This window comes from Paenibacillus aurantius, assembly GCF_032268605.1.
In the GTDB taxonomy this organism is placed as follows: Bacteria; Bacillota; Bacilli; order Paenibacillales; family NBRC-103111; genus Paenibacillus_AO; species Paenibacillus_AO aurantius.
The window spans coordinates 1197909-1255294 of record NZ_CP130318.1 but is presented as its reverse complement, the minus strand read 5'-3'; the positions used below and the strand labels follow the sequence as shown (position 1 = coordinate 1255294).

Annotated in this window: 55 protein-coding genes (2 of these 55 cut by a window edge); 24 read left to right on the top strand and 31 right to left on the bottom strand. The window is 57.7% G+C overall.

Features of this window, described 5'->3' with window-relative positions; genetic code table 11:
• Nucleotides 1-364, top strand: partial view of a DNA primase gene (locus MJA45_RS06140; protein ID WP_315606387.1) — the 3' portion only. It extends 68 nt beyond the left edge of the window; the window shows 364 of its 432 coding nt (coding positions 69-432); its start codon lies off the left edge, out of view; it ends in the stop codon at nt 362-364.
• Here MJA45_RS06140 and MJA45_RS06135 read toward each other — a convergent pair.
• From MJA45_RS06135 to cyoE, 3 genes are all read right to left on the bottom strand, one after another.
• Nucleotides 284-1207: an AEC family transporter gene (locus MJA45_RS06135; protein WP_315606386.1), complete on the bottom strand. Its 924-nt coding sequence runs from the start codon at nt 1205-1207 to the stop codon at nt 284-286. The genes MJA45_RS06140 and MJA45_RS06135 overlap by 81 nt on opposite strands.
• 6 nt (nt 1208-1213) lie before the next feature.
• Nucleotides 1214-1840, bottom strand: a complete 627-nt coding sequence (locus MJA45_RS06130) for an SCO family protein (protein WP_315606385.1) — start codon at nt 1838-1840, stop codon at nt 1214-1216.
• A 103-nt stretch (nt 1841-1943) separates the two neighbouring features.
• The gene (cyoE, locus tag MJA45_RS06125) at nt 1944-2885 is read right to left on the bottom strand and encodes a heme o synthase (RefSeq protein ID WP_315606384.1); all 942 of its coding nucleotides are present in this window, start codon (nt 2883-2885) and stop codon (nt 1944-1946) included.
• 313 nt (nt 2886-3198) lie between these two features.
• Between cyoE and MJA45_RS06120 the strand changes: the two genes are divergently transcribed.
• On the top strand, nt 3199-3630 hold the full coding sequence (locus MJA45_RS06120; RefSeq protein ID WP_315606383.1) for a cell wall hydrolase: 432 nt from the start codon (nt 3199-3201) through the stop codon (nt 3628-3630).
• 124 nt (nt 3631-3754) lie between these two features.
• Nucleotides 3755-4423: a spore coat protein GerQ gene (gene gerQ, locus MJA45_RS06115; protein ID WP_315606382.1), complete on the top strand. Its 669-nt coding sequence runs from the start codon at nt 3755-3757 to the stop codon at nt 4421-4423.
• 176 nt (nt 4424-4599) lie between these two features.
• On the opposite strand, the gene melA is transcribed toward gerQ, so the two are convergent.
• From melA to MJA45_RS06085, 6 genes are all read right to left on the bottom strand, one after another.
• Entirely contained in the window at nt 4600-6102 is a 1503-nt protein-coding gene (gene melA, locus MJA45_RS06110; RefSeq protein WP_315606381.1) for an alpha-glucosidase/alpha-galactosidase, read from the bottom strand.
• Between the two features lie 112 nt (nt 6103-6214).
• The gene (locus MJA45_RS06105) at nt 6215-7153 is read right to left on the bottom strand and encodes an AraC family transcriptional regulator (RefSeq protein ID WP_315606380.1); all 939 of its coding nucleotides are present in this window, start codon (nt 7151-7153) and stop codon (nt 6215-6217) included.
• Nucleotides 7154-7239: 86 nt separating this feature from the next.
• Nucleotides 7240-7821 carry an alpha/beta hydrolase gene (locus MJA45_RS06100; protein WP_315606379.1) on the bottom strand — a complete coding sequence of 194 codons (582 nt, stop codon included), beginning with the start codon at nt 7819-7821 and terminating at the stop codon, nt 7240-7242.
• Between the two features lie 243 nt (nt 7822-8064).
• The gene (locus MJA45_RS06095; RefSeq protein ID WP_315606378.1) at nt 8065-10176 is read right to left on the bottom strand and encodes an ABC transporter ATP-binding protein; all 2112 of its coding nucleotides are present in this window, start codon (nt 10174-10176) and stop codon (nt 8065-8067) included.
• The gene (locus tag MJA45_RS06090; protein ID WP_315606377.1) at nt 10173-12017 is read right to left on the bottom strand and encodes an ABC transporter ATP-binding protein; all 1845 of its coding nucleotides are present in this window, start codon (nt 12015-12017) and stop codon (nt 10173-10175) included. Before MJA45_RS06090 ends, MJA45_RS06095 begins: the two co-directional genes overlap by 4 nt.
• Before the next feature lie 88 nt (nt 12018-12105).
• Nucleotides 12106-12387: a hypothetical protein gene (locus MJA45_RS06085; protein ID WP_315606376.1), complete on the bottom strand. Its 282-nt coding sequence runs from the start codon at nt 12385-12387 to the stop codon at nt 12106-12108.
• A gap of 83 nt (nt 12388-12470) precedes the next feature.
• Between MJA45_RS06085 and MJA45_RS06080 the strand changes: the two genes are divergently transcribed.
• Entirely contained in the window at nt 12471-13454 is a 984-nt protein-coding gene (locus MJA45_RS06080; RefSeq protein ID WP_315606375.1) for a metal-dependent hydrolase, read from the top strand.
• A 179-nt stretch (nt 13455-13633) separates the two neighbouring features.
• Nucleotides 13634-13831, top strand: coding sequence for a hypothetical protein (locus MJA45_RS06075; protein WP_315606374.1), 198 nt, complete (start codon nt 13634-13636; stop codon nt 13829-13831).
• A 20-nt stretch (nt 13832-13851) separates the two neighbouring features.
• On the opposite strand, the gene trpS is transcribed toward MJA45_RS06075, so the two are convergent.
• The gene (trpS, locus tag MJA45_RS06070; protein WP_315606373.1) at nt 13852-14835 is read right to left on the bottom strand and encodes a tryptophan--tRNA ligase; all 984 of its coding nucleotides are present in this window, start codon (nt 14833-14835) and stop codon (nt 13852-13854) included.
• Nucleotides 14836-15349: 514 nt separating this feature from the next.
• On the opposite strand from trpS, the gene MJA45_RS06065 reads away from it, so the two are divergent.
• Nucleotides 15350-16297, top strand: coding sequence for an aldose 1-epimerase (locus MJA45_RS06065; RefSeq protein WP_315606372.1), 948 nt, complete (start codon nt 15350-15352; stop codon nt 16295-16297).
• A gap of 77 nt (nt 16298-16374) precedes the next feature.
• Here the strand turns inward: MJA45_RS06065 and MJA45_RS06060 are convergent, their stop codons facing one another.
• Nucleotides 16375-16914, bottom strand: coding sequence for a hypothetical protein (locus tag MJA45_RS06060; RefSeq protein ID WP_315606371.1), 540 nt, complete (start codon nt 16912-16914; stop codon nt 16375-16377).
• A 160-nt stretch (nt 16915-17074) separates the two neighbouring features.
• Here MJA45_RS06060 and MJA45_RS06055 point away from each other — a divergent pair, with 160 nt between their 5' ends.
• Entirely contained in the window at nt 17075-17305 is a 231-nt protein-coding gene (locus tag MJA45_RS06055; protein ID WP_315606370.1) for an alpha/beta-type small acid-soluble spore protein, read from the top strand.
• A 148-nt stretch (nt 17306-17453) separates the two neighbouring features.
• On the opposite strand, the gene MJA45_RS06050 is transcribed toward MJA45_RS06055, so the two are convergent.
• The 4 genes from MJA45_RS06050 to MJA45_RS06035 all read right to left on the bottom strand — a co-directional run bounded on the left by MJA45_RS06050 (nt 17454) and on the right by MJA45_RS06035 (nt 20712).
• A complete protein-coding gene (locus MJA45_RS06050; protein WP_315606369.1) occupies nt 17454-17849 on the bottom strand; it encodes an O-methyltransferase in 396 nt (131 codons plus the stop codon).
• A gap of 274 nt (nt 17850-18123) precedes the next feature.
• Nucleotides 18124-18507: a VOC family protein gene (locus MJA45_RS06045; RefSeq protein WP_315606368.1), complete on the bottom strand. Its 384-nt coding sequence runs from the start codon at nt 18505-18507 to the stop codon at nt 18124-18126.
• Between the two features lie 12 nt (nt 18508-18519).
• Nucleotides 18520-18744, bottom strand: coding sequence for a hypothetical protein (locus tag MJA45_RS06040; protein ID WP_315606367.1), 225 nt, complete (start codon nt 18742-18744; stop codon nt 18520-18522).
• Nucleotides 18745-18924: 180 nt separating this feature from the next.
• On the bottom strand, nt 18925-20712 hold the full coding sequence (locus MJA45_RS06035; RefSeq protein ID WP_315606366.1) for a M3 family oligoendopeptidase: 1788 nt from the start codon (nt 20710-20712) through the stop codon (nt 18925-18927).
• Nucleotides 20713-20914: 202 nt separating this feature from the next.
• On the opposite strand from MJA45_RS06035, the gene MJA45_RS06030 reads away from it, so the two are divergent.
• From MJA45_RS06030 to MJA45_RS06020, 3 genes are all read left to right on the top strand, one after another.
• On the top strand, nt 20915-21112 hold the full coding sequence (locus tag MJA45_RS06030) for a YycC family protein (RefSeq protein ID WP_315606365.1): 198 nt from the start codon (nt 20915-20917) through the stop codon (nt 21110-21112).
• On the top strand, nt 21109-21360 hold the full coding sequence (locus MJA45_RS06025) for a hypothetical protein (RefSeq protein WP_315606364.1): 252 nt from the start codon (nt 21109-21111) through the stop codon (nt 21358-21360). Before MJA45_RS06030 ends, MJA45_RS06025 begins: the two co-directional genes overlap by 4 nt.
• A gap of 171 nt (nt 21361-21531) precedes the next feature.
• The gene (locus MJA45_RS06020) at nt 21532-22653 is read left to right on the top strand and encodes a GGDEF domain-containing protein (protein ID WP_315606363.1); all 1122 of its coding nucleotides are present in this window, start codon (nt 21532-21534) and stop codon (nt 22651-22653) included.
• A gap of 37 nt (nt 22654-22690) precedes the next feature.
• Here MJA45_RS06020 and MJA45_RS06015 read toward each other — a convergent pair whose 3' ends face one another.
• A complete protein-coding gene (locus tag MJA45_RS06015) occupies nt 22691-23368 on the bottom strand; it encodes a DUF2225 domain-containing protein (protein ID WP_315606362.1) in 678 nt (225 codons plus the stop codon).
• A 40-nt stretch (nt 23369-23408) separates the two neighbouring features.
• Nucleotides 23409-23789 (bottom strand): globin domain-containing protein, encoded by a 381-nt coding sequence (locus MJA45_RS06010; protein ID WP_315606361.1) that lies wholly within the window; start codon nt 23787-23789, stop codon nt 23409-23411.
• 278 nt (nt 23790-24067) lie between these two features.
• Between MJA45_RS06010 and ylbJ the strand changes: the two genes are divergently transcribed.
• The 4 genes from ylbJ (at nt 24068) to MJA45_RS05990 (ending at nt 29608) form a co-directional block, all read left to right on the top strand.
• On the top strand, nt 24068-25303 hold the full coding sequence (gene ylbJ / locus MJA45_RS06005) for a sporulation integral membrane protein YlbJ (protein WP_315606360.1): 1236 nt from the start codon (nt 24068-24070) through the stop codon (nt 25301-25303).
• Between the two features lie 57 nt (nt 25304-25360).
• Nucleotides 25361-27874: an alpha-glucan family phosphorylase gene (gene glgP / locus MJA45_RS06000; protein WP_315606359.1), complete on the top strand. Its 2514-nt coding sequence runs from the start codon at nt 25361-25363 to the stop codon at nt 27872-27874.
• A 199-nt stretch (nt 27875-28073) separates the two neighbouring features.
• On the top strand, nt 28074-28877 hold the full coding sequence (locus tag MJA45_RS05995; protein WP_315606358.1) for an NAD kinase: 804 nt from the start codon (nt 28074-28076) through the stop codon (nt 28875-28877).
• A gap of 134 nt (nt 28878-29011) precedes the next feature.
• Nucleotides 29012-29608, top strand: coding sequence for an HAD-IA family hydrolase (locus tag MJA45_RS05990; protein WP_315606357.1), 597 nt, complete (start codon nt 29012-29014; stop codon nt 29606-29608).
• Nucleotides 29609-29781: 173 nt separating this feature from the next.
• On the opposite strand, the gene MJA45_RS05985 is transcribed toward MJA45_RS05990, so the two are convergent.
• Together MJA45_RS05985 and lipA are read right to left on the bottom strand one after the other, a co-directional pair.
• A complete protein-coding gene (locus tag MJA45_RS05985) occupies nt 29782-30828 on the bottom strand; it encodes a YutD-like domain-containing protein (protein ID WP_315607945.1) in 1047 nt (348 codons plus the stop codon).
• Nucleotides 30829-30870: 42 nt separating this feature from the next.
• The gene (lipA, locus tag MJA45_RS05980; protein WP_315606356.1) at nt 30871-31752 is read right to left on the bottom strand and encodes a lipoyl synthase; all 882 of its coding nucleotides are present in this window, start codon (nt 31750-31752) and stop codon (nt 30871-30873) included.
• 374 nt (nt 31753-32126) lie between these two features.
• Here lipA and MJA45_RS05975 point away from each other — a divergent pair, with 374 nt between their 5' ends.
• From MJA45_RS05975 to larC, 4 genes are all read left to right on the top strand, one after another.
• Nucleotides 32127-32666, top strand: a complete 540-nt coding sequence (locus tag MJA45_RS05975) for a GNAT family N-acetyltransferase (protein ID WP_315606355.1) — start codon at nt 32127-32129, stop codon at nt 32664-32666.
• A 153-nt stretch (nt 32667-32819) separates the two neighbouring features.
• The gene (gene larE / locus MJA45_RS05970) at nt 32820-33668 is read left to right on the top strand and encodes an ATP-dependent sacrificial sulfur transferase LarE (RefSeq protein WP_315606354.1); all 849 of its coding nucleotides are present in this window, start codon (nt 32820-32822) and stop codon (nt 33666-33668) included.
• The gene (larB, locus tag MJA45_RS05965) at nt 33665-34444 is read left to right on the top strand and encodes a nickel pincer cofactor biosynthesis protein LarB (protein WP_315606353.1); all 780 of its coding nucleotides are present in this window, start codon (nt 33665-33667) and stop codon (nt 34442-34444) included. Before larE ends, larB begins: the two co-directional genes overlap by 4 nt.
• A 5-nt stretch (nt 34445-34449) precedes the next feature.
• Nucleotides 34450-35544 carry a nickel pincer cofactor biosynthesis protein LarC gene (gene larC / locus MJA45_RS05960; protein WP_315606352.1) on the top strand — a complete coding sequence of 365 codons (1095 nt, stop codon included), beginning with the start codon at nt 34450-34452 and terminating at the stop codon, nt 35542-35544.
• A 136-nt stretch (nt 35545-35680) separates the two neighbouring features.
• On the opposite strand, the gene MJA45_RS05955 is transcribed toward larC, so the two are convergent.
• Nucleotides 35681-36115 carry a MerR family transcriptional regulator gene (locus MJA45_RS05955; protein ID WP_315606351.1) on the bottom strand — a complete coding sequence of 145 codons (435 nt, stop codon included), beginning with the start codon at nt 36113-36115 and terminating at the stop codon, nt 35681-35683.
• On the bottom strand, nt 36112-36591 hold the full coding sequence (larC2, locus tag MJA45_RS05950) for a nickel pincer cofactor biosynthesis protein LarC2 (RefSeq protein WP_315606350.1): 480 nt from the start codon (nt 36589-36591) through the stop codon (nt 36112-36114). Before larC2 ends, MJA45_RS05955 begins: the two co-directional genes overlap by 4 nt.
• Nucleotides 36592-36753: 162 nt before the next feature.
• On the opposite strand from larC2, the gene MJA45_RS05945 reads away from it, so the two are divergent.
• Complete coding sequence (locus MJA45_RS05945; protein ID WP_315606349.1) at nt 36754-37797, top strand: M23 family metallopeptidase; 1044 nt, start codon at nt 36754-36756, stop codon at nt 37795-37797.
• Between the two features lie 253 nt (nt 37798-38050).
• Here MJA45_RS05945 and MJA45_RS05940 read toward each other — a convergent pair whose 3' ends face one another.
• The 4 genes from MJA45_RS05940 to MJA45_RS05925 all read right to left on the bottom strand — a co-directional run bounded on the left by MJA45_RS05940 (nt 38051) and on the right by MJA45_RS05925 (nt 46316).
• Nucleotides 38051-42835, bottom strand: coding sequence for an OmpL47-type beta-barrel domain-containing protein (locus MJA45_RS05940; protein WP_315606348.1), 4785 nt, complete (start codon nt 42833-42835; stop codon nt 38051-38053).
• Between the two features lie 59 nt (nt 42836-42894).
• The gene (locus MJA45_RS05935; protein ID WP_315606347.1) at nt 42895-43764 is read right to left on the bottom strand and encodes a carbohydrate ABC transporter permease; all 870 of its coding nucleotides are present in this window, start codon (nt 43762-43764) and stop codon (nt 42895-42897) included.
• A gap of 13 nt (nt 43765-43777) precedes the next feature.
• On the bottom strand, nt 43778-44677 hold the full coding sequence (locus MJA45_RS05930; protein WP_315606346.1) for an ABC transporter permease: 900 nt from the start codon (nt 44675-44677) through the stop codon (nt 43778-43780).
• An 88-nt stretch (nt 44678-44765) separates the two neighbouring features.
• Complete coding sequence (locus MJA45_RS05925; protein ID WP_315606345.1) at nt 44766-46316, bottom strand: extracellular solute-binding protein; 1551 nt, start codon at nt 46314-46316, stop codon at nt 44766-44768.
• A 302-nt stretch (nt 46317-46618) separates the two neighbouring features.
• On the opposite strand from MJA45_RS05925, the gene MJA45_RS05920 reads away from it, so the two are divergent.
• Complete coding sequence (locus MJA45_RS05920) at nt 46619-48973, top strand: helix-turn-helix domain-containing protein (protein ID WP_315606344.1); 2355 nt, start codon at nt 46619-46621, stop codon at nt 48971-48973.
• A 78-nt stretch (nt 48974-49051) separates the two neighbouring features.
• Here the strand turns inward: MJA45_RS05920 and MJA45_RS05915 are convergent, their stop codons facing one another.
• Entirely contained in the window at nt 49052-49882 is an 831-nt protein-coding gene (locus tag MJA45_RS05915) for an amidohydrolase family protein (protein ID WP_315606343.1), read from the bottom strand.
• A gap of 63 nt (nt 49883-49945) precedes the next feature.
• Nucleotides 49946-50854 carry an aldo/keto reductase gene (locus tag MJA45_RS05910; protein WP_315606342.1) on the bottom strand — a complete coding sequence of 303 codons (909 nt, stop codon included), beginning with the start codon at nt 50852-50854 and terminating at the stop codon, nt 49946-49948.
• Between the two features lie 110 nt (nt 50855-50964).
• On the opposite strand from MJA45_RS05910, the gene MJA45_RS05905 reads away from it, so the two are divergent.
• Entirely contained in the window at nt 50965-51834 is an 870-nt protein-coding gene (locus MJA45_RS05905; protein ID WP_315606341.1) for a helix-turn-helix domain-containing protein, read from the top strand.
• Between the two features lie 27 nt (nt 51835-51861).
• On the opposite strand, the gene MJA45_RS05900 is transcribed toward MJA45_RS05905, so the two are convergent.
• The gene (locus MJA45_RS05900; protein ID WP_315606340.1) at nt 51862-52752 is read right to left on the bottom strand and encodes a diacylglycerol/lipid kinase family protein; all 891 of its coding nucleotides are present in this window, start codon (nt 52750-52752) and stop codon (nt 51862-51864) included.
• Nucleotides 52753-52982: 230 nt separating this feature from the next.
• On the opposite strand from MJA45_RS05900, the gene MJA45_RS05895 reads away from it, so the two are divergent.
• Complete coding sequence (locus tag MJA45_RS05895; protein WP_315606339.1) at nt 52983-53348, top strand: MerR family transcriptional regulator; 366 nt, start codon at nt 52983-52985, stop codon at nt 53346-53348.
• 7 nt (nt 53349-53355) lie between these two features.
• Nucleotides 53356-53673, top strand: a complete 318-nt coding sequence (locus MJA45_RS05890; RefSeq protein ID WP_315606338.1) for a thioredoxin family protein — start codon at nt 53356-53358, stop codon at nt 53671-53673.
• 246 nt (nt 53674-53919) lie between these two features.
• On the opposite strand, the gene MJA45_RS05885 is transcribed toward MJA45_RS05890, so the two are convergent.
• The gene (locus tag MJA45_RS05885; RefSeq protein ID WP_315606337.1) at nt 53920-54627 is read right to left on the bottom strand and encodes a DNA alkylation repair protein; all 708 of its coding nucleotides are present in this window, start codon (nt 54625-54627) and stop codon (nt 53920-53922) included.
• A 45-nt stretch (nt 54628-54672) separates the two neighbouring features.
• Nucleotides 54673-55476 carry a methyltransferase domain-containing protein gene (locus tag MJA45_RS05880; RefSeq protein WP_315606336.1) on the bottom strand — a complete coding sequence of 268 codons (804 nt, stop codon included), beginning with the start codon at nt 55474-55476 and terminating at the stop codon, nt 54673-54675.
• 368 nt (nt 55477-55844) lie between these two features.
• On the opposite strand from MJA45_RS05880, the gene MJA45_RS05875 reads away from it, so the two are divergent.
• Nucleotides 55845-56246, top strand: coding sequence for a VOC family protein (locus MJA45_RS05875; RefSeq protein ID WP_315606335.1), 402 nt, complete (start codon nt 55845-55847; stop codon nt 56244-56246).
• Nucleotides 56247-56806: 560 nt separating this feature from the next.
• On the opposite strand, the gene MJA45_RS05870 is transcribed toward MJA45_RS05875, so the two are convergent.
• Nucleotides 56807-57386, bottom strand: the 3' portion of a protein-coding gene (locus MJA45_RS05870) for a Ger(x)C family spore germination protein (RefSeq protein ID WP_315606334.1). It continues 530 nt past the right edge of the window; only the last 580 of its 1110 coding nucleotides appear in the window; its start codon lies off the right edge, out of view — the gene reads right to left on this strand; it ends in the stop codon at nt 56807-56809.

Here is a 57386-nt window from a genome sequence, read left to right as displayed (position 1 = left end):
AGCCCTCATCGTCATGACGGGGGGAACACCCGGAACGGAGCAGCTCGTCCGGCTGCGCAAGCAAATCGGCGGCCTGCCGGTCTACATCTTCACCGACAACGACGCCTCGGGCAAAAAAATACGCGCCATTCTCTCCGACGCCTTTCCGGACGCCGAACAGATCTACACGCGACGAGGGTATGCGGGGGTGGAAGGCACCCCCGAGGAGTATTTGATTCAGCAGCTGGAGAAGGCGGGACTTGAGGATCTGATTATCTACCCTCCCCTGATCGGGGAGGCGGAACTACGCTATGAACTGCAGAAGGTAGATCACAAACGACACCGTAAAGATGCTGAACACGGTCGAGGCAAAAACAGCCTGTGAAGCGAATTCCGGCTCGTTGTCGAATTCGACGGCGAGAAGGACGCTGCTAAGCGACGTAGGCACGGAGCAGGAAAGCACCAGCGCCTGGGCCATCGGCCCCGTGAAGCCGAACAGGAGCACCACCAGAAAGCCGAGCGCCGGCCCCGCCGCCAGCCGCAGGAAGTTCGAGAGGAACACATCCGTCAGATTCAGCTGCCACTTCATGCTGCCCAGCTGAACCCCGAGGGTGACGAGAGCGGTTGCAATAAAGGCGCCGGCGACATAGTTGATCGGCGTGTACACAGGCTGCGGAATGGGCACATGAAGCCCCCGCATCAAGAAAGCAGTCGGAATGACATAGATGACCGGCATCGAGGCGATTGTCCGCAGGGTGGCCTTCAGCTCGTTTTTGTGGGCGTTTACACTATAGACGCCGTACGTATTCGGCAGCAGGCTCTGCATCATCATGATGATGATCTGGATGGACTGGGTGAACGGATCTCCCGCGAACACCAGCTGGTTAAGCGGAATGGCGTAATTGGCGCTGTTGTAGAAAAGCACGCTGTTGCGCATGGCGCTCTTCATCCCTTTGGTGTATCGTTTGACCCGGATAACCAACTCGACGAGGCCGTATTGAAGAATCATGAAGACGGCGAAATACATAAGCACCTGCCCCAGGATGGCGAGCGAGATAGCGGATTCATAAAGCATCTTGAACATGATGGCCGGCGAGAACAGATAGAAGTTCAGCTTCGAAAGCGTCTTGATGTCCAAGTGAAACGCCCTCTGCAGGAGGGCGCCCAAGGCAATGAGAATGGAGATCGGGATGACGTTGCTGAGCAGAATATGCGTAAAATATACCATGAGGCCCTACTCTTTGCTCAGGAAGAGGATGTCTTCCACGATCTGGTCGGCGCTCAGATCCAGGTCGCTGCCGCCGTAATAATGACGCTTGATGCCTTTCTTATCGACGATGAAAATGGCATTCGTGTGGGTAAGCGAGCCGTCCTTCCCTTCAATCACCGACACTCCGTACTGCTTCGCCAAATCCCGGGTCTCCTGTTTCCCTCCCCGCAAAAACTGCCAGCCGGCCGGGTCCGCCTTGAAGGTTTGAGAGAATTCCTTGAGCCGTTCCGGCGTATCCCGGTCGGGGTCGAAGGACACGGAGAGGATCTCGGCCTTGTTTCCGAAAGACTTCTTCTCCTTCAGCTTCTCCTGCACCTGAGAAAGAACGTAAGTGGTTGGCGAGCAAACATCAGGACAAGTCGACCAGAAGAAATAGACCAGGCGCACCTTTCCGTCGTAGTCGCTGAGTCCTGTGCTTTGGCCCTGAAGGTTGGTAAGCTTGAAATCCGTGGCCGGACCCATCGGGGTGTGCGGGAACTCCTTCTTCATTACCGTCTTGTAGCCGATGGCCGCGGCCAGCGCCAGCACGACGACCACGGCTGCGATTTTGAACCAGTGCTTGGACAGGGTGTTCATCTTTTCGGTACCCACCTTTGTATAATATATACTGGTAATCGGGGCTCCCGGGGCATCGGGACCCGTTTTCCATGCCTATCCGACAAAACGGCCACCCCCGGATGGGATGGCCGTTAGTTTATTTCAGGGCGACCGTATCGATGACCATGATGATGAACAGAAGCGTCAAGTAGTTGATCGAGAAAAGGAAGGTCTTCTTCGCCCATTGGGTCTCGTCCTTGGCTTTAAAGCCCTGAACGCACAGATACAGCCAGATCAGGCCAAGAATCGGGCCGGCAAACAGGAAGATCTCCCCTACATACCCGTACGTATAGAGGAGCACGGGAAGCGGAACGAGCGGGACGACATAACGCAGCATGCTGAGCTTGGTCTGGAACGTTCCCTTCACCACGGGGAGCATCTGGTAGCCGGCCGCTTTGTAATCCTCCAAGCGCCGGATGCCCAGCGCCCAGAAATGAGGAGGCTGCCAGAGGAAGAGGATGGCGAACAAAACCGCCGCCCCCATGTCGATCGTTTCCGTTACGGCGACGTAGCCGATAACCGGAGGCACGGCACCGGAGATCGCCCCCACCACGGTATTCCAAACCGAGGTCCGCTTCAGCCAAGCCGTATAGATCCATACATAGACGAACAATCCGAACAATCCGAGCAGGGCGGCCAGAGGGTTGACCAGAAGGCCGAGAACGCTCGTCCCGATAACGCCCAGGGTGATTCCATACCCGAGCACGACATTCGGCGAAAGCTTCCCGGTCGGCAGGGCGCGCTTGCGGGTCCGTTCCATCTTACCGTCAAGGTCCCGGTCGAGGTAATTATTGAGTACGCACCCGGAGGCCATAACCAGAGCGGTTCCGAGAAGCGTGAGCACCATCAGGCCCCAATTGATTTCCCACTTGGAAGCGATCCAGAAGCCTCCGAACGCCGTAATCAGATTGGAGAAAATGATCCCCGGTTTGGTCAAATGGTAAAAATCCTTCCACGTTACAGGCCCTGCTGCGGCCTCCGCCTGCTCTTCCGTGGAACTCATCTCCATCGTATCGCTGTAGTGCAATTGTTTATCCAACGTAGTACCTCCTTGCTTTATCTTGCAGCCGTTAAGCCAATTAACCGATTGAATAAAGTTTATCCCCGGCAGTCCATTGTCAACCTCTTCATCATAGCAACCCGGGGGGGCTTTTACAACAAGCGGGATGAGAAATTCATACAATTGTCGAAGTCCCCCGAAGGCTCTGTCATGGTTTCGACATCCGATTAATACAATGGAGGTAAGGGTGCCTGGCTTTTGGCCAAGGCTTCCGGTCCGGCGGATGCCGCTCCCTTTCCTCGCCGGACGGAAGGATCCCGGGCCGAAGCAGGCAGAAAGGAAGGGAGAAGTGATGGCTGTCATTAAAACGAACAGCAACGACCGCAAGCTGCTCGCCCGTTTGATGCGGGCGGAAGCGGAGGGCGAAGGTGAGCAGGGCATGCTTATGGTGGGGAACGTCGGGGTTAACCGCGTGCGGGGCAACTGCCTGGATTTCAAAGGGATCCGGTCGCTGGAGCAGATGGTCTTCCAGCGTCCCGGCGGCTTCGAGGCGACCGTCAAGGGATACTTCTACCAGCGGGCGAGGGACCGGGATCTCCGGCTGGCCAACCGGGTCATCAACGGGGAACGGGTTCATCCCGCATCCAATGCGCTGTGGTTCTTCCGCCCCACGGGAGCTTGCCCGGGACAGTGGTACAACCAGCCGAACAGCGGCCGGTATAAAAATCATTGTTTTTTTTCTCCCACTCAGGCAAATTGCTCGAATATCTACAATACTTATTAACTAGTGCCTTATCCGGCAGCAAGGCTCGCGAGAAAACCTCGGTAGGCGCACGAAAATCGCTAGGTAAGCAGAACTTCATTTGCGGATAAGGCACTAGTGCCTTATCCGGCAGGCTGGCACAAGAATGGTCAGTAAGGGAGGAATGAAACGGATGATGCAGTACCAGCCAGGCAAGACCGGCCAGATCGGCAACATGGGCTTCCCGGGACAGGTCGGCGGAGCATCGAACAAAGCTCCGGGCGGAATGGGGGCTCCGGGGTACCCCGGCGGCGGAGGCTACGGTCCGGGTTATCCGGGTATGGCCCCAGGAATGGGCGGCGGAATGATGCCGGGGATGGGACCGGGCATGATGCCCGGCATGGGAGCGGGCATGGGTGGAGGAATGGGAGCCGGCATGATGCCCGGCATGGGCATGAGCCCGACAAGCACGCCTCCCCCGGTGCCGTCGGGAGCCGTTATGACTCCGTCGGGGGGAACGGTCGCCTCGGCCGAGGCTTCCCAGCCTCCGCTTGAGCAATCCTACATCGAGAACATTCTGCGGATGAATCTGGGCAAAACCGCCACCCTCTATATGACGTACGAGAACAATAAGGAGTGGAACGCCAAAATTTTCAAGGGCCGCCTGGAAGCGGCCGGCCGCGATCACATCATCATCAGCGATCCGCAAACCGGCACCCGCTTTCTTCTGCTCATGGTCAACCTGGATTACATCACCTTTGAAGGTCCGCTCAACTATTCCCTCTCCTTCGGGTCAGCGGGCGGCGGCGCCGGAAGCGGACCGGGCGCCCGGTAACCGGCGCGGCAGACCGGGAAAGCTTTTTCCTTATCAGGCAAGACAAAGACCTCCGTTTCTACATTCATGTAGAGACGGAGGTTCTTTCATGAGCAAATTCTGGCTTTCCTGGGGGAACATCCTCGACTGGGGTCCCGCTTCCGATCCGCTGCCTGCCCCGGCTAACGCCGGGCTCGTTATTTCGCCGCCGGACGCTCCAGCGCTTTATCCGATTCTCCGGCGTTCTTGTTCGCTTCCTCGCGGTTCTTCCGCATCTCCTCCACCGTCTTCACCTCAAGACGGGCCGCTCCACGGTAATCCCGGGTCGGCACGAGCGGGCCCGAAGCCAGACGGGCTTTGGCCGCCTGGATGGCCTCCCCGTATTGCGGCAGCCACGCCTCCTGCGCGGCCAGCATCTCGTCGACCATCTGCCACACCTCTTTCGGGTTGCAGACCGCCCCGACCAGCGGATCCATCAGGAACGCCTGCCTAAGCAGCCGGTCGTCTCCATGTACGGCCGCTTCTACGGCAAGCCGCTGCACCGAGATGCTGGCTTGGCAAACCGCGGCGCAGCCGAGCGGAAGGTCGCCGACCACCGGCATGCTGATGCCGTTGCGGTCCACGTAGCCCGGCGCCTCGATGATCGCATCGTCCGGAAGATTGGAGATGACCCCGTTGTTGACCACGTTAAAATGCCCGCGGTACACACGCCCCGTCTCCAGCCCCTCGATGATGTAGGAACCGTGCTCTTCGCCGCGGGCTTCCGGTGCATACTTGACCGGCGCTTCCTTCATCCAGTTCGGAAAATCCGTTTCGAACCAGCGGCGGCCCTCCGTGCATACGCGGAGGTATCCTCCCGTTTCTCCATTGATCCAGCTTCCCAGATCGATCCAGTCCTTGATCTCCTCCGGACGCTTACGGTACCAAGGAAGGTATTCGCTTAGATGGCCGTTCGATTCCGTGCTGTAATAGCCGAAGCGCCTCAGCATGTCGATCCGGACCTTCTCCGTTTGGCTGTATTCGGGATGATTCTCGAACGCCTCAAGCAGGCGTCCGGTCATGTCCTCCCCGTTGTGCTTCACCTGAATGTACCAGGTCTGATGGTTGATGCCTGCGCAGATGATGTCGACCTCATTCTTCTCGAGTCCGAGCGCCTTAGCGATCTGCCGGTGTCCTCCCTGGACCCCGTGGCACAGCCCGATCGTGCGTACGCCGCCGTACTTGTTGCACGCCCAGGTGAGCATAGCCATCGGATTGGCATAGTTCAGCAGCAGGCACCCGGGCCCCGCCACTTCCCGAATGTCTTTGCAAATCCCGAGCATAACGGCGATGCCCCGCTGCCCGTACATGATCCCGCCGGCGCAAAGCGTATCGCCCACACACTGGTCGACGCCGTACCGGAGCGGAATGTCCACGTCCGTCTGGAAAGCCTCCAGCCCGCCGACGCGGATCGTTACGAAAACATAGTTGGCCCCCTTTAGAGCCTCGCGCCGGTCGGTTGTCGCCTGAATGCGGATCGGCAGCCCGTTCTCATCGATGTCCCTCTGGCAGAGCCGGGTCACCATGTCGAGATTGTGAGGGTTGATATCGGTAAACGCCACCTCGGTTTCGGCGAATTCCGGCACGGACAGCAGGTCACGCAGCAGCCCGCGCGTGAAGCCGATGCTCCCGGCTCCGATGAAAGCTATTTTGAATGCCATGGTTTCCTTCCTCCTTACGCTTCCAGAATTAGATCTCCCTGAAATCGTAGCATATGGGGAAAGAAACGGTTTTCACGATCTTGACTTGTTCCGTGCCAAAAGGTATAAAATCTTAACCTTCCGTCTCCGCTCCCTGATGGGTCCGGAAGGTGCGGCGGTACCCGGCCGGCGTCTGGCCGGTGTGCTTCTTGAATACGGCGCTGAAATACTGACGGCTGTTCATGCCGATATAGCATGAGATGTCGATTACCGGGATATCCGAATGGGCGAGCAGCATCCGGGCCTTCTCCACCCGGACCTTGGTCAGGTATTCCATCACCGTACAGCCGGCTGACGCCTTGAACACACGGTGGAGGTAACCCGGATGCAGGCTGACCGCCCCGGCTATGTCCTTCAGCTGAAGGTCGCAGTCATAGTGGGAGTGAATATACTCCGTCGTTTTGCGGAAGTAAGAAGAAGCCGGGCTCGCCCCCTCCGTATCCGTTTCTTCGGCCATCCGTGCTATTTGAAGAATGAGCCGCGAGAGAAGGAGCTGCACCATCGTATCGCGGCTTCCCCTTCGTTCGGACAGCTCCAGCACGAGACTTTTTAAGGTGGGATACACTTCCCCGTCGTCCTTCAGCAGCCAGAATGGCCTGGGCTTGGCCAGAAACCGGCCGAGCTCCTCCCCTCCTGCGGCCAGTTCCCGAAGGCAGAGGCCAACGCCTCCGCCTGACGCAAATTCGAATTCTACATTCAGCATACGGCAGGGATCGCCCACGAGCAGATTGTGGCTCACGTTGGCGTCAAGCAGGACGAAGTCCCCCTTCTTCAGGGAAAGGGAAGCCCCTTCGGTATCCACGACACAGGCTCCCTTCAGGACGTACATGATCTCAACCCGATCATGGGAGTGGGCGTCCATCCGGAATCCTTCCCATTGACGGAAATAATAAGCGCTAACGCGGGGGCGGTACTCCTCTGCCAGCAGCTCCGGCCGGTACAGGCTGTTGGCTGCCTCGTTTAACCCGCTTGCCGTTTTTGCGGCAACATTCATGCTCGTCAAGCTTGACATGCTGGCCCCTCCCGTCTGACCCTTCTGGTTTAACCTTACCGGATGAGGGCCGGTCGGGGCAAGTAAGGAAATGTAGTGCTGCCTTATCAAATAGGCCGGGCACTGCCCCGTTGTTCTTCTAAAACCAGTAGACGGATATCATCCGCCACTTCCGATAGGTTGCCGGTAAACTGATGCCCCCTGTCCATGAATTCCCGGGTATGCGCATGCGGAAGCTTCCCGGCATAAAGGGCCAGATGCGAGCAGGGCACTATCTTATCATCCCGGCTGTGGTAGAAGACTATGGGCCGGTAACCGGTCAGCTTACGCTCGGAGCCTTCGCACAGACGGTATTCCTCTACCTCCCATCCCTCTGCTCCCCAATAAGGCGGGGCTATCAGAAAAACACCTGCTGGGGGAGTTGGCGGCTCCTCCTCCGAAAGATACTTCAGCAGGAAGGACGCCCCAAGAGAATGTCCCGCCCAAATCGCCCTTCCTCCCCGGGACATCAGGATCCCGGCCACCCTGTCCCGCCAAGCCCGGTAATCCGGCCTGTCCTCATCCGGCATCTGCGGATAGACGACCTCCATTTCCTCGCCCAAGTGCATTCTCAGATTCTCCGCCAGCTTTCGATCCGCCTCATAAGCCCCTTTCCCACCGCCCTGCAGCAAAAGAAGCCATGTTTTCATTATTGCTCCTCCTTCAGTCGCTTTTCAGTCATCCCGCTCCCCCTTAACCTTACCATCAGCCTGTCCCCGGGTTTTCTTCCCGATTGCTCATCTGAACAAAGGAAACCCGCGAGTCCTTAGCGCGTTAGGGCTCGTAGGCGGTCTCGCAGCTCTCAAGGCCGGACAGAAGAACAAAAACCCGCAAGACCGTCACTTTGGAAGTGTCCGTCTTGCGGGTTCTCATTTTTCGCGAGAGGCGTTAGGCTATTCCGCCGTCTTCAGCCCCCGCTGGTCCTTGTACTGAAGCTCGAACAGGCGGTAATAGTACCCCTTCTGCGCCAGCAGCTGATAGTGGCTGCCGATCTCCCGGACCCGTCCTTTGTGCATGACGATGATCTGGTCGGCATGCTGGATGGTGGACAAGCGGTGGGCGACGATCATCGTCGTCCGGCCCTTGGAGATACGGTGGAGCGCGTCCTGGACGATCAGCTCCGTTTCGGTATCGATGTTCGACGTCGCTTCGTCGAGAATAAGGATTTGCGGCTTGAAGGCGATCGCCCGGGCAAAGGACAGCAGCTGCCGCTGGCCGAGCGACAGGCTGACCCCGCGCTCTCCAAGCGGCGTATGGTAGCCGAGCGGCTGCCGGCGGATGAAGTCGTCCATGTGCACCATGCGGGCCGCCTGCTCGATCTGGGCATCCGTGATGGAGGGATCGTTCAACCGGATGTTCGAGGCGATGTCGCCAGTGAACAGGAAGACATCCTGCTGCACCACACTGATGCAGCGGCGAAGCTCGTCGAGCGGGATGCGGCGGATGTCCACCCCGTCCAGCTTGATCGAGCCTTTCTGGATGTCGTAGAACCGGTTGATCAGCTGAATGATCGAGCTCTTCCCGGCGCCGGTCGCCCCGACGAAGGCGATCGTCTGGCCCGGCTCAATCTTGAAGCTGACGTCCTTCAGCACCCAGTCCTCGTTCGTGTAGGCGAACCACACGTTCTCGAATTCGATCTCCCCGCGCACCTGCTTCGGCAGCGGGACGGGCTGCTCCGGCTCGGCCATGCCCGGCTTCTCATCGAGCATGTCGAAGATTCTTTCCGCACCGACCATGGAGGTCTGGATCTGGTTGTATTTCTCCGCGAGGCTCATGAGCGGCTGGAAGAACTGGCGGATGTACTGCGTAAAGGCGTAGACCACCCCGAAGGTAATGCCTCCTTCGATGACATTGAGGCCCCCATACCAGATGAGGAGCGCAATGGCGAGGTTGCCCATGAAGCCGATCGCCGGCTGAAAAATCGAGTTGATGACCGTGCCTTTCATTCCCGCTTTGTAATAGGCCGTGTTGTGGCTGTCGAACTGCTCCCACTGCCGCTCCTCCCGGATAAACAGCTGGGTGATGCGGATTCCGGACAGATTCTCGGCAAGAAAGGAATTCAGCCGGGACAGAATCAGCCGGGCCCGGCGCTGCGCCTCCCGGACCACCTTGCGGTAATAGAAGGTCATGAGCGCCAGCACCGGAAGCACGGCAAAAGCAAGCAGAGAAAGCTTCAGGCTCATCTGAAGCATAATGATCACGATTCCGATCACGACGATGACGTCTTTGATCAGGTTGACGACCACTTGCGAGTACAGCTGGTTAAGGGACTCCGTATCCTGGGTGACGCGGACCACAAGCCGCCCTACCGGATTGCGGTCGAAGAACGACATCGACATCCGGCTCAGGTGGGTGAACAGCTTCTCCCGGATGTTGAAGATGATCGTCTGCCCGGTATATTGAAGCAGATTGCCCTGAACATAGTTCAGAACGGAAGACACCACGACCGTAATCAGGAACAGCACCCCCAGGTTCACGAAGCCCCGGTAATCGTGCTGGCGGAAGGCCTTGACCTGCTCGGCCTCAAGCGGAACGGCCGGGTAGGTCTGGCCGCTCATCACAAGCTCGGTTTTCCCGCCCGCGTCCTTCCTAACCTCAGGGGCTTCCTTCTTGCCCGCCGGAAGCCAGCCTTCCGCCATGTACTCCCGGTCGTTCACCTCTACGATCTGCCGTTTGGCCGCGGTGGAAGGCAGATTCGTCAGGTCCGCGTCTTCCGGCACCCGCACGTACACCCGGCCGTCCACCTCGGTGACGTCTCCGAACCGGGCAAGCTCTTCCGTCTTGTCTGCCGTATCGGAGAGCATCGGCCGGTTCAGCCCGTGAATGTGCTCGTCGATGGCGAGCTTGAGCAGGTAAGGACGCGCCAGGTCCGCGACCACGATCAAGATGGCCAGGACCAGGCAGAGGCCGATCATTTTCCAGTACGGCTTGGCAAAAGCCAGCAGCCGCCCGAGCAGCTGGGAATCGGTGAAGTCTACTCTTTCTTTCTCTTTATGAATGTTCATGCCCCCGCTGCTCCTCCCCGCCGGTTATAATCCGGATTCCGCGCCGCCCCGGCGGCAATCTCCGCCTCCGGCCCGTCGGCGCCGTCCGGCGGAAGCTTCTCCGCTTCCTCCTCGAGCAGCTGCTTGCGGTGAATATCCGCGTAAAGGCCGTTCAGCGCCAGCAGCTCATTATGCGTTCCCCGCTCGATAATCCGCCCCTCGTCCAAGACGATGATTTGATCGGCCGCCTGAACGGAGGAAATCCGGTGACCGATAATGATCGTGGTCCGGTCCTCCATGACCGAATGAAGCCCTTCGAGGATGAGATCCTCGGTGATCGTATCCACGGCGGACAGGCTGTCGTCGAAGATCAGAATCGACGGCTTCTTGATGAGGGCACGCGCGATGCTCACCCGCTGCCGCTGGCCGCCGGAGAGGCTGATCCCCCTTTCGCCGAGCGCCGTATCGAATTTATTTGGAAACTCAATGATATTATCGTACACCTGAGCGATCCGGGAAGCCCGCACCACCTCGTCCTCGGTATACGGGCGGGGATCGAAGCTGATGTTATCCCGGATGGTGGAGGAGAAGAGGAACTGATCCTGCGGAACGATCCCGATCTGGCTCCGGAGGGTCTGCAGCGGAATCTCATGAATGTCATTTCCGTCGATGAACAGGGTGCCTTTAGGCGGATTGTACAGCCGCACGAGCAGATGCACGAGGGTGCTTTTGCCGCTCCCGACCCGGCCGACGATGGCGAGACTCGAGCCCTTCGGGACGTGCAGGGAGATGTTCTTGAGCGTCGGTTCCTTGGCCTCCGGATAGCTGAAGGTCAAATTTCTTACCTCGATTCCCCCCTGCAGCGACGTAATCCGGGGATCGGCCGATACATCGTCGACCACGTCCGGCTCCGTATTCAGAATGGCGAGAATCCGGTCCTCCGACGCTTTCCCGCGCTGAAGCTGATTGACGACCTTACCCAGGTTCTCGATCGGCCCCATGAGAAGGGAAAGATACGTATTGAAGGCGACGAACTCTCCGAGCGTAATCGTTCCGTTCAGCACAAGAATCCCCCCGAACACGACCGACACGAGGAAGCTCAGCCCCACGATCGCCGAAGAGAGCGAACCGAACAAGGAGTTGGACCGGACGAACCGGCGGTTAAGGGCAACCGCGCGCTGATTATCCTTCGTGAACAACGCCCTCTCCTCTTTCTCTTGAACAAAAGCCTTCACGACCCGGATGCCGGCGGTAAATTCCTGAACCCGGCTCGTCAGATCCCCCACGGCCTGCTGCACGTCGGCCGACTGCCTCTGGATCTTTTTATTGAAGGAATAGGCCAGAATGCTCAGCATCGGCAGAGGCAGCATTGTGAGCAGCGTAAGCCACGGATTCACCGAAGAGACCATGGCCACGACGGTAATCGTAATGAGCACCACAGCCTCCAGAATGTTGAACAGGCCCCCCATGGTGGTCTCCCGGATGACGTTTACATCTGATATGGCGTGCGACATCAGGTCCCCGATCCGCTGGTTGTTGAAATAGGGCGCCGACAGCCTCTCCCAATGGGAAAAGAGGCTTCCCCTCACCTGCATCTCGAGCCTGCGCGACATCCGGAAGAGATAAATTCTCCCCGTGGAACGAAAAAAAGCAACCCCGAATCCCGCCCCGATCATACCGGCGGCATACCCGATTGCTTCTTGGTACGTTAGCACGCGCTGCTCCAGCCCGTCCGTGAATCTCCCGAGAAGGTTAGGGATAAACAGCTGCATCAGGCAGGAAACGGTAACGAGCCCCGCTCCCAGTAAATAAGCCCAACGATTCTCCGCGATATAGGCGCGGAATATTGACTTTTTTTTCATCCGGTCTCCCCCTTCCTTCCTTTTCCATACTATAGGTTATAACGAAAGGAAGAAGGAAACCATGGATATCCATGCTTGAAAAGATGGACTATCTTACTTTTTGAAAATGCCAAATATGAACCTTGTCCTTGCCCCCGGACACCATTCCGTTAAGCTTCGCCCATGGACCGGTCTCCTCGTTCAGACGCTCCTCCTTCAGCCTGAGGTAGCCTTCTTTATCGAGCCCGGACCATAGTTCCACGAACAGGTTGGGCTGGTCGGTGCCCTCATACAGCTCAAACCGTGCCCCTTCCCCCATGCTTTGCATAAACTGCAAATAGTCCTCCCGCGCTTCTCCGTCAATCCGGTATTCCACGAAAACTTTATTCACGCCGCCGCTCCATTCGTTTATTTTTTGGGTAAGGAAATGGTACAATAACAAAAACCGATAGCTCACAGTCAGGAGGGGTAACGTTGGACACTGGTACACACCTGGTTATTGGTTTGGGGCTCGCCGGGTTGGCGCATATCGACCCCGTTGTCGCCGCTGATCCGCATACGGCCGCAGCCGTAATGGCCGGTACCGTTCTCGGCTCCCAGGCACCCGATCTGGACGGGCTGCTCCGTTTCCGAGGGAATGCGGTTTATATACGCAACCACCGGGGTACCTCCCATTCCCTGCCCGCTTTGTTCCTATGGGGGATTCTGATTACCGCCCTGGTTTCGCTTATTTTCGGGGAGCTTCCGCTGCTTCACCTCGCCCTGTGGACGTTCGGAGCCGTCTGCTTCCACGTCTTCACCGATCTGTTCAACACATACGGTACCCAGGCGGCCAAGCCTTTTACGGAAAAGTGGATCTCCTGGAACATCATTCACATTTTCGATCCCTTTATATTCTTCTCCCATCTGGCGGCCATCTTCCTGTGGGCCGTTAAGTTCGGAAGGCCGGAAGTGATTTTCCCGGTGCTGTACGGTCTGATCGCTCTCTATTATATATGGAGATCCGTTCACCATTACCTGCTCGAGAAGCGGATCGCCCGATTGGATACGGACTTTCACCCCGAGGATAAAATTTTCGCCATTCCGACCGTCAACCTGAATGTCTGGAACGTCGTCAAGCGGCGCCATGACGGGACCTATGTTATCGGGGACTACCGCAACGAGAAGCTGCGCTGGATCGACCGCGTCTCCTGCCACTCTCATCCGGCCATCGACGCTTCCCGCCGCCATCCCGATGTGGCCGCCTTCCTCTACTTCTCCTCCTTCGCCTGCGCGGAGGTACGGGAGCTTGAGAACGGCTACGAGGTCCGGTGGGCCGACGTCCGCTACCGGCACCGCAAGCAGTATCCCTTTGTGGCCGTCCTGCGAATGGACCGCGACTACACCCCGCTCTACTCCTATGTAGGGTGGAAGAGCGAATCCCGCATCGAGAAAAAGCTGAGCGCCGACACGATCTGACCGGAAGCATCCGGTGACAGCCGGGTTCGCCGGTGCGCTGCTACCACCAGTACCGCATGGCCTGCCGGTAAGCCGAACAAGCCTCGACGCAAAAAGAGCGAGAGCTCGGGGGAAACCCCTGAGCTCTCTTTCTGTGAAGCCATACCGCACGCCCTTATCATGGAAAGGAAAGTGACCTTATGAACAAACCGTTAGCCCTGCTTCTCGCCTGCGTTACCGTAGCCCTCATGCTCGGGATCTCGTGGAGCCTCAGCCTGCGCCGCCCTTGGCTCGCCCTCGGGTTTGCCGCGGCCACAATCCTGTTTATCGGCTTCAGCTTCATTCTGAAGGCGAGAGCCTGCCGCCGGCAGGAGGCGAACAACCGCGACCAGGGTTAGCCTGCCCGGGCCGGGAAAGCCTATGGCTGAACGAAGCCCATCCGTTCTTTCACCTGGCGCAGTATAGGAGCCGCTACCTCCGAGGCTTCGGCCGCGCCCTTCTTCAGGACGTCGAAGATCATGTCCGATTCGCGGATTTCCCGGAACCGCTGCTGCAGCGGCTCGAGGACGCCCACGACCTGCTCGGCCAAATCCTTCTTGAAAGGACCGTAGCCCTGTCCCTCGTATTTCGCCTCGATTTCCTTCACGCTTAAGCCCGAACAGTGGCTGTAAATCGAAAGAAGGTTGCTCACCTCCGGCTTCTCCTTCGGGTCGAACCGCACCTCCCGGCCGGAATCCGTGACGGCGCGGGAAATTTTCTTGCGGATCACATCCGGAGGATCGAGCAGCGTGATGAAGCTTCCCGCGTTCGGGTTGCTCTTGCTCATCTTCTTCGACGCATCGTCAAGCGACATGATGCGGGCGCCCACTTCCTGGATGTAGGGCTCGGGTACGGTAAAGGTATTTCCGAACCGGGAATTGAAGCGCTGGGCCAGGTCGCGGGTCAGCTCGAGATGCTGCTTCTGGTCGTCCCCTACCGGGACCAGATCCGTGTTGTAGAGCAGAATATCCGCTGCCATCAGAGACGGGTACGTGAACAAGCCGGCCCCCACGGACTCCTTGCCGGCAGACTTGTCTTTAAACTGCGTCATGCGCTCCAGCTCGCCCATGTAGGTGAGCGTCGTCAACAACCACCCGAGCTCGGCGTGCTCCGGAACCGTCGACTGCAGGTACACGCTCGCCTTGTTGGGATCGATGCCCGCCGCCAAATACAGCTCCGCCACCGTACGGCTCTGTTCCCGCAAAGCTTCCGGTTCTTGAGGAACCGTTACCGCATGAAGGTCCACCACCATGAAGAAGCATTGATGGTCGTGCTGCAGCTTAACGAAATTTTGAATCGCCCCGATGTAATTCCCCAGGGTCAGCACCCCGCTCGGCTGGATACCCGATAACACTCGTTTCATTCTTATTCCCTCCCGGGCCTTCCGCCCTCTGATTACTTGTCCTGCCTGGTGCCTTATCCGTGTTCGCCTATCGAGGTTTTCCCACCGGATAAGGCACTAAAACCACGCAAAAAAGGCCTAACGCCGCAAAGGGACGTTAGACCGTGGTGCCACCCTAATTCACCCGCCCCGAGGGACGAGCCTTTGACGCTCCGGTAACGGGGAGCCACTTCGTGCCGCTTACTTGGGAAACCGCCCAGCTATTGCTGCAAAGCTGCGGAATTGTCCGGTTCGGCTTTACGCTCCGGGACCCATTCGGCGGAAGCCTCCCGCCGGCTTGCACCACCCGCCGGCTCTCTAAGAAGAGAGGATCATTCCGATTACTTGTTCCCATCCTTGCGTTTTCCTTAACATTTTTATTTATTATACCCGCTCCCCCGGGAAAGTCAAACCTGCCCGGTTCGTTGGCGGGAGACGGTTCCTTTTGCTACAATAAAGCGATAGCACCGACCCTACTAAGGAGTGATCTTCGCCTATGATCAAGCAGGAGATTTTGCAGGATACCTTGGTTTATACGATGGAGAACGAGCATTTGCGGGTCTCTCTCGCTCCTACGCTCGGGAACAACCTGTTCCGCGTCTACGACAAGACGGCCAAAAGGGAAGTGCTGTTAGTTCCTGACAGCATGGACAGCCTGGTGAAGGCGCCTGGACACAGCGGAACACCGCTCATGTTTCCGCCGAACCGGGTCCGCAACGGCGCCTTTCATTTCCGAGGACGCGACTACCAGCTGGAGATCAACACTCCGGAGGGTCACCACATTCACGGGTTCCTCCGCAATCATCCTTGGAAAGTGACCGATTCGGGCCAGCAGGGCCAGGTCAGCTTCATCAAATCCACCTTCGCCTTTGCGGAGCACCCCGATATCCTGAAGCAGTTTCCCCATGCGGTCATTATCGAGATGACCTATGTGCTTGAGGGCCCGACCTTGGCGCAGAAGGTGAAAATCATCAACCACAGCAACGCCCCCATTCCGGCGGCGTTCGGGCTGCACACCTGGTTCCGGCTGGACGACGAGCCCGAGAAATGGACGCTTGAGCTGCCGGTTACCGCCATTTGGGAGCTGGATAAGGAGAATATGCCCACGGGCAAGCTTCTGCCTCTTGGCGAGTACGAGGCGCTGGCCTCAACCGGCATGAATCTGAAGGGCCTGAACCTCGACACTGTCTTCCAGATCGGGGACAAAGGCCGGGAGGCGGTCCTCCGCAAGGATGACTACGAGCTTCGTTACCAAATCTCCGATCTCTATAAGCACTGGGTCATCTATACCCGCGGCGAGGCGAAGGACATCATCTGCCTGGAGCCTTACACCTGGGTGACCAATGCCCCCAACCTGGACTTGGATCCGTCGGTCACCGGCATCATCGGGGTCGAGCCGGGAAAGGCGATTGACCTGGAAGTGACGCTTGTGGTGAACGGATAACTTTCATTTGAAGTCAAAAAGGCTCGAATCCTTAAGGGATTCGGGCCTTTCTCTTACGCAGCTTCCTGTAAGAAAGCTTACTCCCCGGCCGTGTGCCCGGCTTCCGCCAGCGACAGCCTCTCCAGCAGCTCCCGCACGATAGCCGGCGTGTCCTTGACGAGCGGCTTGTAGTCGAGCCCTTCCGTAAACGCCAAATAGTCCTCGGCGAGCCGCCGGACCGCTTCCTGGTAGGCCGCCTGGTCCACCTCATAGGAGGCCAGTTCCCGGGACGTCCCGTCCGGGCTCTCCTCGAGCTCCGTCAGCCGGATGCGGCCGGCCCCTTCATGCTCCACCCGGAAAGAGTACGCCCGGCATTCCGGATCCCCGCAGCCGCAAACGAGAAATGGCATACGGCTCCACTCCCCGGGATCGGCCCAGCGGTTGGGCTTCGTGTCCTCCAACGCGCTCAGCAGCAACGCCGGCAGGCCCACATCCACACACAGGGGCTCGTCGATAATCGTTTCGCCGTCCACTTCCAGAACCACATCCGCATGGATGATTTGCAGGTCCTGGTCCCAGCTGAACCCGTCTGCCTTCAGTTTGAACATGGTGCGGTTCCCCCGTTTCCTTCGTGACATTATACGTCAGTATAGCATATTCCCCTCTCCGGGGGCTTCCACCCTGCAGGCGATCCCTGTCCCGACAAGAGGCGGTATTCTTTTGGTGGGAATTACCAAAAAATTCAGTGAGTAGAATTTCCGCTCCTGTTCATACTACCTATTACTGGAGGTGATAGATATGGGAAGCGGACAAAGCCGTAGCAGCAACGTCCTGGTAGTGCCTCAAGCAAACCAAGCCCTGGAGCAGCTGAAATATGAAGTAGCTCAAGAGCTGGGGATTCAAATCCCGCAAGATGGCTACTATGGATACATGGCAACCCGTGACACCGGTGCCATCGGGGGTCACATTACCCGTCGTTTGGTCCAAATCGCCGAGCAACAACTGGCTGGTCAATTCGGAAACCGTTAATTGACCTTCCCCCGCATGGATGACGAAGAGCTGTGAAGTTGATCCGACCTCTATGCGGGAACCTACTTCACCCGACAAAAGTAACCCGGCTGCTCCATTGGAGCAGCCGGGTTTTTTTGATGCTTGACGGGCCGGGAAGGCTCGCGCCTTACACCGTCTCCCGGATGTCTCTCTTCGCTTCCTTGTTCATGAACAGGCTAGCCATGTTGTAATTGGACTCAAACTGGAAGCTCGCGTAAAGACTTTCTTTTTTGACGGCGAACTCATAAAAAATTTCCCCATGCGTCCAGTTCTTCTTGTAGCGGAGCGAATCCACCGCCATTTTGCGGAATTCATGAAAATGGAGCTCGGTCAGCCCCTTCTCAGCCGCCTCCAGGACCCCGCTCTTGCTCTCCATCGGGTTGTGCTTCACTCCGAATTTCCCGACGACGTTGTTGCGGACTTGAATAAACACGATTCCGGAAGAAAGATGGCACAGCTCATCCTTGATTTCGCGGAAAACAATCTCAACCTGCTTGGACAGGGGGAGTTGTTCCAGAATCACTAAAGTCCCTCCTTTGCTAGATAAAGTAAAATTTATGTAATATTATGCAGGTCTTGAGACCTATTATATAGGGGGACTTTTCAGAATTCAATAACTTTTTTTCCATTTTCTGCACGTTCTTTATTGGGAACGTAGATCCTAAGCCCCACCTGCCATTAAGCGCTTCCATAAGCTCGTTACCTTCCGGATAAAAAAGCTCGTACAAATGGAAAAAACCAACCCGCTGGAACCGGGCTGGCTGCTGAAGATTAGTTTGGAAATACCAAGGCGGAAATCAGTCCAGCGACTCGGCATTGATCTCAATGATGTTGCGGTCGGGATCCAGGATGTACAGCTGGGGAAAGCCCGCTCTCGCATTCGGTCTCGCGTCGTAAGGAATGCCGGCCTCCTCCGCCCATTGGACGGCCTGCCGGAAGCTCTCCACCCGGATGGCAAAATGGCCGTCCCGCGAGTTGATCTCGCCGCTGCGGAGGGTCTCGCCGTCATAGAGGATCAAGTGAAGCTGCTGGTTGTCCCCGAGCGAATACCATGCTCCGAGGAAGTCAAAGGGGGGCCGCTCGAGCGGCTCCAGTCCCAGAACGCCTCCGTAGAAGGCTTTGGAGCGCTCCAGGTCGGTCACATTCAAGCTTATATGATGCAGATACGGTTTTATCAGCATAAGCGCTCTCCTTTAGGCTCCGAAAGGGGCGTAATCCTGCCGCTGAAGCTCCAGGAGCTTGGCGAGCGGGATTCCCGTTTTCTCGTGAATTTCCAGCATGGTGCTGTTCGGATGAGCTTTGATATAGCGGCGGAGCTCGAAATAATACTCGTCATTGGCCGCTTGGCAGTCGCGGCAGTAGGCCGATTTCTGGCGGAGAAACAGCTTCCCGCATTGCTTGCAGTTGGATAACGCCATTCCAGGTTCACCTGCCCGGGGAGTAATGGAGGGGTTCCGTCCTTCGTCGTTAGAATTCCGGCTGCCCGGAATCTCTGGGGTCGTTGGTTGGAAACAATTCCAGTATACCATGGCGTCCCTTTCCATTAATTGGGCTTATAGTCCTAAATCCCGGGGCAGGTCCCCCCGAATCCCGATTCCCTATTTAGTCATTTCCAGGAATTGGTGTATATCTTCGACACAGAGTCCGACGGCCCTATCCCAAAAATCGGGCTGCTCCAGGTCGACGCCGAGATGCTTCTTCGCCAGCTCCTCCACGGTCATGCTGGCCGTGTCGCGAAGCAGGGCAATGTAGCGGTCTTCGAAGCCTTCGCCCTCCTTGACGGCCTGGGCGTACAAGCCGGCGCTGAACAAGTAGCCGAATGTGTACGGGAAGTTGTAGAAGGGAACATCGGTTGCATAGAAATGGAGCTTCGCCGCCCAGAAATGCGGATGGTACTCGCCGAGAGCGCCGCTGAACGCTTCCTTCTGCGCTTCCACCATAAGCTCGTTCAGGCGTTCGGTTCCGACAAGCCCTTTGCGGCGCTCCTCATAGAAGCGGGTTTCAAACAGCAGCCGGGCATGAATGTTTAGGAAGAACGCGACCGTCCGCTGGATTTTGTCCTCGAGCAGGCCGAGCTTCTCTTCTTCGCCCGCCTGCCGGATAGCGGCGTCGCTTACAATCATCTCGGCGAAAGTCGAGGCCGTTTCGGCGACGTTCATCGCGTACTCCTGCGCCAGCGCAGGCAGGTCGTCCATGACGTACTGGTGGTAGGCATGGCCGAGCTCGTGGGCGAGCGTGGAGACGTTGGAGGCCGTCCCTCCGAACGTCATGAAGATCCGCGTCTCTCCGCTCACCGGGAAGGACGTGCAGAAGCCTCCCGGTCTTTTGCCCGGTCGGTCCTCCGCCTCGATCCACCGCTTCTCGAAGGCGAGCTCGGCGAAGTCCGCCATCTTCGGGCTGAATCGGCGGAACTGCTCCACGATGAGGGCGGCTCCCTCGTCGTAGCTGTACTCACGGCCGGAGCCGCCGATCGGGGCCTCCACATCGTGCCAGTCGAGCGTCTCCGTCCCGAGCAGCTTCGCCTTGCGCTGAAGATACTCAACGAGAACCGGCTTGCTGCGGGCGATGGCGCCCCACATGGCGTCTAACGTCTTCTCCGACATTCGGTTGATGGCAAGAGGTTCCTTCAAGACGGAATCCCAGCCCCGGTTCCGGTAAAGGGCAAGCCGGAAGCCGGCGAGATGGTTAAGGGCGTCCGCACAGAAATCCGCCTGCTCCTCCCAGCTCGCTTCCCACTGCCGGAACAGCTGCTTCCGCTTCTCCCGGTCCGGTGTATGGAGCTTGTTGTACATCTGTCCGGCGGACAGCTCCACGGTTTGGCCGTTATCCTCATAAGGAATGCGCATCCGGCTGACCGTCGTATCGTAGAGATCGCCCCAGCCGTGGTAGCCGTCAACGGCCAGATCGTTCACGAGCGACTCCTGCTCCGGCGGCAGCTTCTCCTTGGCGAGTGCGCGGCGTTCCTCCAGGGAGAAGGCTACCCCGGATGCCGGCGGCTGCTCCAGCAGACGGCGGAAAGCTTCCTCCGGAAGCCCGGTCAGCAGACGGTCAAACCGGGTGAGGGCGGACTGATAGGCCGCCGACAGTCCCTTGATCCGGCCGCCCAGCTGGACGGCCCGCCGGTCGCTCTGGTTCTCGGCCGCCAGACAGCCGGCGAACGATTCCGCTTCCCTCAGCTTCTTCAGGATCGTCTGGAGGCTGCCAAGCAGTGCCGGGATCTTCTCGGCCCGCCGTTCTTCGGGGAGCTCCTCGGCCTGGTCAAGACGGCCGGAGAATGCCGCGGTTTCCTCCGCGATTTCGTCCAGGAAGGAAGCAAAGGCGGGAGACCCGCTCCCCCCTTCAAAGATCGAATCCAGCTCCCAGGTCGGGTTCAGTGGCTGCTTCATTCCTTTATCGTCCTTTCTATCGGTAGGATGGTGGTTCCGTCCTCCCATTTAATCATACTTCCCCCGGCAGGGTAAAACGAACGCCTCCTCTTCCGGACGGAGGCCTTACACCGGCCGAATACCTCCCTGACGTTTGCGGTCCTTCCGCCAGTATGATTAAATGTAGTCAAAAAGCAGCCTACCTTTAGAAAGGATGACCGCTATGCGTCCCCTGCAAATTTCCCCGGAAACGGCCGTTAAATTATCCGAAATGCTCAAGGTGCCCCTGGAGAACCTGATGCACATGCCGCAGCATATTCTGCTGCAGAAGCTGGGCGAGCTGGCCAAGCAGCAGGCCGAAGAGGAAGAAGCCAAGAAAGCGCAAGCCGCGGAATCCGAAGCCCGCGGACCGCAATCATGATTCCATTCGACCGCACCTGGCCGTACGAAACCGTTCAGAAGGACGTTTATGTCCGGGAATGCCCCTTCTGCGGCAGTGAGAACGTGCTTCTCCCTCTGCGGACGAAGGATCTGCAGCCGATCCGCGAAGGGGCCAAGAAGCTTCTGGTCTTCCCCTGCTGCTACAGCAGGGTCACGATCGTCGACAACGATCCCGATTATCTTCTGGCCGACCAGCCTCTGCGTGGAAGAAGAACGGACAGAACCTGAATCCGGCATGGCCGCTAGCGGCCATGCCGCTTTATGTTTTCCACTTGTTCCGTCCCGGAAGCTTAATCTTTCCTATAAATAAAAGAGCTGTTCCCCTAGGAAAAGAGGAAATTTTTGTTATAATAGAAATTGAGACTTTGTACCTATTCCACATGCAAGCGAGTGGTTCCAATGAACGATATTCTCGTCCTGGTTATGAACGCCTGCGCCTTGATGACCATTAGCTATATAGCCATAAAGCTTCGCGGCCGGATGGGAACGGACCGGCTTCTTCCCGTTTCCCTATTGACGGGCCTAGCTTCGATCGTGATGATGGCGCTGCCTCACCCCGTGGGCTTTCCCATGCATGACATGAGGTACGCCCCGGTCATCATGGTCTCGCTGCGTTTCGGGGGAGCTTACGGCCTGCTCTCGACGGTTCCTCCCATTCTGTACGCCCTTCTCTTTCGGGAGGCCGACCCGCTGCCCGGTATTCTTCACGGTCTTCTGATCCCATCCATCATTTCTTCCTTCTTTCACAAGGGCGAATACCGCAGCGGCTACAGCCGGATCAAGATTTGGGACGGGGTAGCCATTTGCTCCGTTCTGTATCTTCTGCGCTTCGGGACCACGCTCTATGACCCCTCCTCCCGCGGACTAGTGGCATTGGCGGGCAATACCGTGGAATGGGCCGTCTCGATTGTCATGGTCTTTCTTCTTATTGCCATGCTGAACGAGGAAAGCTCGGCTTGGTTCGACCAGCGCAAGCTTGAGCTGATGGCCAGCCAGGACCGTCTCACGCGGCTGCCCAACCTTAGAAGCTTTATGAGAATCGCCGAGAACACGCTCAAAGAACAGCCGATCGCCATCCTCATGCTCGATATCGACGACTTCAAAAATTACAATGACCGGCTCGGCCATCTGCAAGGAGACCAGCTTCTCCAGGAAGCCGGTGCGGTGCTTAGAAGCGCAGCGGGAGAGAAGGATTATGTGGCCCGCTACGGTGGAGAAGAATTCATCGTCATGTCGAGCGGCTGCGATGACATCAGCATGGCGGTACTCGCCGGTAAGCTGTGCCGGACGGTCAGCGACTACCCTTTTCCTAAGCGAGAGGTGCAGCCGGACGGACGGATCACCATCTCGGTGGGAGCGGCCGCCGCGAAGCAGCCGAAAGAGGACCTCCGCCGGCTGATTGCGCAAGCCGACGAGGCCCTCTATTATTCCAAGCATACAGGCAAAAGCAAATATACCATCTATGAAGATACCCTGCCGGCCGTCATGAAGGGACACGGAAGCCGAATCCCCGGGGCCTGATCCCTGACGGCCGGTCGGGGTTCAACCGGCCGGCGTGTTACGCCTCTTCCGCTTTCGCGGCCATATCCTGCCGGGTGACCTCCCATTGATCGCGGGAGGTCCGAATCATGGCGGCATCCATGATGCTCTTGTCGTTCACGACCCGCGAGAACCACTGCACCGCTTCGGAATACCGGCCAAGCCGGCGGTTCAGCTCACCGAGCAAATACATAAGGCGGGCATTGTTGACACTGCCCCCTTCCCGTTCATAAACCGAAAGATACGCCTGCATGGCGAAGGCAAGGAACCGCTGCTCCTGGGCGTGATCCTCCTTCTCCCGGTACAGCCAGGCGATATGGTGAAGAAGACCGGCGATCACCCGGTCTTTTTCTTGTTTGGCCTGGGCACAGACAAGGGCCAACTTGTAGGTGGCGAGAGCGTCCTCCCAGGTCCGGCTTCCCCCATAATCCCGGAAGGACCAGTTCCGGCCGACCTTCTCTTGAAGGGCCGCCCGATGAACCGGTGCCAGCTGGGGATGAAAATTTTCCGTAGAGGCATATCCGCACGAGGGGCAGACGGCCACCACATAGTAGTCGGGATTGATCTCCTTGAACACCATATAGAAATCGCTCTCGGTGCGGACCGGTCTTTTGAAGCTGCTCCGCACCCGGGAGGTGGTAAACTCCCGTTCACAAACCAGGCAGGTGTTCTTCGTTTGGTACAAGGGCTCCAGCATGGGGGTCATCCTCTCCGGCTTCTGGCTGCGTCGCGTGGGCTCAGCTGTTAATAAAATGATAGGCCGGGGCTTTAAGTCGCTCCAGCACGAAGCCTTTGAGGTCTTCCTCCAGCTGGAGGCTGTCCAAGGCGCGGCTCATGCAGCCCAGCCAAGCATCGGCCCTCTCGGGGGTAATCGGGAACGGCAGATGGCGGGCGCGCATCATCGGGTGTCCGTACCGCTCCGAATAGAGAGGCGGTCCCCCGAAGAACTGGGTCAAGAACAAGAACTGCTTCTCCCGGACGGGCTCGATATCATCGGGAAAAAGCGGACCGATCAGCGGATTCGCCTGAACCAAAGGGTAAAAGGCATTCACCAGCTTCCGGACCGCTTTCTCTCCGCCGATCGCTTCATATAAGGTAAACTCTCGGTTGTCAGGCATAACGGTCGTACTCCTTCTTCCTGTCTTCAATAATCCGCATCGTCTTCAGGGCCCATCAAATTCTCCTTGATGACGAACACATAAGCACAAACCAACAGAGCCGTAATTACACTGACCATAACGACCAGCTCCCCTATGTGTAGTGTCTCTATATTGTACCACAAAAGCCCAGTCCCGAGCAGATACCCGGCATGTACTTCTTTCTCTCCTCATATAGGTAAAAAGAGTTCGGCGGGACGAGGCTTCCCGCCTTCTACCCGAAAAGGAGGAGAATCCCGATGTCCTCGCTGCGCATCCATTCGCTTTATCTTCCGGCCGCGGCCTCTCTCGCCTTCTTCGTTCTTCTGCTGCGGTTTCCGGCGGAAGGCATGGAGGCCGCGGTAAGGGGAGTCGCGATCTGGTGGGACGTGCTCTTCCCGGCCCTGTTCCCTTTCTTCCTGCTGTCCGAAATGCTGCTCGGCTTCGGCATCGTCCATTTCTTCGGAACGCTGCTCGACCCGCTCATGCGGCCGGTTTTCCGCATCCCCGGGATCGGCGGCTTTGTGATGGCGATGGGCTTCGCCTCCGGCTACCCCGTCGGGGCCCGGCTGACCGCCCAGCTGTGGGAGCAGAAGCTGATTTCCCGGGAAGAGGGGGAACGGCTTGTGGCCTTTACCACCTCATCCGACCCCATCTTCCTGATCGGAGCGGTGTCGGTCGGTTTCTTCAGCGACGGAAGGATCGCCCTCCTGCTCGCCGCCTCTCATTATGGAGCGGCCATGCTGCTCGGCTTTCTCATGAGGTTCCATGGACGCGGCACGCCCGCCACGCCCCGGCCCTCCGACAAAGGCGGAGGGTCCCTTCTCCGCCGTTCCTTCGATGCGATGCATCAGGCGCGAATCCGCGACGGGCGGTCGATCGGCACCCTGCTTCAGCAGGGAATCGCCACTTCGCTGTCTTTGATTTTCGTCGTCGGGGCCCTGGTCGTCTTCTTCTCCGTGCTGATGGAAACGATGAGATCGAGCCATCTCTTGGATTTATTTTACGGATCGGTGAATACGCTTCTACAGGGGGCCGGTTTTCCGCGGGCGTTATCCGAGGCGGTGGTGAACGGCTTTTTCGAGGTTACCCTGGGGGCCAAGGCTGCGGGCCAGGCCGGCCCGGCGGTTCCCCTGGTCTACAAGGCAGCGGTGGCAGCCTTCGTGCTGTCCTGGGGAGGACTGTCCGTCCATGCCCAGATTGTAAGCCTGCTCCACCGCACCAACCTGCGGTATGCCCCCTTTCTCGCGGCCCGTCTGCTGCATGCCGTCATGGCCGCCTGTCTGGCCGTCCTGCTGTGGCCCCTGATGAGCGGCCTGCTCGGAACCTCCGCCGTCATGGCCTGGACCGGCACCCTTCCTCCCGCCGAGGTCCTTGTGAAGGAAGCGGTTTTCCCGCTTTCCCTTACCTTTTCCGGTTTCCTTGCCGTGCTGCTTGCCGTCGGATTGGTTTTGCATTGGTTTTCCAAAAGGAGGTATAATGGGTTGGAAAAATAAAGAGAGAATGCCGCACTGCCATTATTCTTCCCTTATAGAAAGAGGTGCAGTCCGTTCATGGAGAGAAACCAACCCGTCCTTCCCGATTCCTTAAAGCAATTGCTGCCTTTATCCTATAATCTGTGGTTCAGCTGGAACGCAGATGCCGTCAAGCTGTATGAACAAATCGATCCGGAACGGTGGGAGAGGGTCAACCACAATCCCGTGCGAATGGTGCAGGAGACTTCCGCCGAAGCATGGGACCGGCTGGCTTCCGATTCCTCTTACCTCGAGCTGTACAGCAAAGTGGCTGCCCAGTGGGAGCAGTATGAGAGCCGCAAAGCCTGGTACGGGGAGAAGCATCCCGAGGCCGGAGGCACGATTGCTTATTTCTCCGCCGAGTTCGGCTTCCACGAATCCCTTCCTATCTACTCCGGAGGCTTAGGCATTCTGGCGGGAGACCACTGCAAATCTGCAAGTGATTTGGGCCTTCCCTTTGTGGGCGTAGGCCTTCTCTATAGAAAAGGCTATTTCCAGCAGCGGCTGGACTCCTCGGGCTCCCAGCAGGCGCTCCGGGTCGACTATGATTTCAACCAGCTGCCCGTCCGTCCCGTTCAGATCGGCGGCAGCGACGTGATCGTGGAAGCCGGCGTCGGCGACAGCCAGGTCAAGCTTAAGGTCTGGGTCGTTCAGGTCGGCCGGGTCCCTCTCTATCTGCTGGATGCCGATCTCGAAAGCAACAGCCCGCAGGACCGCGAGCTTACCTCCCAGCTTTATGGGGGGAACCAGGACATGCGGATCGCGCAGGAGATCGTCCTCGGCGTCGGCGGGGTCAAAGCCCTGCGCGCCCTCGGCCTGCAGCCGAACGTGTACCATATCAACGAAGGGCATGCCGCCTTCCTCTCCGTGGAGAGAATGAGGGAGTATGTTCACGCGGGGGTTCCTTACGACACCGCCTTGGAGCTGATCCGCGCCAGCACGGTGTTTACGACCCATACCCCGGTTCCGGCCGGACACGATGCCTTCCCGGTCGGAATGGTCGAGCATTACCTTCATCCCCTTCTCTCCCAGCTGGTCTATGAGAAGGACCGGATCCTGGAGCTCGGCTACGACGGGGAGAAGGACCTGTTCAACATGACCTTCCTCGCCATGAATACGGCGTCCTTGCGGAATGGGGTGAGCAAGCTTCACGGCCATGTTTCCCGGGTTATGTTCCGGAGCTTCCACGGCAATATTCCCGTCGACGATGTGCCGATCGGCCACGTGACGAACGGGGTCCACATGCTAACGTGGCTCGCTCCCGAGCTGCAGCAGCTGTTCGACCGGTTCCTTCCGGGAGGCTGGGTGGAGCGGCAAGCGGAATCCGCTGTATGGGAAGCCCTTCGACTCCTTCCCGACGAGTCCCTGTTAAAGGTCCACTCCTCCTTGAAGGCTAAGCTGATTGATTTGGCACGCCGTAGCCTCCAAGAGCAGCGGCGCCGAAACGGAGAATCCGAGGAGCGGATCCGCGAAGCCGGAACGTACCTTAATCCGGATGCGCTCACCATCGGCTTCGCCCGGCGTTTCGCGACTTACAAGCGCGCCAACCTCCTGTTCAAGGACCTGGAACGGCTGAACCGGATTGTCAATCATCCGGAGCGCCCGGTGCAGTTTATTTTCGCAGGCAAGGCCCACCCCGCCGACCACCCGGGTCAGGACCTGATCCGCGAAATCTACCGCGTATCCCAGATGGATGCCTTCAAAGGCCGGATCGTCATTCTCGAGAACTATGACATGAGCCTGGCCCGTTATCTCGTGCAGGGCGTAGACATCTGGTTGAATAACCCGCTCCGGCCGCTCGAAGCAAGCGGAACAAGCGGCGAGAAGGCGGCGATGAACGGAGCGGTTAACTTCAGCGTCCTCGACGGCTGGTGGGAAGAAGGCTATAACGGCACGAACGGCTGGGCCATCGAAGCCGATCCCCATGCCGACTGGCATACCCAGGAACAGCAGAACGCCGAGTCTCTGTACACCAATCTGGAGCGCGAAATCGCTCCCTTGTATTACGAACGGCAGGAAGGATCTCCGCAATGGGCGGAACGGATGAAGAACTCCATCGGCACCCTGGCCCCCGTCTACAATACCCATCGGATGGTGCAGGATTATACCGAACATTTCTACAGCCGCACGATCGAGCGCTTCCGTCTGATGAGCATGGACGGAGGAGAACAGGCCGCCCGGCTGGCCGGCTACAAGAAGTTTATTCGGGAGCATTGGGGGGCTTTGGCGGTAAAAGCCGTGACGGACGACCCCGCGGTACCCGCTCCCCCCGGGAACAAAGAGGTCAAGGCCGACCTGTATCTCGGTTCCATCCGCCCCGACTATGTGGGAGTGGAGATCGTCTACTACGCGGAGAATCCGCGGGGAATCTGGGATCCGGTTCCCGTGCCGCTGAAGCCGGAGGCCGATCTTGGCGATGGGGTGTTCCGGTTCCGGGGGCAGATTCCTTCCCATCTCGTTCACATCCAGCATTACTCCGTGAGAATCCGGCCCTATCACCCGCTCTTCGCCCACCGGTTCGAGGTTCCGCTGCTCTTCTCCACGGTGAAGTAAGATCCGGTTCGGTTGACCCGGTTGTCCGTTTCCCCCTACCTTGTCCTATGCCGCCTTCGGGCGGCATTTGCCTTTAAGAGGCGGTTTTGATTAAATAGAGAAGAGATAAGGCTTAAAGATAAATGCCCTCCGGGAGCAGGGATTCACGAAGCAGCCGGGGGACTCTATTATATAGCGAGCAACGGTAGGAGGGGCCATTTTGAAATATTTCGTAGTCAACCGCGGAGACGAGGTTTCCCAGCAGCTTAATGAACGGTTTCATGTCCTGGCCAAGGAATACGGCATGGTTCTGGACGAAAGGGAGCCGGACACCGTGCTGTCCATTGGCGGGGATGGTACCATGCTGCAGGCGTTCCACCGGTACAAGGACCAGCTGGATCGCCTCTCCTTCGTCGGGCTGCATACGGGACGGCTTGGCTTTTTTGCGGACTGGTTTCCCGAGGATCTGGATTATCTGGCCCAAGTCATGGGCAGCGAAACGAGTCCCGCCACCATCGTCGAGTATCCTCTTGTCGAAATTCAGATCCGCACCCAGGAGGGAACCGAAACCCATGTCGCGCTTAATGAATTCACTCTAAAAGGCGTCGAGGAAACCATGGTGGCGCAGCTGAACCTGAACGACGAGACATTCGAAATGTTCCGCGGTGACGGAATCTGCATTTCCACCCCTTCGGGGAGCACGGCCTACAACAAGAGTCTCGGTGGAGCCCTTGTGCATCCGTCCATCGAGTCCATTCAGATTGCCGAAATCGCGTCGATCAACAACCGCGTTTTCCGGACGCTCGGTTCGTCCATGATTCTGCCCAAGCATCATCACTGCGATATTTTTCCGCAGGCTAACAAGCATCTGCTCCTGACGCTCGACCATCTGAACGTCCAGCGCAACGACGTGGTGTCCATCCGCTGCAGCGTAGCCACCCAGAAGGTGCGCTTCGCCCGCTACCGTCCGTATCCGTTCTGGAACCGGGTGCAGAAGTCCTTCATTGGATTGGACATGAAATGAGGCACAGGACAAGCCCGGGCGACGGCTTCGGGAACTGTAGAGCAGCTCAAGGGGCCCGCAAGAAGGAACGGATCCCGAAACCCCGTAAGGGGTTTTTTGCGCTTGTCCGGGCCCGGATGAAAGGAGAAGACGACATGACGAAACCGAGAAAACAGCTCGTTCTGGACGCGGGGGGAGTACTCGCTTCCGACCTGCCAGCCTTCTGGGAAGGGCTGGCCTCCGCGGCCGGAATGGCTTACGGGGACCTGAGGGAACGGTACCAGGCCCAGGTAAGGGAAGCCCTCTGGACGGGAAAAATGAGCGAGGACGCCTTCTGGGCTTGGGTGGAGCAGTGCTGCCCTTCGCTTAGCCGGGCCCAAGGCCGCCGCCTGCTGCAGGAAGCCCTTGTCCCGCTGCCCGCTCTCGGCCTGCTTCCGGAGTGGAGCCGCTATGCGGACCTGCACATCCTGAGCAATCACCGGGCCGAGTGGCTCCTTCCCCTGCTCGAGCCGGTCAAAGGGCATTTGGCGGGAGTAACGGTCTCGAGCGAGACCGGGTTCCGCAAGCCCGAGCCCGGCATCTATGAGCGGGCCGCACGCCTCCTGAAGCCCGGCTTCCCCATCCTGTTCGTAGACGACCAGGAGAGAAACCTGGCCGAAGCCTCCCGGCTGGGCTGGGAGACCCTGCTGGCCGATGAGAACGGGGCATGGATGGGGCAGGTCGGGGCTTGGCTGAGGAGGGATGAGGCTTAAAGCTTATCCGCATCCCTAAATAAGAAGAAGCTGTCCTCCGGCAACCTGCTTTCCGGAGAACAGCTTCTTTTTTATGGATGCTCCTGGTGGACCGGCATGGTTCTGCGTTTGCGACCGGTACGGCCTGGTCTACGCTAATGTCAGGCAGGCGGGCAAGGATCCCGCCACCTGAACTACCCTTGGCTGCTGCCGGAAGACGTTTCTGGACCGCCCGGATCGCGCGGTTCGCGCGGGTTCGAACCGCCGCCCTGCTCCGCCCGGGTGCGCTGCTCGCTGCCGCCCCCCTTCGCTTGCCCGCTTTGCCCATCACGCTGGCGCGGGCCTTGGCCGTTCTGCTCGCCGCGAGGACGCGGCCCTTGGTCGCGGACGGAGGCTTGCGCCTGACCGCCCTGCTTATCGCGCGGTCGCTGGCCCTGGCCGCCGCCCGAGCCGGGCCCTTGCCCGCTTTGGTCGCCGCGCGGACGCTGCCCTTGGTCGCTGCCGGACACCTGGGCCTGGCCGCCCTCCCCGCGTGGACGCGGGCTTCCGTTCGCTTCTCCCTGCCCTTTCGGCTGCGGGCGTCCCGGATTCGACCGGTTCCGGCCATGCGGCTGTCCCTGCTTCCTCGAGTCGCCGCCTGTCCGGTCGCCTCCGTTCCCTTTGTCCGCCTGCTTGTCCGTTGCTGCCTGCTTGTCCGGCCACAGTCTCTCGGACGGCTGTCCGGAAGAGCGGGGTGCCTGTCCTTTGGACGAGGAAGCCGGCGGTTCGTTTTGGCTTTCCTTGGCGGGGCCCGGAGAAGGCTGCGGCTTCCCGGATGCCTGCCGCTTGTTCGCATGCATCTGCTGCCGGGCGCTGCGGGGGATGAAGACAGGGCCCTGCCCGCTTCCTCCTTCTGTCTCCCGGTCTCCACCGGCTTCGGAAGTCTCTTCCGGCGTTTCCTCCTCAGGCGGAGCATGCTTCAGCGTTTTGGCGTTGGTGCGTTCGATGACAAAATAAGCGCACCCAAAATTGCAGTATTCGTTCAAATAATCCTCCAGCCCGCTGATGGAAAACTCCTTCGAGCCTTTCGGGTTGTTGTCCTTAAAGAACCCGCGGAGACGAAGCATGTTGTAGCCCCAGTCCCCGACAATATAATCGTACCTCTCCAGCACCTCGCTGTAGCGTTCCTTGAACGCCTCCAGGTTCCAGCCGTTTTTATTCTCCTTAATCAGTTCATACGCGTTGCCGCCCACATAAAACACCAACGGTCTCCTCCTTAACGGGCCGGTTCCGGCTCCCGCCCTCTATTTCCCCGCTCCCGACGCGGATTCCACCTGCTCACGGGCATGGTAGGACGAACGCACAAGCGGTCCGGATTCTACGTGGCGGAACCCGCGCTTCAAGCCCTCTTCCTTGAAGTCGGCGAATTCCTCCGGCGTGTAGTATTTGGAGACGGGCAAGTGCTTCAGCGACGGCTGCAGGTATTGGCCGATCGTCAGAATACTAACTCCGGCCGCCCTCAGGTCGTCCATCGTCTGCAGCACCTCTTCCCGCTCTTCCCCTACCCCGACCATGATGCTCGATTTGGTCGGAATATCCGGGGCCATGTGCCTCGAACGGCTTAGAAGCTCCAGGGTCCGCCTGTACTTGGCCTTCGACCGGACCCGGTCGGACAAACGCTCCACCGTCTCGATGTTATGATTCAGAATGTGAGGCTTCGCTTCCAGCACGGTGCGGAGGGACTGCTCATTGCCCATGAAATCGGGGATGAGCACCTCCACGCTGCATAGGGGCAGCCGGCTTTTTACCGCGCGGACCGAGCCCGCGAAGATGGAGGCCCCCCCATCCTGCAGCTCGTCCCGGGCTACCGAGGTAATGACGCAGTGGCGCAGCCCCATCTGCTCGGCCGCCTCCGCCACCCGCTCCGGCTCCTGAAGATCGAGCTCCGTGGGCATCCCGGTGTTGACCGCGCAGAAGCGGCAGGCCCGGGTACAGGTGTCGCCCAAGATCATGAAGGTGGCTGTGCGGTTCGCCCAGCACTCGTATATATTGGGGCATTTGGCTTCCTCACACACCGTGTGAAGGGTTTTGGAACGCATCATGCCCTTGATTTCCTTGAAATTGTCTCCGGTTTGCAGCTTGATTTTGAGCCAGTCCGGCTTGCGGTCCAGCGATTTGGATGACATGCAGGTTCCCGCTTTCTATGTAGATTCTGGTGCCTTATCCGGTAACTTTGTTGGTGAGAAAACCTCTGTATGCGCACGAAAATCAATAGGAAAGCCGAAATTCATTTGCGGGTAAGGCACTGGTTTGCTCATTCTTCCATTATACCATGAAAATGCCTGCATACCATAATCCGCAAAGCCCGCGCCCAGCCTCCGAACAAAGGGATACGCAAATCCCGATCATTCTGGTATGATTAAACGAAAACACCGTCTTTCGTTTCGCGAACGAAAAGCCGTTTTATGGCGGGTCCTTCTTCAGGTCGATTCCCGTCACAACCCAACGCGAAACCGACTCGGAAGACGGCGACCTTTGCTGCATGGATGGAGGCAATCCCATGATTATCCGCGATGCGGGTCCCGAGGACCTGCCTGGCATACTGGCCATTTACAACCGGGCCATCGTAACGAACACCGCGACCTTCGATCTCGACGAGCAGACGCTCGAAGAGCGGACCGAATGGTTTTCCCACTATGGGGGCCGCTATCCGATTATCGTAGCCGAGGACGGCGGAGAAGTGGCCGGCTACTGCTACATTTCGCCTTTCCGCCCGAAGAAGGGCTATGATTTAACGGTGGAATCCACCGTCTATATTCACGAAGACCATTGGGGAAAAGGCTTGGCCCGTGTCCTGATGGACGAGATCCTGAAGCGGGCCCGCACCCTCGGCTACCATGTAGTGATCGCCTGCATAACGGGAGGCAACGAAGCCAGCATCCGGCTGCACCGCCGGCTGGGCTATGAGCTTTCCGGGCACTTGCGGGAGGTCGGACGGAAGTTCGGGGAATGGCAGGATGTGTTTTTTTATCAGCTGAACCTGGATTCCCCTTCCCCTTCTTCAAATTGTGGTAAACTGGACGGGAAGCCGGAAGACTAGCGGCCGCCACTGCCTCGGGGAGGAAATTCCCTCCCCTGCGGGGTCCGAGTGGTTAGGAAAGACGGCGGACAACCTTGTTGAGGAACGGGCCGCCAAGTAAGCGTTTCAAAAAGACATGGCAAGGCTGGGTTAACCTGTGAGGAGGAATCAGGCATGAGTGAACATAGACCGATGGATGAGAAGAACGAGCGTCTCGGGGAAATTCTCCGCGGCATGGAACGGGTAATGGTCGCTTTCTCGGGCGGGGTGGACAGCACCTTCGTCCTGAAGAGAGCACAGCAGGAGCTGGGCGATCAGGTGCTTGCCGTTATCGCGGCTTCCGAGACGTTCCCGAGCCGGGAATTCGACGCCGCCGTTCAGCTTGCGGAAGAAATGGGCGTGCGCGTCTACAAGACCGAGGTCAAGGAATTCGAGAACGCGAATTTCGTGGCGAACAATCCGGACCGCTGCTACCACTGCAAAACGGGCCTTTACTCGCACCTGCAGACGCTGGCTGCGGAGCTGGGGTACCCTTACCTGCTCGACGGCTCCAACGTGGACGACCTGGGCGACTACCGGCCCGGTCTGCAGGCGAAAAACGAGCAAGGCGTGCGAAGCACCCTTCAGGAGGCCGGTTTGAAGAAGGACGAAATCCGCCAGCTGTCGAAGGAGCTCGGGCTGCCCACCTGGAACAAGCCGTCCTTTGCATGCCTGTCCTCGCGGATCCCGTATGGAACGAAGATCGAACGCTACAAAATCGACCAGCTGGACGAAGGGGAATTCTTTCTCTCCACACTGGGCTTCTATCAGGTACGCGTACGGCATCATGATAAAATCGCGCGGATCGAGGTTATGCCCGAGGAGTTTCCGAAGGTGCTGGAGCATCACGACGCCATCTATGAGAAGTTCCGCAGGCTCGGCTTCAACTACGTCACCCTTGATCTTCAAGGCTACCGCACGGGGAGCATGAACGAGGTGCTGAGCGCCGCAGCGCGCGACAAAGTGAGGGAAGCCTCAAAATGAACAGCATGGAGCACATTCTCAAGCTCGTCCAGGAAGGCGGGCTCTCGATAGACGATGCGAAGCAAAAGCTGGAGGACCTGGCCCGAGCCAGCGTTCTCGAGGAAGGCGTGGCGGACATGGGCTTCGCCCAGCTGGACATCAACCGGGAGAAGCGGACCGGCTTCCCGGAAGTCATTTTCGGCGAAGGCAAAACGGCGGAGCAGCTCATCGCGATCTTCCAGAAGCTCGTCCAGCATGCGGACCGCGTGCTGGCGACGCGCGTGGATGCCGCGAAGGCGGAGCTTCTGACCGCCGCCGTCGGCGGAGCGACGTACCATCCGGCCGCCCGGGCGGTGACGTGGTTCAAGCACCCGATTCTCCGGGTGCATGAAGGCTACGTCGCCGTCGTCTGCGCCGGAACGTCCGACCTGCCGGTGGCGGAGGAAGCCGCGCTCACCGCGGAATGCATGGGCAGCCACGTGGAACGCGTCTACGATGTCGGCGTGGCCGGCATCCATCGCCTGTTCCGCCGGCTGCCCGTTATCCGCGGCGCGAACGCGATCGTCGTCGCCGCCGGCATGGAGGGCGCGCTCACGAGCGTTGTCGGCGGCTTGGTGGCCAAGCCCGTCATCGCCGTGCCGACCAGCATCGGCTACGGCGCCAGCTTCCAGGGCATGGCCGCGCTGCTCGCGATGCTGAACTCGTGCGCGCCGGGCGTCTCCGTCGTCAACATTGACAACGGCTTCGGCGCCGGATACTATGCCGCCCTTATCAACAAGAACCTGTCGAAAGGATGAATGCGATGAAAATCGTTTACTTGGACTGCTTCTCCGGGATCAGCGGAGACATGACCCTCGCCGGTCTTGTGGATGCGGGAGCCGACCGGGATTACATAGAGACGGAGCTTGCCAAAATCACCCTGGAGCCGTTTACGCTCGACTGGAGGCGGGTGAACAAGCGGGGCATCTCCGCTCTGAAGCTGGACGTGCTGCTCGATCCAGACGCGCCCCCCAAGCACCACCGCCATTATTCGGACATCGTCCGCATGATTGAAGAAGCCGGCTTTAGCGAACGGACCGTGGCTTTAAGCCTGGCCATCTTCGAACGCATCGGCCTCTCCGAGGCCAAAATCCACGGAATCCCCGTGGAGAAGGTGCATTTTCATGAAGTCGGAGCCATCGACTCCATCGTGGACGTCATCGGCGTCGCGCTCGCCCTGGATTCCCTGGGGGCGGAGAAGATTTACAGCTCCCCGGTTCCGCTTGGCTCCGGCACGGTGAAGTGCGACCACGGCATCTATCCCGTTCCCGCCCCGGCCACCTTGGATATGATGAGGGGGCTTCCGATCGCGCCGACCTCTTACAAGTGCGAGATGACCACCCCAACCGGAGCGGGCATCATTTCCGGAGTGGTGGACGAGTTCGGCACCGGCCTTCCGGCCATGATCGTAGAAACAATCGGCTACGGCGCCGGAACCCGGGACCTGCCCAACCAGCCTAATGTGCTCCGCGTGATCGTGGGACGGACGGAGCCTCATCTGCACTGCCATGTCCATACGGAGCTGCCGGCGCATGAGCACAGCCACGGCCATTCCCATGGGCACGATCACCATCATCACGATCATGATCACGGCCACAGCCACCACCATCACAGCCACGATCATGACCACCATCACGACCATGACCATTCTCCTTCACACGATGGACAGGGACACGGCCACTCCCACGATCATTCTCATGATCACGGGCACCGTCATTCGCATGATCACGGACACTCCCACGACCACGGACAGGATCATGAACACACGAGCGCGGGCCGCTCCGCCGGTCTCCAGGCGGAGAAGACCGTCCCTCTTGCGGACGCCTGCCAGGATTCCAATCCCAAGCACAGCCACTGAGGCAAGCTTTCCAACCGGCTGTCGCTTTGGCCATGAGTGTTTGTTGCTTCCCATGAGAAACCCCCAGCCCTTCCGTAAGGAAAGGCTGGGGGCTTTTTGCTTTAAGGGCTATCCTCCAACCGGTAGACAGGCCCCGCTATTCGTCTGCTTGATCCCCATTCTTAAGAGCACCGCGAACCCGCTCCCTTAAGTCCTCCATCTCCCTCTGAACCTCCCGGATTCGGGCTACCTTGGCTTCGATCATAGCGAGCTGCTCGGTCAGCCTCTCGTTCAGGTCGGCCAGCTTCTCCTGCCGTTCCTTCTGGTCCTTGGCCGAACGGTAGCCGGCCCGGTCCTGGTCCACGATGCCGCTCAGCTCCAGAAAGCGCTGAAGCTCCACAAGCGAGAAGCCCAGCACCTCCTTGGCCTCGCTTACCTTGATCAGGTGGTCCACATGCTCCGGCGTGTACCGCCTTACCCCTCCCTCGCTTCGCTCAGGGGGACTCAAGAGGCCCATCTCTTCATAGAAGCGGATGGTCCGCTTGGTCAGGCCCGTCTGCTTGGCCACCTCGTCAATTTTCAGCCAGCTCATCGCCGTCCTCCTTCCGCCGAATAAGCGCGCCGCACTTCCTCGTACACTTCTTTCAACGGAACGCCGTGCCGGCGGGCCGTCTGCTCGCATTCCCGGAATTCCGGAGCAAACTGCACGCGGCGCCCTTGGTAGTAGCCGGCTTTAACCGTAATCGGCCCCCACGGCGTTTCCACCTTCTCCATCACCCGGCCAAGCCGGTGGCAGGAAGCCCGCATGTACCGGAGCCCCAAGGTGCTCGTCTCGGCAAAAACGATGGCTTCCATCTGACCGAGCCGCTCTTCTTCCACCAGGACGTTCAGCATCAGGCCGGGGCGGCCCTTTTTCATAATAATCGGGATCCAGTAAACGTCGTTGGCCCCGGCCTCCAGCAGCCTGTCCGTCACGTACGGAACATGCTCCGGGTTCATATCGTCCAGGTTCGCCTGCACGATCACCATGCCATCGTCCACATGCTCCTGCCCATGATTAAACTCCATGCTTCTTCCCCATCCTTCGTCCTCTTCTTTCCGCTAGTGTAACAAAAATCCCCTCCGGGGCAAAATGCGCTCTTGGGCCCCCATGGATAAAAATGAAGCACCCGCACATCCTAACGATACCTGGTTGCGGCAAAAAAGACACCACCTAGGAGGGATTCACGGATGGGTTATTCTTTGCGCTTTCGAGCCGCCGCCATTGTCCTTCTGGGCAGTATGGCGGTCTCTTCCTGGTCCGCCGTCCCGCGCGCAGCGGCCGAGCCTGCATCCGGAAAGTCGGCTGCCGTGAAGCCTTGGGACGCCCGGAAGCGGCTGCTGGAGCAGGTCAGCGCCGCCTCCGGCGTCCCCTGGACATCGCTGGCCGCCGTCGATCAGTACGAGCGGACGATCAACACCGCCCGTAAACGGAAGGCATCCGCTCCCTTAGCCGGCGTTTACTATACGGAGGAGGAGTGGTTCGGGGCCCTGAACCCGGATCATTCCGATCCGTCCGCACGAACCATCGCCCTCTTCGGAGGAGCCGGGACCGATGGCTCCGGGGACGGGTTGGCCGATCCGGCCAATGACCTTGACGTGCTGTCCTCGCGCGTCCGCCAGCTGACCCGCTTCGGAACGGGGGCGGACAATTGGAAAATCGGGGTTGCCGGCGTTTACGGTTCGGAGCGGGCGGTCGAACGGATCGCGCAGTTTGAGAAGATCTACAATCATTTTCAGAAGCTGGACCTGAATGATCATGCTTTTCCGGTGCCTCTTAAAGCAAACTATTCTTACAGGGGAACATGGGGCGCCAGCCGCGGCTGGGGAGGCCACCGGATGCATGAAGGGACCGACATCTTTGCCGGGTACGGGGTTCCCGCCCGCAGCACCTGCTACGGAATCGTCGAAGTAATGGGCTGGAACAATTACGGGGGCTGGCGGATCGGCATTCGGGATGTCAACAATCTGTATCATTACTTCGCCCACTTGTCGGGCTTTGCCAAGCCGCTTAAGCCAGGGGATCTCGTCAAGCCGGGCCAGGTCATCGGCTGGGTAGGCAGCTCGGGCTACGGCAAGCCGGGAACCTCCGGGAAGTTCCCGCCTCATCTCCATTACGGCATCTACCGGGACAACGGAACCAAGGAATGGTCCTTCGATCCCTATCCCATGCTTAGGCAGTGGGAGAAGCAGGAACGGACCAAGGGGCTGAAGGTGGACGCGGTTAAGCCTTAAGCGGGAGAACGCTAGAGGCTTGGCTGCGATCATCATTCCTTTAAAGGCCGCTCTATCCTTCCTTTCATGCCGAATGCCCGCGCTTTCGCCATCTCACGGATAAAGCCGCTGTCTCCTGTAAAGGGAAACAGCGGCTTTATGGCGGTGGGGCCGTCGGGCGAGTACCCGAGAATCTTCGCAAAAGACCTCCAGGCGAAGGGGCGCGATTCGCGTTCGGCTTCCCACCCCCTTCTCCTGCTCTCCTCTCTAACGTCTAACGCTCACTCCTTTGCTGAATGTCCCGCACGTCCCGCAGAAGTATCTCTGCTGCAGCGGTAGAGAGATGCTTTCCTCTTTGAGCCTCTATTTCCTGGATTAGCGCGTCCAGACTGCCCGTCTCCAGCTTCTGGAGCAGGCTGTTGGCGATTCCCGAATTGTCGATCCAGGACATTGCCGTAAACCGTTCGATCAGCGCCTTGACCGAAGCCGAGTCCGTACGGGTTTCGAAAAGGATCGTGACGCTGGTGGCATTCCCTGCCGCGTCGGAGGCCGTCACATCCAGCGAATGCCTACCGAGCGGGATCGAATAAAGCGGGATCGTCTCTCCTACGGCCACTTCCTGACCGTCCAACCGTACTTTCTCCTGCTTCCCGTCCACACCGGATAAACCGTCGGACAACATTACCTTAGGAGTAAGCTCCTCGCTGTCCGCATAAGCCCGGCCCGGTCCCGGCTCTGTTACAATAATGGCCGGCCCCGTCGTATCCAGTCGAACGGTAGCCGTACGGGGATTCTCGTCGTTCCCCGCTTGGTCCGTGGAACGGTAGGTAATTGTGTAACGGCCGTCCCGTTCCAAAGGGATAGGCGACGTATACGGCTGCCAGCTCGCTCCGCCATCCAGGCTGTATACCGTGTCCGCAACCCCGGAGGTCGCATCGGTTGCTTTCAATGTGACTGTTACCGGTTGGACGTACCAGCCATTCGTCCCATCGGGCTGCTCCGGAGACAGACTGGCCGTCGTTTCCGGTGCCAGGCGGTCAAGACGGAAGGAGAGCTTTTGCGGCAGCTCCGCATTCCCCACCAGATCGACCGAGCGATAAAGGAAGCCGACCGCTCCGCTGTCCTGATCGATGGTCACCGGTGCCGTATAAGGGAGCCAATTCGCTCCACCGTCCAGACTATAAACGGTTTCCGAAATAGTGGACGAGCGGGCTCCCGGCAGGAGCTGCACGGAAACCGGATGCACGTACCAGCCGTTCGCCCCATCGGGCTGGGACGGAGTAACGGTCGCCTCCGTCATTGGCTTCCGGAGCTGTGTGACGACGAGGTCGTCGAATGTCAGATTGTCAAAACCGCCAGCGTAGAAACCGATCGTTCCGGATGGATGATGGGACGGATCGGCAGCTTTCAGCTTGAGCACGCCGTCGACAAACAGGCTGATATCGGCCCCGTTGACGATAAGTTCCACGTTATACTCCCGGTTCGGAGCCAAGTCCTCATAAGGCAGATCGGATTTCTTAACGGTTGCCCAGGCCCCGTTGTACAAAATCCATTGGGAAGCCCCGTCTGCTGTCTTGCGGTAGCCGATACGGCCCCCGCTGCCCGAAGCAAGGCGGTCGAACAGGTAGAACGTTGCCGCGCTCGGAATAACGGATGGCGTCTTCAGCTTGAACGTCAGATCGTAATCGGAGAACGATCTCGGAGAAGTGGCGGAGGCCCCTTTCAGCAGCCGGTACTTGTGGTTGCCGTTCTCCGTAACGATGCTTCGATTCGGGTCGACCGGCCAGCCGCCCCCTCCGGACTCGAAATCCGTATGAAGCAGAACGTCCGATACGACGACCCGGCAGGAGGCCGCGGCCTGCGGATTCTCGGCCGACCTGACGGTAATGACCGCCTCGCCCGGCCCGACCGCCGTCACCAAGCCGTTCTCGTCGACGACAGCTGCTTCCGGATTATTGGACGTCCAGGTAACGGAACGGTTGACGGCATCGGAAGGATCGAAGCTCACCTTCAGCTGCAGCTTTTCATCCGCCCCTATATTCGCCTGCTCCCGGTCCAGTTGAAGACCGGCCACCCGGGTGCTCGGAACCGACAGCTTGATGTCGTCAAACAGAAGGTAGCCGAACCCGCCTGCATAGAAGCCGATCGTCCCCGACGGATTATGGGAAGGATCCGTTGCCTTCAGTTTCAAGGTATCGTTGACATACAGGCTGATGTCGGCTCCCTTCACCAGCAGCTTGACGCTGTATTCCGTATTCGGCGCCAAATCCTCATACGGCAGCTTGGATTCCTTGACGGTCGCCCAGGCGGGATTATAGAGGAGCCATTTCGACGTCCCGTCCTCGAACTTGCGGTATCCGATGCGGTCGCCGCCGTTTGCCCCCAGCCTGTCAAAAATATAGAAGGTGCCCAAGGCCGGCATCGAAGGTGGCGTTTTCATCCTGAACGTCAGCTCATAGTTCGTATATTCATTAGACGAGACAGCCGTTGCGCCCTTCAGCACTTTGTACCAATGGTTCCCGTCTTCTTCGATGATGGCCCGGTTCGCATCGGCCGGCCAGCTGTTGCGTCCCGTCTCGAAGTCGGTATATTCGTAAATGCCGTCCCCCACTACCACCTCTACGCGCACCTCATCCTTAAGGAGCGGATTGTCAGCGGAGGCGACCGTGACGACCGCTTGGCCGACACTCCCTCCCTTAAGCTTTCCATTGCCGTCTACCTTGACGACAGCAGGGTCGCTTGAGGCGAAGGTGAGCTGAGGACGGGTCGCGTCCCAAGGCAGCACGGCCGTCTGCAGGTCGTAGGTTTTGCCGATGCCGACGGTCACGCTCCGGTCGTAAGCCCGGACTCCCTGGACCGGAATGGTATCCGGCGAGAGATACGGACCGGCTTTCCCGACGATTCCGATTTCGTTGAAGGGAATCGGCTTGAAATCGGGAATTTGCCGGAACACCTCCGCATCGCTCATCAGATTGAGGTCACCGGCCGCCAGGTTGACGAAGCCCGGATCGCGGTCCGTCACCCAGTTGTTGGCATACTGCAGCAAATTGTACTTGTCGTAGGCCCCCTGCGCGTTCGTTATGCTGCTGCGAGGCTTGGTGGGGTTATAGATGACGTTGCCCTGATAGCCGTTCGTCTTCGGATAATACCGGTCCTCCGTGAAGAAATCGGCGAGCTCCGGATATTTCTCCAAATACGGAGTCCCCACGAAGTTGTTGTACTTCTCGAACAAAGCCTGCCATTTCGGCATATAATTTTTGGCTATCGGTTTGTCCGGATCGCTGCCGAGGTAAATATCCGCATAATCGTAGGGAACCTTACTGTCGATAAACAGGTTGCCCCGGGTGTTGATATGCGCGCCGCCGTTATTTTTGATGGCGGAATTGCCCATCCGGTAGAAAATATTTTCTTCGATCGTCAGCCCCATCGTAAAGTTATCCGGGTATACCCCTTCCACCCCCGCCTTGGCTTCGCCGATATGGTGGAAATAGTTGCGCCGGATGACCGTTCCCCGCTGCTGCGGCGTTTCGCCGGCGTTCATGTAGATCGCGCCAAGGTCGGAGAACATCTTGCACACGTCATAGATGTTGTTGTATTCGACCAAGTGATCGTTGCCGAATATCAGGATGCCCGGGTGCGGGGCGTCGTTGATTTCGCTATGGGACACCCGGTTCCCTACACCGGTGAGAATAACGCCAGGGTTGTAGGCTTTATGGTAGTAGGCGAAATGGTACAGGTGGGAGTTTTCCACATAATTGTTTCCGGGCTCCAGCGTTTCCCGGCTCCCCCCGTTCAGGATGACCGCCGTTCCGCCGATATGGTGAATGCGGCTGTTCACGATCCCGTGATGGGTGCCCGTCGCCGCCGCAAAATCGTTGTACAGCCACCGGCTTTGCGTATTGATCAGCACGCCGCCGTTCGTGAAATTGCGGATGTCGCAATGCACCAGCCGGACGTGATCGCCGCCCATGAGGACCACAGCGGAATCGCGGCCGTTCTCCAGGGTCAGATCCTCGAAGGTAACGTACGAAACGCCCAGGGCGTTGATCATCGGCGTCTTCAGCATCGAAACGGTAAGAGAGGGATGGTCCGCCTCGAAGGCTGCGGTCGGCAGGAAGTACAGGATGCCCTGCGCGCGGTCGATGAAATATTCACCGGGCATGTCGATTTCCTCGAGCAGGTTTTGCGCGAAATGGAAATCCGGATACCAATTTTTGAACAGCCCGCTCATTTCCCCGTAACGCAGCGTAATCCGCTTGTTCAACGTATCGATCGAGGCGATCTTGTTATACGACCATTCCCAGCTGTAGCCAAAAATGCCGTCAAGCCAAATGTCATCGGCTTGCGTCCAATATTGCGGCCGGTCGTAGGTATAGCTGAACGTGCCCCCGCGATCCTGCAGATCGGCGTCCTTACGGGTCGGACCCGGATCCAGAATATCGCCCATCTGAACAGTTCCGTTATTGGGCCAGCGAGCGAGCGTCATGTTCTCGCCGTCTACATACAGCTCCATCGGGGGAACCTGGCTGATGTCATTCGCCTTATAGTACCCGTGGCGGCTCATCACACCGTAGTCCGTGATCCCGTGACCGCGCAGATCGACTTGCAGCACTTTGGTCCGGGCGTCGGTGCTGATGATGCGGTTTAAGACCGCCGCATCCGTTACCGGGGTGAACCAGCTCTTCTCGAGCCATTGGCCGCCGGTCAGCCGAACGGTTTCTCCGGGAAAAGCTTTATACGTAATGGGTTTATCGGCTGTGCCCGAATCCTGGGCATCCAGCTGAAAGGCCGCCGTTCGTTCGTAAGTGCCGCCCCGCAAGAAAACCGTCACTCCCCCGTCCGGCAAGCCGGAGTCGTGCTTAAGCTGGCGGATGGCATCGCGCGCCCGCTCCGGCGTCCGAAAAGGCGCCTCGATCGTGCCCGGGTTGGAATCGCTTCCATCCCCTGCCACATAGAAGGCCGATTCCGGTAATCCGGATTCGGCCTGACTGGCGGGAGGAATTATCAGGTTGACTAGAAGTGCGGCGATCACGAGAAGGATGGCTTTGGTTCTGAACATACTCTCTCATCCCTTCAAGGAAGTTATCTTGGCGGCAAGCGGAACGGATATCCGTTCCGTCACCCCTTAACCGAACCGATCATCGTTCCCTTCTCGAAGAAACGGAGCAGGAACGGATAGAGCACCAGCACGGGAAGCGAAGAAACGATCACCGCCGCCATCTTCAGGCTTTCCGGTGCGGGCGGGATCTCGCTTACCGTCGACGTAAAGGCGTCCAGCCGGTTCTCGATCAGCATCTGGCGGACGATCTGCTGCAGCACAAATTTCGTTTGGTCGGTTACATAAAGCAGGTTATCCATAAAAGCATTGATGTGATAAACAAGCGACCACAGACCGATCGTCACCAAGGCGGGCATCGACAGCGGCAGCATAATCCGGGCCAGGACGCGCAAATCGCTCGCCCCGTCGATTCGGGCCGCTTCGACGAGCGCATCCGGAATCGAGCGGAAGAACGAAATCATGACCAGCACCTGGAAGGCGTTTGCCGCATGCGGCAGGACATAGACCCATCTGGTATTAAGCAGATGGAGCTCTTTTAGGAGCAGATAATGCGGAACGATCCCCCCGTCGAAGATCATCGTAAAGAGCAGCAGCATGACCAGCACCCGCTTCCACGGAAATTCCTTGCGGGACAGAGGATAGGCTGCACATACGGTGACGAGGAGGGTCAGGACCGTCCCCGCTGCCATGCGGAAAAGGGTATTGCTGAATCCCGACCAGATAAACGGATACTTCAGCATTTCCTTATAAGCATCGAAGGTGATTTGACGCGGAATCCAATGAAAGCCGCTCCGCAGCGCCTCCCCCCGGCTGCTGAAGGAAACCGACAGCACGTGGATAAACGGGTAAACCACAATAACGGCCAGTAAGCCGAGTACGAGGTAAATCAAACAAACAGCAAGCTTATCTTGCCAGGTGCCGGTTCTCATGCGGCCGATCCTCCTACCATAAGCCGCTCTCCCCGCGGCTCAGTTTGCGTACCGTAATATTCGCTCCCAGAATCAGCAGCAGCCCGACCAGCGATTTAAACAAGCCGATGGCGGCCGTGTAGCTGTACTGGAATTGCTGCAGTCCGACGCGATACACATAGGTATCGATGACATCGCCGGTTTCGTAAGTGACGGGATTGAGCAGGTTGATGATTTGCTCGAAATTCGCACTTAGGAAGCCTCCGAGGCTAAGGATAAACATGATGGCCACCGTCGGCATAATCGAAGGAATGTTGATGGCCGTCATACGCTGCCAGCGGTTCGCCCCGTCGATCGTCGCCGATTCATGCAGCTCCGGATGAATGCCCGAAAGAGCAGCGAAATAGATGATGGAGCCCCAGCCGATGTCCTTCAGAATGGCCGAACCGACGACGATCGAACGAAAATATTCCTTCTGCCCCATGTAGAAGACCGGCTTCCCCCCGAACCACTTGACGATTTCGGCCACCACTCCCGTCGTTGGCGAGAGAAAATAGATGACCAGGCCCGACATGATCACCCACGAGACAAAATGCGGCAGGTACATCGTCGTCTGCACGAAGCGTTGAAAAAAACGGGAACGGATCTCGTTCAGCAGCAGCGCCAGCAGGATCGGGGCCGGAAAGGCGAACAGCAGCAAATACAGGTTGAGCAGCAGCGTATTCTTCAGCAATCGATAGAAGTCCGCTGTATGAAACAGCGCTTCAAAGTGCTTTAGCCCCACCCAAGGGCTGCCCCATATGCCGTCCACGACGCGAAAATCTTTAAACGCAATCAACACCCCGTAGATCGGGCCGTATTTGAACACAAGGAAAAAGGCAAACGCAAACAAATAGAGCGCAAACAGCTCCCGGTGCTTCCACATGGTCTTCATTATGCACGTCCTCAAGCCGGATTCGATCCGCCCCCGGCTGCGGGATGCCGCTCAGGCTCCGGGGACGTGGAATCGCTTCTCAAGCCGGTTATTTTTTGAACTGCTTCTGGTACATGTCGTTCGCTTCCTTGGTCAGCTCGTCTCCGCCCTTCGCTTTCCATTCCGCTACAAACTTATCGAAATCGCTGAGCGGAATCTCCCCGCTGATGATCTGGGCGAAATACTTTTGCGTCAGCGCGGTCAAATCCTTCTTGTATTTGCCGTCGGACGGAAGTGCGGCGAACAGCAGCGCATCGGTCCAGCGCGGCGCGGACGAATACTTGCGAACGGCATCGTTCAGCTTCGGATTGGAATACTTGTCGCGGTAGCTGCGCGTCGTGATGTTGCCGAGCGAGAACAGACGGACGCCGATCGCATCGCGCTGCTCCTGCTTCTCAAATCCCGGCAGGAACTTGGTCGCGCCCGAGGCTGCCCCGCTGTCCGCAAAGTCCCATTGTGTTCCTTTGACGCCCATGCTCGTCATATTGATCGTCTCTTCGTCGCTGCTCTGCGCCCGTAAAATCTCGAATATTTTGTTCAGCTTGGCGGGGTCGTCCTTAACCTTGTTGCCCAATACGACGTAATTGCTCTTGATCCCCCAGTCCCAGCTGCCGCTGCCGCCGGGGCCTGCCGGATTATGGCCGAGCGCGAGCTTGGCATTCGGATTCACGCCTTTCATGGCTACCACCGTCGCCCCGTCGTCCAGGGCGGCCTTGCCAATCTGTTCCTCAATGACGCCGATCCGATTGTTATAGAGCTTCTTGCGGTACGAATCCTGCGTGTCGGTGATGAATTCCGGATCAATGACGCCGTCGGCAAACCATTGGCGCAGCTTGGCAAGAGCTTCCTTGGCTTCCGGCAGGACGGACCCGTTGACGATCTGCCCGTTCTTCTCCTGCCACATGGTAGGCTCGACTCCGTAGGCCCCGAATATCGAGTAGAAGCCGGCCGACCAGGTCGACGTTGCCGTACCGGTCAAGCCATAGGTGTCTTTCTTTCCGTTTCCGTCCGGATCGTTCTTAGCGAAGGCATAAACGGCTTTCTCGAACTCATCCAGCGTTTCGGGGAGCTTGGCGATGCCCACCTTGTCGAGCCAGTCCTGGCGCCACAGCATAGTCAGATCATAAGGCTTAAGATCGATAAACATCGGGATCGCCCATAGCTTGCCGTTAAACGTTACCGTCTGGAAGAGCGCGTTGGACGATTCGACATCCTTGTAATACTCCGGCATTTTCTCCTTCACCATCGCCTGGTCGAGGTTCAGTAGCACGCCCTGCGCCTGGTAAGCCGATACGTTCGAAGGATCGCCCAACATGAACAGGTCGGGCACCTCGCCGGAAGCGATACTCGCGTCCGTCACCTTGACCGGCTTGATCTTAACGTTGAATTTCTGTTCCATCCACTTCTGCACCTGGGAATCGTTAACGACTGCATTGGCCTGGAAATGAATGCCCCACGTGATTTCAATCGGTTTCGTGGAGGCACTGGGCTGGCCGGCTTCGGCTTTATTCTTCTCTTCTCCGGAACACCCGTTGAGAAGGCCCGCCGCCAAGGCGGCCGCGGTGACGGCAAGAACCGGTTTGTTTATGGATTTTGGCACCAAAATCTCCCCCCGCTGACAAGTTTGAAACGTCGTTCCCCATAAGGATTGCCCGGCCGGGAATTGGGAACGGTTACAACTTTTACGATATCCGCCGGCTTGCGGATGCGCAATCGTTTCATTCGGTTTCCGTTATGTTTTTCCTTTCCGGGGCCGGTCTCGGCCGATTATGTTATCCGATTTCTCGTATGTTTTTCGCTCTTCACACTTCTCGCACCTGCAATCCGTGCTATAATTTGCGTGATGCCGTCTTAAGGCTTCACCTGTTTTGTAAACGCTAACACGGTAGGAGGAAGATCCGGATGACCGGTCGACACGTGATTCGAAACCGATCGTTATTCATTAAGCTGCTGTTGTCCATGACAGCTATCGTCATCGTGACCGTCATCCTTATCTCCTCGGTGACGTATACCATTTCCGCCGACATGAGCATTCAGAACTCGATCGAATACAACCAGTCGATTCTGCGGCAGCAGCGGGAACTGATTAATAAGGAACTTTACTCCGTTAAAAATGTAGCCACGAGCACGATGATGACCCAGTCGTACCTGTTTCATACGCTGAATGACAAGCTGAGCGTCGACTCGCTGATCGGCCTGTCCCGGATGGTGGAAGAGCAGCAAAAGCTGAGTCCGTATATCGATTCCATCTATCTTGTTTACAGCAAGCTGGACCTGATGCTGACCTCCCGCCCCGATATGAAAATGTCTCCCCTGTCCTCTTTCGCCGACCGTTCCTGGCTGCCCGAAATGAAGCAGGAAGAAGGAAGCCGGACGGTGTGGCTTACCGAACGGCCCAACGGTCTTGCTCCAGGAATGCAGGCCACCAGCTTGATGCAGAAAATGCCTCTTATCGGTCCGGTCGATGGCGCCGTCCTCATCAATTTGAAGCTCGACTTGCTCTTTACCAACTTTCTGAGCCATTACCATAACAAAAAAGGAACGACTCTTGTTCTCGGGCAGAACGGGGAGCTCCTCTACGGCGAAACGGAGGAGGCGGCGGCCCTGGCCCCTCAGCTGGACGGCACAGCCTTATCGGCCGCCGGAAGCGGATCGTACGTGGACGATCAGCATCGGATTGTGACCTTCACGACCTCCGATTTGACCGGCTGGAAGTTCGTCAACTTGACCAAGCAATCCATCCTGCTGCAGGGCTTGAGCCGCATCAAGACGATTGTGGCCGCCGTTTCCGTCCTTTACGTCACGGTCGCGCTTATCCTCTCCTTCTATATTTCGAAGAGGCTGTACCGGCCGCTTAAAGGCGTCATGGCCTACATCAGTGTTTCCAATGCGGCTTCCAGCTCCCCGCCAGGAGAGGGAACGAGCCCGGAATCCGCCCTCCCGCCCGCCGATGAAGCGAGCTTCATCCGCCAATCATTCGAACGGTTACGGCACAGCCGGGAAACGATCCTAAGCGAGAAGAGCCGGGTGGAAATGCTGCTTGGCGCCAACAAGCCGGCCATCAAGGAGAAATATTTGAGCGATCTTCTGAAGGGTCGGGCGGTGAGCGGCGCTCTAGACGAGGATGCGGCGGAGCTGCTCGGGCTGAAGCTGGATTTTTCCCGTTATGCCATCCTTACCTTCGAGCTGGGAGAGCCCAAGCCGCTGAACGACTCGGCCGACAAGCTTCATTATCATCTGCTTCAATACGGATTGATCGAAGAACTAGGCGCGGAGATTGACGGGGAAATCTTTGCGAGGGACGAGGAACGGACGGTCATTCTCCAGGCGGTCCCGGCCGGCAGCGACGACCTGCCGGTCGAGCTCGCCAAGCAGCTGCAGAGCCATATGGAAAGCCGTTACGGATGGATAGTCACCCTGGGCATCAGCCGCATCCATTCGGGGGTTCTGTCGGTCCAGTCGGCGTACGAGGAGTCCGTCGAGGCGCTCAGCCTCAAGATGTACGTTGGCCAAGGCGAGATTATACCGTACGCCATTGTCAGCAGCTGGAAGCAGGATGAAGAGACGTATTATTATCCGTACGAGCTGGAAAAGAAGCTGCTTCAGGCCCTGCTGCAGCTGAACGAGGAAGAATGTGCGGCGACCATCAGCCGGATCACGCAGGAGGTGGTGGAACGCCGGCTCGGCAAAGCCAATATCCAGCAGCTCTTCTTTCAGCTAAGCGGCGAAATCGCCAAAACCCTTGTCCAAACAGGCGGGGACATCTCCGTCGTGCTCGGCGACCGGCCGTTCGTGCTGTCCGCTGTCCAGACCCTTCGCGATATGGAAAAAGGCCTGCAGGGGATGTGCCATCAAATCATCGCGCATAACCGGGAGAAGCGGCTGAAGATGAACGATCTTACGCTGCAGCTCGCCACCGAATTCATGGACCGCAACTTCAACAACAACATTACGATCGAAACGGTTGCCGCCCACGTGCAGCGCAGCACCTCCTTTTTGAGCCGCATCTTCAAGGAAGCGACGGGCACCACGATCAATGATTATTTGATCCATCTTCGGATCAAGCGGGCCTGCGAGCTGCTGCGGCAGCCGGACTGTACGCTGGAGGACATTTGCCGCGAAATCGGCTACTCCAACGTCAGCTACTTCAACAAGCTGTTCAAGTCGCGCACGGGACATACGCCGGGGCAGTACCGGCTGCTGCTGGCGGCGGACCCGTCTCCCGGGGATAGCCCCGATCCTACCCAAACCTCTTAACACCCAAAAAGCCGGCCGGCTCCGTCTGGAGCTCGACCGGCTTCCCGTTCTATACTGGCGCCCGGTACTTCCCTCTCTTCAATCGATCCCGTAGATCCTCCGGGCATTACCCGCGCGGATCTTTTCTTTCTCCTCTGGATCGAGCCCTTCCGGAAGCAACGCTTCAAACAAGTCGACGACGTCCCCGTAGCCGCCTGCCTGCAGGGCGACCGGCCAATCGCTGCCGAACAGAAGCCGTTCGCAGCCGAATGCCGGGAATAACCGATCCACATACGGCCGGAGCAGCTCCGGAGTGGAGCCGCCGGCCATCGTAATCATCCCGGACAGCTTGACGGCCACGTTCGGGAGCCGGGCAAGCCTCTCCATACCGGTCCGCCACGGCTCCATTTGCCTGGCTCGTACGGCCGGGCTGCTCAGATGGTTGACGACCGCTTGGAGCGTCGGCCTCTCTTCCAGATAGGCTGCGACCGCACCCAGATCGTCCGGCTGCACCAGCAGGTCGAGCGTCAACCCGGCCTGATCCAGGCTGTCGAGCGCCGACTGCAGCCTGCCTCGGTCGGCGGAGGGCCGGTCCCGGCGAAAAGCGCTGCCGTTGATGCGCACCCCGACGAACCTTGGGTCCGACCGGAACGATTCCAGCTGCTCGGAGAACCGTTCGCCGAACGGGTCCAGCCCTCCGCTGACGCCCGAGATGACCGGCCAGGTCTTCGCCAGCTCCAGCAGGAAAGCCGTTTCCTCCGCGGTAGGGGCCGCCTGCACGACAATGAGGCTGTCTACGCCGCGGGCGTGCAGTGCCGGAAGCAGTCTCTCCGGCAGGTAGTCTTGGTAGAGGAGATCATTCTCCGGGTTCAACCAGCCATAGTCCCCGCGCTCCGGCATCCAGAAATGAACGTGGCTGTCCACGTACATGGTCTATCCCACCTCCTTGTCTGCTCCGACCGGTGAGACCCGATCGGGCGCTGGGCGCTTCTTCTATTCCGCCGGGAACAGACTCTTCCCCTGGAACAAGGTGTACACCCGTTCCAGCTTGTCCGGCTCAAGCCCCCGCCCGTCGCAATACGCCATATTCGTGCGGAGAACCTCAGAAGTGGCCGCCCCGGTCAGCGTAACGTGAATGGCCGGCTGAGACAGGCTGAAGCGCATCGCCGGCTCAACGAGCCCGAACGGCTCCGTACGGCGCAGAAAGTGCAGCTCCTCGATCCGCTTAGCCGCCTCTTCCACAATGGCCTGACTCAGAAACGGCGCCGGCGTATCGGCGAGCAGGCCCAGTCCCAGCACACTGCCGTTGATGACCCCAAGTCCGTTCTCCGCGGCGAGCGGAAGCAGCTCGTCCTTAGCCGTGTGATCGATCAGCATATACCGGGCATAGAACTGGATGCTGCCGAACTCGTTCAGCCTAACGTAACGCAGCAGAAGCGGCAGCACCCTTGTCGAAATCCCGATAAACCGGATTTTTCCTTCTTCCCGAAGCTTCTGAAGCGCCGGCAGCGTCTCTCCGACAATCGTTTCGTACGGGACGTGCTCTGCATCATGAATTTGCAGCAGATCGATCCATTCCGTTTGCAGCCGCGTCAGGCTTTGCTCAACGGACCGGATCGTCTCCTCGTAACCGAACGATTCGCCCGGCCCCACCGCCTTCGAGGCCAGTACGACCTGACTCCGTCTGCCTCCGCTAAGCGCCCGGCCGATTCGCCGCTCCGACTCCCCGTTCCCATAGCTCGGCGCCGTATCGATGAAATTGATCCCGCCGTCTATCGCCTCATGGATCATCTTCTCGACCTCGCGCTCGTCCGCCGGTCCGAAAACGCCGCCGAGCGGGGCGCCGCCCAGCCCGAGCTTCGATACGCGAAGGCCGGTCCGCCCGAATGTGGTATATTCCATTTCCCATCCCTCCTACTGTAGATTGTAGGGAAGTTCCTCTATAATGAAATAGCCAGAGTTCCCCAACTTATGGCATATCTTCTCTACTTGAAGGCGAGGTGGAAGGCACAGTGGAATATCTTTATATGGAACCGATCGGACTGACCGATCTCGAGGTGCTGGAGGTCGGTACCCAGGCTTGCCCCCCGGACATGTCATTCGGTCCCTGCGTAAGAGATATGTACATTCTTCATTGCGTTCACAGCGGATACGGGACTTATACGGCGGGGGGACGGACCGAAACGATCGGACCGGGCGGGCTGTTCCTGGTCCTGCCGGACACCGTCCATGCCTATAGGGCCGATCCGGCCGAGCCCTGGCATTATTCGTGGTTCGGTTTTGCCGGTACGATGGCTCCCCGGCTGGTCGGGCAGGCCGGTTTTGCCGCTCCCCTTCCGGTACGCCTTCCGGATCCGGCGCTCCCGGTTGAACCGCTGTTCCGGAGTGTCATGAGCATGCGGGATCAACCGGCCAAGGAGCTTCAACTGACCGGGCTGCTGTACCGGATCTTAGGCATGCTGGCCGAGCCCGACGAGGGCCCCCCGCTAAGTGCCGACGCCGGCCATCACGTGCGTAAGGCGATTTCCTTTATGAATGCCCGCTATGCCGATCGTCTCGAGCTTGAAGATATGGCGGAGCATGTAGGGCTGGACGCCAAGTACCTATGCCGCCTTTTTCGGCAGCGTCTATCCCTATCCCCTTACCGGTATTTGACCGATCTGCGGATGGCCAAAGCTTGCCGGCTGCTGCGCCGGCAGCTTCTCTGCATCGCTGAAATCTCCCGGTCGGTAGGCTACCAAGATCCCTTGCATTTCTCGCGAATGTTTAAACGGACAATAGGCCTTTCCCCCACCGCTTATAGGGAAAAGGCCAGACGGGAAAGCACCCATGACCAAGAAGACGGCCGACAAGAGCAGCCGGCGGATTCCTCCCTGCGATAGAGGCAGAGGCATGCCTTGGGGTATGCCCTACCCCTCCTCTGGTATGATCACCTGAAGGTAACGGGGCAAAATTCCGAGCTCAAGCGGCAGCATGGGGCCCTCCTCCCCGTCCACATTGGTCTTGACGGGATCCGGGGAGTTCACCGTCACCTTGCGCGAGATGAAATAATCGACATCCTTATGGTTCTTTAGGTGGCCCAGCAGGAGGGACAGCCCCGCCGTCACCGTGTGAAAGATAGAGAGGTCCCGGATGACGAAGCAGTGCAGGAGGCCGTCGTCCACCTCGGCATCCGGAGCCAGCTTCTCGAAGCCGCCGACCGAGTTCGTCAAGGTGACGAGAAGAAGCGGCGAGTCTCCCTCCCATGTCCCTCCGTCATGGCGGATTATCAACGGATGAGTGGAATGGTTCATCAGATCTTTGATGCCTTCCTTCAAATAAGCGAAGGCCCCGAGGCGGGACTTGTCCTCCGAGGTAACCGCGGATAAACTTTCCGCTAGGGAGCCGGCCGCCACGACATTGGCGAACCGCTCGCCGTTTACCCGCCCCATATCTACCGCCTTCACCCGCTTCGACCGAAGGGTTTCGATGGCCTCTAAGGCATCTAGGGGAATGTTCAGCGCCCGCGCATAATCGTTGACCGTTCCCAAGGGAACGATCCCGAGCTTAGGTCGGTGATTCTGGTCTGTAAACCCGTTGATCGTTTCGTGAAGCGTGCCATCCCCTCCGATGGTGACGACCAAATCATACTTATTCCGGCAAGCATCGATGCAGAAATGAGTGGCGTCCAGCTCTTTAGCGGTTTCCTTAACCGAAACTTCATAGCCCTGCTCTTGTAAAAGCTCCTCCACCCTTTGAAGATGGTTTAGCGCTTCCTCTTTGCCGGAGGAAGGATTAAGAATGACCATAGCTTGGGGCATGGGAACTTTCCTCTCTGTATAGGTTTTGACCGGCTACTTACCTTTACCCATAAGAGGCGATGCTGCTCATTCCTCCGAATATAAAGCAAATGGCCTGCTTTTTTCCGTCGCGGTGGTATAATCAGGATGTCATCAAGCAAGAAAACCTATCCTAACGCCGGCCTTGACTCTGACACCGGTGTCACCCTTTATAATCGGGTTACCGACATCATCGCGAAGGAGCGTTCCACATGCAAATCGGGGAGCTTTCCCGCCTGACCGGCGTCAGCATCCGTTCGATCCGTTATTACGAGAAGCAGGGCCTGATCCGTCCGGATCGGCTGGAGAACGGGTACCGGGTCTACAACCGGCTTGCCGTCGAACAGGTCCGAACGATTCAGCTTTACCTGAGGCTCGGCCTCTCCACAGAAGAAATCGGCGGTTTCCTCCATTGCGTGCTGCAGAACAAGGAGGCCTTCTGCCGGCAGATTCTTCCCATCTACCGAAGCAAGCTGGAGGAGATCGGGAAGCAGATCGACCTGCTGACGATGCTGAAGGCGAACCTGGAGGAGCGTGTGGAAGCGATTCTGTCGGAATCCTCTTCAGACCAGGAGTGATTCATCCATGTCCATCCCCACCTCTTCGGCTGCCGCCTTCGAGCAGCAGCTGCTTTCCGGAGGCTTGACCCTCGTTGATTTCGGAGCGCCTTGGTGCCCTCCCTGCCGGGCTCTTCTCCCGGTTCTCGAGCAGCTCGGAGACGAGTTCGCCGGGCAGCTGAACGTGCTGCAGCTGAATGTCGACGAGACCCCCGAGCTCTCGGCCCGCTTCGGCGTCCTTTCCATGCCGACGGTCATCCTCTTCAAGAACGGTCAGCCCGTCGAGAAGCTCGTTGGCCTCCGTCCGAAGCAAGTCTATGCCGCCCTACTGAAAAAGCATGCCTGACCCACCAGGCCGGGACAGCAAGTCCCGGCCTTGTAAAAGTAATACAAGTACATAGGAGGATGGAGGCTTAGAAATACAAGCTATCCGCCCGGTTGATCAGGGAATAGCGTGTAACAGATCATTTAGGATCACTTGGGCATATTTGGACCTTTTCTCTGGATGCAGTCTTTTACACCTTGAAGGAAACCCTCTTCCTTTTTTTCCATCCCAGGATCCTCTCCCGTTCTTCGTTACCTAACCTACAAATTAACACCGGACATGCTTGCGTTTGAAACCAAGCTTCCCCCTGGCTTCTGCTTTGTGAATGGTTTCCAACGCGTTCAGAAACTTGCTTTTCCCCTTGTCCTGTTTGACTTCTACCGGGCATACGGCCTTTGCAGCAGCGACCGCCTCCTCATGGAGCGGCAAATAGGAAGTCGCCACGGTGTATATAAACTGGTTCATGGCATACTTCGTTCGCTCGGGAGCCTCGTGAATCGTATCTTTCACCTGCTCCAGCATCTTGGCGAGCTTGTCAACCGAAAATTCACGGTCCGGACGACTGCCCAACAGCCAGCAATAACAGCTCCAGCCTGCCGACATTCTCAAATCCTCGCCGCTTGCGATCCACTTATCGGCCACCTCCTGCGCAATATCCGCTTCCGACAGAGTAACCGCCACTACATAATCGGACAACATATAGAAATAGGCCGAATCGAGCCAACGGTCATAGTCCGCCTCCGTCATGGAGTTGGGCTCCGCTATGATTCCGGCAAAGTACATGGCGTCGTAATTCCCCGTGGCATAAAGCTGCTCCGCCAAAGGTTGATTGAGCTTGGTCTTCTTGAAAAGGGGCTTCATTTCTCCCGTCGCCACGCCAAAAAGAGGCTCCCGCGCGCCATTGGCTAGGTACATTTTCTTGAGTCGTTCCTTGCCGAGCGCCTCCAACTCCTGCATCACCATTTCAAAATTCATTCTTCCACCCTTCCTTCCATCAACTGCGGATGACTTTCTCAATTTTTAATTTACCTTTTTCCCAATATACATGATGTGTTCCGCTAAACTTAACAAATCTTCACGTTCACACACCTGCTCCGCCAAATCCAGCCATGCAGCTATGGTCTCGGGGGATTGTTTGAGGAGTTCCGGTTCTCGCAAATATAAAAAACTTTCGCAATTAAGCAAATGGAGCTTTTCCAGTTTAAACTGTTCGAAGAAGGGAAGCACCTCTTTCGGGCGGATAAAAAAATTCTCTGTAAAGCCTTTTCCAACAAAATTGGAGTCATCCACTATAACATTAAGTTCTGATTTCCGATCGGCGCTCAGAATCCATTCTGGATTCGAAATCAGGTAATCCCAAACAAACGAGTAAGAAGAAACAAATGCCACAAAAAGAGTTCCACCAGGCTTTAATTTTTTTATACATTCTTTTATCGTTTTAACCCTGTCGGCTTCCTCTTTAAGATGATACATCGGACCCATACATAGAATATGGTCATACTCTTCATCTTCGAAAACGGATAAATTACGGCTGTCCACACATACGGCGTTAATAGGCAGGTTAAGTTCCTTTGCCTTGTTCAGGGCATACTCCACATTGGTTTGCGAAAGATCCGCCAACGTCACCTTACAGTCCAAAGCCGCGAGGTAGAGCGAGTATTTTCCGGGACCCCCGCCCAAGTCTAATACTCTGTCACTTGGTTTAACATAACGGGTAATGAAACGCTTGCTAATCTCATACTCGACTTTGTGGCGCTCCAGGCGCCTCCATTCATAGTTGACCGTTTCATCATAAAATTTTCTTACGATCTCTACGCTATCCATATAAGCACCCCTTAAAAGTTCTCAATAACTCTAGCCATAATTAAATAAAAAAATCGCCCCCAAGACCTTACAGACTCAGGGACGAGATTTTATTGTACCCGTGGTACCACCCAGGATTCGCTAATATGCCGCCCTATAAGCCTCTTCCTTTATGGGTTCCGATGTGCTGCTCAGAGGCTTTCTTCCTTATCATGGCTTTCAAATATTGGAAGTATTATACCAAGTACTCCCCAACCTTTACAACCTCTTAAATAAGGAGTAAATGGTACTTGTATCCTTTATGCTGCGGTTTCTTTTATAAGATTCGCTTCTGCTGCCAGAAGTAGAGTATAGTAGGAATTGAAAATATATTCCAGGAGGCTGCAGCCATGTCACAGGAGATTTGGATTAACCTGCCGGTCAAAGATGTTGAGAGGTCCACTGCCTTTTTCAATGAGATTGGATTCCATGCGGTGAGCATTGGTAACGAGAGAGCCAAGCTTGCCATTGGCCAAACCACGATTCTGCTGTTCCCGGATGCCGCGTTTGAGAAATTTACAGGTGCCAAAACCGCAGATACTTCCCATAGCGCAGAAGTTATCTTTTCCATTGGCGCTAAAAGCAGAGAAGAAGTAGATGCTTTTATTCAAAAAGTAGAGTTAGCCGGAGGAAGCATCTTTGGCAAACCGAGTGAAAGCGACGGCTGGATGTACGGAGCAGGATTTGCCGACCTGGACGGCCACCGCTGGAATCTGCTGTACATGGATGAGAGCAAAATGCCGAAACGCTAATACGGAACGCCGGTCCCCTGCTTAAGGTCACCGGCGTTTTTTTACGCGGCGATTTGGCAAATATCAGTTTCCCAACCACGATCCCGCGATTCCGGCCCCTCCCTGCTTTTCCACCTTCCCCGCCTTCCTGCCCTCCGTAACCCCACCCAAAAAAATAACCCGGGGCACTTCCCCCCAGGTCCGAGTTCAAAACATCCGCTCCAGCTCCTTCACAATGGAGCTCACGTACCCGACCGCGGCCCGGATCGGCGCGGGGCTGCTCATGTCGACACCAGCCAGCTGCGTCAGCTCCAGCTGCCAGCAATCAAATGTCCCGCGTGCCCCAGCTCATGCGCAAGGAAGAAGGCGCTTCGCATCGTGTTTGCCCAAGCGCCTACCATGTGTAGACGCCACTCCATGAAGCTGTTCATGGCTTATTCGCTTACGCTGACCCTTATTGTCAACATGTTCAACTTCACGAAGTATTCGATTAATTCATTGCGGCCTAGTGATTTCGGAGCGAAATGTCGTGCCTCTGCGCCTCTGGTCGGCAGATTTTAATTCAACAAAAGGAACCCTTCTTACTTCGTTGTCCCCATCCCGGCAATGGTCACTTTAACCTTCACGTTCACATCCGCCATAGATAACGCCTCTCCCCAGCGATCTTGTACAGGTTTCCATTTGTCATATTCATAGGCGCGCGCGTATAGTCCAAGCCCGATCGGATCGATTTTTGCTTTTTGAATTTTAGCGATTAACCGGTCGAACCGTTTTTCCAACTGCTGCTCTATGTCCCGTTCCAGTTTGCTTTCCTCTTTCCTGACGTCGAGCGGGAATAGGCGTTCCCTCAAAGTCACTCGCATTTTAACACCAATGTCGAACTTGAACTTGTTGTTCGCATAACCCGTCTTCGTCTTGACAGATATATCCTCCGCGGAAAAACTGTACGCATTTTCCGGGAAAACCTCTCCATTCGGTTGATCGGAAGCTTTATACGTAAACAAAAACTCCCCTTTCGTCTCGTGCTGTAATATGCGAAGCAATCTGTTCTCGTCGGAACCGATCGTAAATTTGTATCTTCCCTCCTCATCGAACAGCGCAGTTCCGGAAACGAACAACCTGCCATCTTTGCGCATTTCCGTCACGCTGGCAGTCATCCCC

Coding starts and splice junctions, on each gene's coding strand:
- MJA45_RS06135 (WP_315606386.1), bottom strand. CDS start 1,207: ATGGTATATTTTACGCATATTCTGCTCAGCAACGTCATCCCGATCTCC.
- MJA45_RS06120 (WP_315606383.1), top strand. CDS start 3,199: ATGGCTGTCATTAAAACGAACAGCAACGACCGCAAGCTGCTCGCCCGT.
- gerQ (WP_315606382.1), top strand. CDS start 3,755: ATGGTCAGTAAGGGAGGAATGAAACGGATGATGCAGTACCAGCCAGGC.
- melA (WP_315606381.1), bottom strand. CDS start 6,102: ATGGCATTCAAAATAGCTTTCATCGGAGCCGGGAGCATCGGCTTCACG.
- MJA45_RS06105 (WP_315606380.1), bottom strand. CDS start 7,153: ATGTCAAGCTTGACGAGCATGAATGTTGCCGCAAAAACGGCAAGCGGG.
- MJA45_RS06100 (WP_315606379.1), bottom strand. CDS start 7,821: ATGAAAACATGGCTTCTTTTGCTGCAGGGCGGTGGGAAAGGGGCTTAT.
- MJA45_RS06095 (WP_315606378.1), bottom strand. CDS start 10,176: ATGAACATTCATAAAGAGAAAGAAAGAGTAGACTTCACCGATTCCCAG.
- MJA45_RS06090 (WP_315606377.1), bottom strand. CDS start 12,017: ATGAAAAAAAAGTCAATATTCCGCGCCTATATCGCGGAGAATCGTTGG.
- MJA45_RS06075 (WP_315606374.1), top strand. CDS start 13,634: ATGAACAAACCGTTAGCCCTGCTTCTCGCCTGCGTTACCGTAGCCCTC.
- trpS (WP_315606373.1), bottom strand. CDS start 14,835: ATGAAACGAGTGTTATCGGGTATCCAGCCGAGCGGGGTGCTGACCCTG.
- MJA45_RS06065 (WP_315606372.1), top strand. CDS start 15,350: ATGATCAAGCAGGAGATTTTGCAGGATACCTTGGTTTATACGATGGAG.
- MJA45_RS06060 (WP_315606371.1), bottom strand. CDS start 16,914: ATGTCACGAAGGAAACGGGGGAACCGCACCATGTTCAAACTGAAGGCA.
- MJA45_RS06055 (WP_315606370.1), top strand. CDS start 17,075: ATGGGAAGCGGACAAAGCCGTAGCAGCAACGTCCTGGTAGTGCCTCAA.
- MJA45_RS06045 (WP_315606368.1), bottom strand. CDS start 18,507: ATGCTGATAAAACCGTATCTGCATCATATAAGCTTGAATGTGACCGAC.
- MJA45_RS06040 (WP_315606367.1), bottom strand. CDS start 18,744: ATGGCGTTATCCAACTGCAAGCAATGCGGGAAGCTGTTTCTCCGCCAG.
- MJA45_RS06035 (WP_315606366.1), bottom strand. CDS start 20,712: ATGAAGCAGCCACTGAACCCGACCTGGGAGCTGGATTCGATCTTTGAA.
- MJA45_RS06030 (WP_315606365.1), top strand. CDS start 20,915: ATGCGTCCCCTGCAAATTTCCCCGGAAACGGCCGTTAAATTATCCGAA.
- MJA45_RS06025 (WP_315606364.1), top strand. CDS start 21,109: ATGATTCCATTCGACCGCACCTGGCCGTACGAAACCGTTCAGAAGGAC.
- MJA45_RS06020 (WP_315606363.1), top strand. CDS start 21,532: ATGAACGATATTCTCGTCCTGGTTATGAACGCCTGCGCCTTGATGACC.
- MJA45_RS06015 (WP_315606362.1), bottom strand. CDS start 23,368: ATGCTGGAGCCCTTGTACCAAACGAAGAACACCTGCCTGGTTTGTGAA.
- MJA45_RS06010 (WP_315606361.1), bottom strand. CDS start 23,789: ATGCCTGACAACCGAGAGTTTACCTTATATGAAGCGATCGGCGGAGAG.
- ylbJ (WP_315606360.1), top strand. CDS start 24,068: ATGTCCTCGCTGCGCATCCATTCGCTTTATCTTCCGGCCGCGGCCTCT.
- glgP (WP_315606359.1), top strand. CDS start 25,361: ATGGAGAGAAACCAACCCGTCCTTCCCGATTCCTTAAAGCAATTGCTG.
- MJA45_RS05990 (WP_315606357.1), top strand. CDS start 29,012: ATGACGAAACCGAGAAAACAGCTCGTTCTGGACGCGGGGGGAGTACTC.
- lipA (WP_315606356.1), bottom strand. CDS start 31,752: ATGTCATCCAAATCGCTGGACCGCAAGCCGGACTGGCTCAAAATCAAG.
- MJA45_RS05975 (WP_315606355.1), top strand. CDS start 32,127: ATGATTATCCGCGATGCGGGTCCCGAGGACCTGCCTGGCATACTGGCC.
- larE (WP_315606354.1), top strand. CDS start 32,820: ATGAGTGAACATAGACCGATGGATGAGAAGAACGAGCGTCTCGGGGAA.
- larB (WP_315606353.1), top strand. CDS start 33,665: ATGAACAGCATGGAGCACATTCTCAAGCTCGTCCAGGAAGGCGGGCTC.
- larC (WP_315606352.1), top strand. CDS start 34,450: ATGAAAATCGTTTACTTGGACTGCTTCTCCGGGATCAGCGGAGACATG.
- MJA45_RS05955 (WP_315606351.1), bottom strand. CDS start 36,115: ATGAGCTGGCTGAAAATTGACGAGGTGGCCAAGCAGACGGGCCTGACC.
- larC2 (WP_315606350.1), bottom strand. CDS start 36,591: ATGGAGTTTAATCATGGGCAGGAGCATGTGGACGATGGCATGGTGATC.
- MJA45_RS05945 (WP_315606349.1), top strand. CDS start 36,754: ATGGGTTATTCTTTGCGCTTTCGAGCCGCCGCCATTGTCCTTCTGGGC.
- MJA45_RS05940 (WP_315606348.1), bottom strand. CDS start 42,835: ATGTTCAGAACCAAAGCCATCCTTCTCGTGATCGCCGCACTTCTAGTC.
- MJA45_RS05935 (WP_315606347.1), bottom strand. CDS start 43,764: ATGAGAACCGGCACCTGGCAAGATAAGCTTGCTGTTTGTTTGATTTAC.
- MJA45_RS05930 (WP_315606346.1), bottom strand. CDS start 44,677: ATGAAGACCATGTGGAAGCACCGGGAGCTGTTTGCGCTCTATTTGTTT.
- MJA45_RS05920 (WP_315606344.1), top strand. CDS start 46,619: ATGACCGGTCGACACGTGATTCGAAACCGATCGTTATTCATTAAGCTG.
- MJA45_RS05915 (WP_315606343.1), bottom strand. CDS start 49,882: ATGTACGTGGACAGCCACGTTCATTTCTGGATGCCGGAGCGCGGGGAC.
- MJA45_RS05910 (WP_315606342.1), bottom strand. CDS start 50,854: ATGGAATATACCACATTCGGGCGGACCGGCCTTCGCGTATCGAAGCTC.
- MJA45_RS05900 (WP_315606340.1), bottom strand. CDS start 52,752: ATGCCCCAAGCTATGGTCATTCTTAATCCTTCCTCCGGCAAAGAGGAA.
- MJA45_RS05895 (WP_315606339.1), top strand. CDS start 52,983: ATGCAAATCGGGGAGCTTTCCCGCCTGACCGGCGTCAGCATCCGTTCG.
- MJA45_RS05890 (WP_315606338.1), top strand. CDS start 53,356: ATGTCCATCCCCACCTCTTCGGCTGCCGCCTTCGAGCAGCAGCTGCTT.
- MJA45_RS05885 (WP_315606337.1), bottom strand. CDS start 54,627: ATGAATTTTGAAATGGTGATGCAGGAGTTGGAGGCGCTCGGCAAGGAA.
- MJA45_RS05880 (WP_315606336.1), bottom strand. CDS start 55,476: ATGGATAGCGTAGAGATCGTAAGAAAATTTTATGATGAAACGGTCAAC.
- MJA45_RS05875 (WP_315606335.1), top strand. CDS start 55,845: ATGTCACAGGAGATTTGGATTAACCTGCCGGTCAAAGATGTTGAGAGG.